Annotated in this window: 51 protein-coding genes, 2 tRNA genes and 1 riboswitch (1 of these 54 running past the window's edge); of the genes, 19 read left to right on the top strand and 34 right to left on the bottom strand. The window is 70.0% G+C overall.

Annotation, left to right across the window (positions count from 1 at the left end):
• Positions 1-64 precede the first annotated feature (64 nt).
• Complete coding sequence (locus tag ACIBH4_RS27385) at positions 65-814, top strand: dienelactone hydrolase family protein (RefSeq protein WP_362768186.1); 750 nt, start codon at positions 65-67, stop codon at positions 812-814.
• A gap of 96 nt (positions 815-910) precedes the next feature.
• On the opposite strand, the gene ACIBH4_RS27380 is transcribed toward ACIBH4_RS27385, so the two are convergent.
• A complete protein-coding gene (locus ACIBH4_RS27380; RefSeq protein ID WP_362768244.1) occupies positions 911-1,816 on the bottom strand; it encodes an NADP-dependent oxidoreductase in 906 nt (301 codons plus the stop codon).
• 100 nt (positions 1,817-1,916) lie between these two features.
• On the opposite strand from ACIBH4_RS27380, the gene ACIBH4_RS27375 reads away from it, so the two are divergent.
• The 4 genes from ACIBH4_RS27375 (at position 1,917) to ACIBH4_RS27360 (ending at position 5,384) form a co-directional block, all read left to right on the top strand.
• Positions 1,917-2,852 (top strand): AraC family transcriptional regulator, encoded by a 936-nt coding sequence (locus ACIBH4_RS27375; RefSeq protein WP_362501653.1) that lies wholly within the window; start codon positions 1,917-1,919, stop codon positions 2,850-2,852.
• A 9-nt stretch (positions 2,853-2,861) separates the two neighbouring features.
• Positions 2,862-3,149, top strand: coding sequence for a hypothetical protein (locus tag ACIBH4_RS27370; RefSeq protein ID WP_362501651.1), 288 nt, complete (start codon positions 2,862-2,864; stop codon positions 3,147-3,149).
• Between the two features lie 123 nt (positions 3,150-3,272).
• The gene (locus ACIBH4_RS27365) at positions 3,273-4,133 is read left to right on the top strand and encodes an alpha/beta hydrolase (RefSeq protein WP_362768188.1); all 861 of its coding nucleotides are present in this window, start codon (positions 3,273-3,275) and stop codon (positions 4,131-4,133) included.
• Positions 4,134-5,090: 957 nt separating this feature from the next.
• On the top strand, positions 5,091-5,384 hold the full coding sequence (locus ACIBH4_RS27360) for a MerR family transcriptional regulator (RefSeq protein WP_362502229.1): 294 nt from the start codon (positions 5,091-5,093) through the stop codon (positions 5,382-5,384).
• Between the two features lie 63 nt (positions 5,385-5,447).
• Here ACIBH4_RS27360 and ACIBH4_RS27355 read toward each other — a convergent pair whose 3' ends face one another.
• Positions 5,448-5,882: a GNAT family N-acetyltransferase gene (locus ACIBH4_RS27355; RefSeq protein ID WP_362501647.1), complete on the bottom strand. Its 435-nt coding sequence runs from the start codon at positions 5,880-5,882 to the stop codon at positions 5,448-5,450.
• Positions 5,883-6,238: 356 nt separating this feature from the next.
• On the opposite strand from ACIBH4_RS27355, the gene ACIBH4_RS27350 reads away from it, so the two are divergent.
• Both ACIBH4_RS27350 and ACIBH4_RS27345 read left to right on the top strand, forming a co-directional pair.
• Positions 6,239-7,066 (top strand): TetR/AcrR family transcriptional regulator, encoded by an 828-nt coding sequence (locus ACIBH4_RS27350; protein ID WP_399173066.1) that lies wholly within the window; start codon positions 6,239-6,241, stop codon positions 7,064-7,066.
• Positions 7,063-9,579: a PEP/pyruvate-binding domain-containing protein gene (locus ACIBH4_RS27345; protein ID WP_362768193.1), complete on the top strand. Its 2,517-nt coding sequence runs from the start codon at positions 7,063-7,065 to the stop codon at positions 9,577-9,579. The genes ACIBH4_RS27350 and ACIBH4_RS27345 overlap by 4 nt, the downstream gene beginning before the upstream one ends.
• Before the next feature lie 139 nt (positions 9,580-9,718).
• Here ACIBH4_RS27345 and ACIBH4_RS27340 read toward each other — a convergent pair whose 3' ends face one another.
• The 4 genes from ACIBH4_RS27340 to ACIBH4_RS27325 form a co-directional block, all read right to left on the bottom strand.
• Positions 9,719-10,789 carry a pyridoxal-phosphate dependent enzyme gene (locus ACIBH4_RS27340; RefSeq protein WP_362501641.1) on the bottom strand — a complete coding sequence of 357 codons (1,071 nt, stop codon included), beginning with the start codon at positions 10,787-10,789 and terminating at the stop codon, positions 9,719-9,721.
• A 63-nt stretch (positions 10,790-10,852) separates the two neighbouring features.
• Entirely contained in the window at positions 10,853-11,527 is a 675-nt protein-coding gene (locus ACIBH4_RS27335) for a restriction endonuclease (protein WP_362768196.1), read from the bottom strand.
• Positions 11,528-11,768: 241 nt separating this feature from the next.
• Positions 11,769-12,569 (bottom strand): alpha/beta fold hydrolase, encoded by an 801-nt coding sequence (locus ACIBH4_RS27330; protein WP_362501637.1) that lies wholly within the window; start codon positions 12,567-12,569, stop codon positions 11,769-11,771.
• Positions 12,570-12,997: 428 nt separating this feature from the next.
• A complete protein-coding gene (locus tag ACIBH4_RS27325; RefSeq protein WP_362501635.1) occupies positions 12,998-13,882 on the bottom strand; it encodes an NAD(P)-binding domain-containing protein in 885 nt (294 codons plus the stop codon).
• On the opposite strand from ACIBH4_RS27325, the gene ACIBH4_RS27320 reads away from it, so the two are divergent.
• Both ACIBH4_RS27320 and ACIBH4_RS27315 read left to right on the top strand, forming a co-directional pair.
• Complete coding sequence (locus tag ACIBH4_RS27320) at positions 13,881-14,132, top strand: hypothetical protein (protein ID WP_362768199.1); 252 nt, start codon at positions 13,881-13,883, stop codon at positions 14,130-14,132. The genes ACIBH4_RS27325 and ACIBH4_RS27320 overlap by 2 nt on opposite strands.
• Before the next feature lie 182 nt (positions 14,133-14,314).
• Positions 14,315-14,485 (top strand): hypothetical protein, encoded by a 171-nt coding sequence (locus tag ACIBH4_RS27315; RefSeq protein ID WP_362501633.1) that lies wholly within the window; start codon positions 14,315-14,317, stop codon positions 14,483-14,485.
• A 120-nt stretch (positions 14,486-14,605) separates the two neighbouring features.
• On the opposite strand, the gene ACIBH4_RS27310 is transcribed toward ACIBH4_RS27315, so the two are convergent.
• From ACIBH4_RS27310 to ACIBH4_RS27285, 6 genes are all read right to left on the bottom strand, one after another.
• Positions 14,606-15,478 carry a bile acid:sodium symporter gene (locus tag ACIBH4_RS27310; RefSeq protein ID WP_362501631.1) on the bottom strand — a complete coding sequence of 291 codons (873 nt, stop codon included), beginning with the start codon at positions 15,476-15,478 and terminating at the stop codon, positions 14,606-14,608.
• A 76-nt stretch (positions 15,479-15,554) separates the two neighbouring features.
• Positions 15,555-16,880 (bottom strand): Dyp-type peroxidase, encoded by a 1,326-nt coding sequence (locus ACIBH4_RS27305; RefSeq protein ID WP_362501629.1) that lies wholly within the window; start codon positions 16,878-16,880, stop codon positions 15,555-15,557.
• 24 nt (positions 16,881-16,904) lie between these two features.
• Positions 16,905-17,924, bottom strand: a complete 1,020-nt coding sequence (locus ACIBH4_RS27300) for a hypothetical protein (protein WP_362501627.1) — start codon at positions 17,922-17,924, stop codon at positions 16,905-16,907.
• A 55-nt stretch (positions 17,925-17,979) separates the two neighbouring features.
• Positions 17,980-18,513 (bottom strand): hypothetical protein, encoded by a 534-nt coding sequence (locus tag ACIBH4_RS27295; protein WP_362501625.1) that lies wholly within the window; start codon positions 18,511-18,513, stop codon positions 17,980-17,982.
• Between the two features lie 295 nt (positions 18,514-18,808).
• Positions 18,809-19,675, bottom strand: a complete 867-nt coding sequence (locus tag ACIBH4_RS27290; RefSeq protein WP_362768203.1) for a class II glutamine amidotransferase — start codon at positions 19,673-19,675, stop codon at positions 18,809-18,811.
• A 75-nt stretch (positions 19,676-19,750) separates the two neighbouring features.
• Positions 19,751-21,169: a glutamate decarboxylase gene (locus tag ACIBH4_RS27285; RefSeq protein ID WP_362501621.1), complete on the bottom strand. Its 1,419-nt coding sequence runs from the start codon at positions 21,167-21,169 to the stop codon at positions 19,751-19,753.
• Positions 21,170-21,478: 309 nt separating this feature from the next.
• Between ACIBH4_RS27285 and ACIBH4_RS27280 the strand changes: the two genes are divergently transcribed.
• The 4 genes from ACIBH4_RS27280 to ACIBH4_RS27265 all read left to right on the top strand — a co-directional run bounded on the left by ACIBH4_RS27280 (position 21,479) and on the right by ACIBH4_RS27265 (position 26,740).
• A complete protein-coding gene (locus ACIBH4_RS27280) occupies positions 21,479-22,072 on the top strand; it encodes an RNA polymerase sigma factor (protein WP_362501619.1) in 594 nt (197 codons plus the stop codon).
• Positions 22,065-23,108: a CU044_5270 family protein gene (locus ACIBH4_RS27275; RefSeq protein WP_362501617.1), complete on the top strand. Its 1,044-nt coding sequence runs from the start codon at positions 22,065-22,067 to the stop codon at positions 23,106-23,108. The genes ACIBH4_RS27280 and ACIBH4_RS27275 overlap by 8 nt, the downstream gene beginning before the upstream one ends.
• Positions 23,109-23,368: 260 nt before the next feature.
• Positions 23,369-24,997 carry a heparinase II/III family protein gene (locus tag ACIBH4_RS27270; RefSeq protein WP_362501615.1) on the top strand — a complete coding sequence of 543 codons (1,629 nt, stop codon included), beginning with the start codon at positions 23,369-23,371 and terminating at the stop codon, positions 24,995-24,997.
• Between the two features lie 771 nt (positions 24,998-25,768).
• The gene (locus tag ACIBH4_RS27265) at positions 25,769-26,740 is read left to right on the top strand and encodes an NADP-dependent oxidoreductase (RefSeq protein WP_362768206.1); all 972 of its coding nucleotides are present in this window, start codon (positions 25,769-25,771) and stop codon (positions 26,738-26,740) included.
• Between the two features lie 168 nt (positions 26,741-26,908).
• Here ACIBH4_RS27265 and ACIBH4_RS27260 read toward each other — a convergent pair whose 3' ends face one another.
• Complete coding sequence (locus ACIBH4_RS27260; RefSeq protein WP_350944404.1) at positions 26,909-28,276, bottom strand: ricin-type beta-trefoil lectin domain protein; 1,368 nt, start codon at positions 28,274-28,276, stop codon at positions 26,909-26,911.
• 539 nt (positions 28,277-28,815) lie between these two features.
• A tRNA-Ile gene (locus ACIBH4_RS27255) sits at positions 28,816-28,889 on the bottom strand.
• A gap of 161 nt (positions 28,890-29,050) precedes the next feature.
• Between ACIBH4_RS27255 and galK the strand changes: the two genes are divergently transcribed.
• Positions 29,051-30,193 (top strand): galactokinase, encoded by a 1,143-nt coding sequence (gene galK, locus ACIBH4_RS27250; protein WP_362501611.1) that lies wholly within the window; start codon positions 29,051-29,053, stop codon positions 30,191-30,193.
• Positions 30,194-30,328: 135 nt separating this feature from the next.
• On the opposite strand, the gene ACIBH4_RS27245 is transcribed toward galK, so the two are convergent.
• Positions 30,329-30,973: a MarR family winged helix-turn-helix transcriptional regulator gene (locus tag ACIBH4_RS27245; protein WP_362768209.1), complete on the bottom strand. Its 645-nt coding sequence runs from the start codon at positions 30,971-30,973 to the stop codon at positions 30,329-30,331.
• Positions 30,974-31,071: 98 nt separating this feature from the next.
• Between ACIBH4_RS27245 and ACIBH4_RS27240 the strand changes: the two genes are divergently transcribed.
• Positions 31,072-32,328 (top strand): MFS transporter, encoded by a 1,257-nt coding sequence (locus ACIBH4_RS27240; RefSeq protein WP_362501607.1) that lies wholly within the window; start codon positions 31,072-31,074, stop codon positions 32,326-32,328.
• Here the strand turns inward: ACIBH4_RS27240 and ACIBH4_RS27235 are convergent.
• The 6 genes from ACIBH4_RS27235 to ACIBH4_RS27210 all read right to left on the bottom strand — a co-directional run bounded on the left by ACIBH4_RS27235 (position 32,274) and on the right by ACIBH4_RS27210 (position 40,490).
• Positions 32,274-34,055 carry an ABC transporter ATP-binding protein gene (locus tag ACIBH4_RS27235; protein ID WP_362501605.1) on the bottom strand — a complete coding sequence of 594 codons (1,782 nt, stop codon included), beginning with the start codon at positions 34,053-34,055 and terminating at the stop codon, positions 32,274-32,276. The genes ACIBH4_RS27240 and ACIBH4_RS27235 overlap by 55 nt on opposite strands.
• Entirely contained in the window at positions 34,052-34,921 is an 870-nt protein-coding gene (locus tag ACIBH4_RS27230) for an ABC transporter permease (protein WP_362501603.1), read from the bottom strand. Before ACIBH4_RS27230 ends, ACIBH4_RS27235 begins: the two co-directional genes overlap by 4 nt.
• 115 nt (positions 34,922-35,036) lie before the next feature.
• Positions 35,037-36,008 (bottom strand): ABC transporter permease, encoded by a 972-nt coding sequence (locus ACIBH4_RS27225; RefSeq protein WP_362768212.1) that lies wholly within the window; start codon positions 36,006-36,008, stop codon positions 35,037-35,039.
• Positions 36,005-37,804 (bottom strand): ABC transporter substrate-binding protein, encoded by a 1,800-nt coding sequence (locus tag ACIBH4_RS27220; RefSeq protein WP_362768215.1) that lies wholly within the window; start codon positions 37,802-37,804, stop codon positions 36,005-36,007. Before ACIBH4_RS27220 ends, ACIBH4_RS27225 begins: the two co-directional genes overlap by 4 nt.
• On the bottom strand, positions 37,801-39,558 hold the full coding sequence (locus tag ACIBH4_RS27215) for an FAD/NAD(P)-binding protein (RefSeq protein ID WP_362768218.1): 1,758 nt from the start codon (positions 39,556-39,558) through the stop codon (positions 37,801-37,803). Before ACIBH4_RS27215 ends, ACIBH4_RS27220 begins: the two co-directional genes overlap by 4 nt.
• Positions 39,555-40,490, bottom strand: coding sequence for a glutathione S-transferase C-terminal domain-containing protein (locus ACIBH4_RS27210; protein WP_362501595.1), 936 nt, complete (start codon positions 40,488-40,490; stop codon positions 39,555-39,557). Before ACIBH4_RS27210 ends, ACIBH4_RS27215 begins: the two co-directional genes overlap by 4 nt.
• Positions 40,491-40,529: 39 nt before the next feature.
• Positions 40,530-40,642, bottom strand: a riboswitch (SAM riboswitch).
• Between the two features lie 52 nt (positions 40,643-40,694).
• Here ACIBH4_RS27210 and ACIBH4_RS27205 point away from each other — a divergent pair.
• Complete coding sequence (locus ACIBH4_RS27205) at positions 40,695-41,216, top strand: DUF402 domain-containing protein (RefSeq protein WP_362768221.1); 522 nt, start codon at positions 40,695-40,697, stop codon at positions 41,214-41,216.
• A 20-nt stretch (positions 41,217-41,236) separates the two neighbouring features.
• Here ACIBH4_RS27205 and ACIBH4_RS27200 read toward each other — a convergent pair whose 3' ends face one another.
• Together ACIBH4_RS27200 and ACIBH4_RS27195 are read right to left on the bottom strand one after the other, a co-directional pair.
• Complete coding sequence (locus ACIBH4_RS27200; RefSeq protein ID WP_350944442.1) at positions 41,237-41,989, bottom strand: ABC transporter permease; 753 nt, start codon at positions 41,987-41,989, stop codon at positions 41,237-41,239.
• 77 nt (positions 41,990-42,066) lie between these two features.
• On the bottom strand, positions 42,067-43,029 hold the full coding sequence (locus ACIBH4_RS27195; protein WP_362768224.1) for an ATP-binding cassette domain-containing protein: 963 nt from the start codon (positions 43,027-43,029) through the stop codon (positions 42,067-42,069).
• Between the two features lie 100 nt (positions 43,030-43,129).
• Between ACIBH4_RS27195 and ACIBH4_RS27190 the strand changes: the two genes are divergently transcribed.
• Entirely contained in the window at positions 43,130-43,867 is a 738-nt protein-coding gene (locus ACIBH4_RS27190; RefSeq protein WP_362501588.1) for a TetR/AcrR family transcriptional regulator, read from the top strand.
• 166 nt (positions 43,868-44,033) lie between these two features.
• On the opposite strand, the gene ACIBH4_RS27185 is transcribed toward ACIBH4_RS27190, so the two are convergent.
• The 6 genes from ACIBH4_RS27185 to ACIBH4_RS27160 all read right to left on the bottom strand — a co-directional run bounded on the left by ACIBH4_RS27185 (position 44,034) and on the right by ACIBH4_RS27160 (position 48,325).
• Positions 44,034-44,807: an enoyl-CoA hydratase-related protein gene (locus tag ACIBH4_RS27185; RefSeq protein WP_362768226.1), complete on the bottom strand. Its 774-nt coding sequence runs from the start codon at positions 44,805-44,807 to the stop codon at positions 44,034-44,036.
• Positions 44,808-44,866: 59 nt separating this feature from the next.
• Positions 44,867-45,082, bottom strand: a complete 216-nt coding sequence (locus tag ACIBH4_RS27180; RefSeq protein WP_362768229.1) for a hypothetical protein — start codon at positions 45,080-45,082, stop codon at positions 44,867-44,869.
• Positions 45,083-45,153: 71 nt separating this feature from the next.
• Positions 45,154-45,384, bottom strand: a complete 231-nt coding sequence (locus tag ACIBH4_RS27175; protein WP_362768232.1) for a transposase — start codon at positions 45,382-45,384, stop codon at positions 45,154-45,156.
• Positions 45,384-46,337, bottom strand: coding sequence for a transposase (locus ACIBH4_RS27170; protein WP_362768235.1), 954 nt, complete (start codon positions 46,335-46,337; stop codon positions 45,384-45,386). The genes ACIBH4_RS27175 and ACIBH4_RS27170 overlap by 1 nt, the downstream gene beginning before the upstream one ends.
• 395 nt (positions 46,338-46,732) lie before the next feature.
• Positions 46,733-47,905 (bottom strand): nitric oxide synthase oxygenase, encoded by a 1,173-nt coding sequence (locus ACIBH4_RS27165; RefSeq protein ID WP_362501582.1) that lies wholly within the window; start codon positions 47,903-47,905, stop codon positions 46,733-46,735.
• 344 nt (positions 47,906-48,249) lie between these two features.
• A tRNA-Asn gene (locus ACIBH4_RS27160) sits at positions 48,250-48,325 on the bottom strand.
• A gap of 170 nt (positions 48,326-48,495) precedes the next feature.
• Between ACIBH4_RS27160 and ACIBH4_RS27155 the strand changes: the two genes are divergently transcribed.
• Entirely contained in the window at positions 48,496-48,807 is a 312-nt protein-coding gene (locus ACIBH4_RS27155) for a YtxH domain-containing protein (protein WP_362501580.1), read from the top strand.
• A gap of 219 nt (positions 48,808-49,026) precedes the next feature.
• On the opposite strand, the gene ACIBH4_RS27150 is transcribed toward ACIBH4_RS27155, so the two are convergent.
• The 4 genes from ACIBH4_RS27150 to dnaG all read right to left on the bottom strand — a co-directional run bounded on the left by ACIBH4_RS27150 (position 49,027) and on the right by dnaG (position 54,324).
• Positions 49,027-49,488, bottom strand: coding sequence for a hypothetical protein (locus ACIBH4_RS27150; RefSeq protein WP_362501578.1), 462 nt, complete (start codon positions 49,486-49,488; stop codon positions 49,027-49,029).
• Entirely contained in the window at positions 49,485-50,786 is a 1,302-nt protein-coding gene (locus ACIBH4_RS27145; RefSeq protein ID WP_362501576.1) for an MGH1-like glycoside hydrolase domain-containing protein, read from the bottom strand. Before ACIBH4_RS27145 ends, ACIBH4_RS27150 begins: the two co-directional genes overlap by 4 nt.
• A 342-nt stretch (positions 50,787-51,128) precedes the next feature.
• Positions 51,129-52,265: an RNA polymerase sigma factor RpoD gene (rpoD, locus tag ACIBH4_RS27140; RefSeq protein WP_362502227.1), complete on the bottom strand. Its 1,137-nt coding sequence runs from the start codon at positions 52,263-52,265 to the stop codon at positions 51,129-51,131.
• Positions 52,266-52,473: 208 nt separating this feature from the next.
• Positions 52,474-54,324, bottom strand: a complete 1,851-nt coding sequence (dnaG, locus tag ACIBH4_RS27135; protein WP_362501574.1) for a DNA primase — start codon at positions 54,322-54,324, stop codon at positions 52,474-52,476.
• Between the two features lie 201 nt (positions 54,325-54,525).
• Between dnaG and ACIBH4_RS27130 the strand changes: the two genes are divergently transcribed.
• On the top strand, positions 54,526-55,410 hold the full coding sequence (locus ACIBH4_RS27130) for a peptidoglycan DD-metalloendopeptidase family protein (protein ID WP_362502225.1): 885 nt from the start codon (positions 54,526-54,528) through the stop codon (positions 55,408-55,410).
• A gap of 121 nt (positions 55,411-55,531) precedes the next feature.
• Here the strand turns inward: ACIBH4_RS27130 and ACIBH4_RS27125 are convergent, their stop codons facing one another.
• Positions 55,532-56,038, bottom strand: partial view of a deoxyguanosinetriphosphate triphosphohydrolase gene (locus ACIBH4_RS27125; RefSeq protein ID WP_362501572.1) — the 3' end only. The gene runs 726 nt beyond the window's last position; only the last 507 of its 1,233 coding nucleotides appear in the window; its start codon lies beyond the right edge, outside the window; it ends in the stop codon at positions 55,532-55,534.

The following is a 56,038-nucleotide window of genomic DNA, read 5'->3' as shown; positions in this document are numbered from 1 at the left end:
CACCTCCCGACAGACCTGACACCAGGTCGTGCACCGGCATCAGCCGAAGGAAGGAAGATCCGCCATGCCCACCAGGACACTGCAGATTCCCACCCCGGACGGCCACGCCGACGCCGTGGCGGCCTTCCCCGACGGCGGCGAACGGCATCCGGGCGTGCTGATGTACACGGACATCTTCGGTGTGCGGCCCGTGCTGAGAGAGATGGCCCGCGAACTGGCCGAGCACGGGTACTACGTGCTCGTCCCCAACCTCTACTACCGGCACGGGCCGGCACCGGTGGTCGAACTTCCGGAGCACATCACCAAGGAGGTCCGGCCCGCGCTCTTCGCCCAGCTGCTGCCCCTCGCCCAGGCGCACACCACCGAACGCGTCCTGGGCGACGCCGACGCCTACCTCGATTTCCTCACCACCCGGCCCGAGGTCGGCGCCGGGCCGGTCGCCGTGGTCGGCTACTGCATGGGCGCCGTCCTGGCGATGCGCACCGCGGCGGCCCACCCCGGCCAGGTGGCCGCCTTCGCCGGATTCCACCCCAGCCCGCTGGTCACCGATGCGCCCGACAGCCCGCACCTCCTCGTTCCCGAACTCACCGCCCAGGTCCACCTCGGCCTCGCGGAAACCGACATGTCGCCCGAGGCCATCGGCGAGCTCAACCAGGCCATGGATGCCGCGGGGCTCACCTACACCACCGAGGTCTACCCCGGTGCCGTCCACGGCTTCACCATGTCCGACACCGATGCCTTCGACCCCGCCGCACTGCGGCGCCACTGGGACCGCCTGCTCCCCCTCCTGGGCCGCACCCTGGCCGGCGGCTGAGAACTCCGGCTCGGAGACCACACCTGACGTACGCCCGGAGTCCATGGCCCGCACGCCGGCGGCCGGGACCCGGTGATCACGGTCATGAGGGTTTCCTCAGGGAACGAGGATGATCTTGCCGCGGGTACGGCCGGACTCGGCGTCGCGGTGTACCGCGGCCAGGTCGGCGAGCGGGCGGGACTCGGAGATGTCGAGACGGACGACGCCCGCGTCGACAAGCTTGACCAGGGCGGCGAGGTCGCTCGTGTCGTTGCGGGCCACGAAGTGCTTCGCGGTCACCGGGGAGTCCGCGGGGAGCCTGAGCGGAACGGTCATGGACACGACGAGGCCGCCTGGCCGGACCAGCGGCACCAGTGGCCTCGCGCCGACCGCGACGATGTGGAGGGCCACGTCCACCGGTTCGTCCAGCGCTTCGGCGACGGGCGTGGCCGTGTAGTCGACGATCTGGTCCGCGCCGAGGCGGCGGACCGCCTCGGCGCTGCGTGGACCGGCCGTGGCGATGACGTACGCCCCGGTGTGCTTGGCGAGCTGGACCGCGAACCCTCCGACGCCGCCGCCCGCGCCGTTGACGAGCACCCGCTGCCCGGACGTGATGTCCGCGTGCTCGAACACCGCCTGCCACGCGGTGAGCCCCGCGATGGGGAGGGCGGCGGCGTGCGCGAGAGGGACACCGGCCGGCGGCTTGACCAGGGTGTCCGCGGCGGCGGTGACGTACTCGGCCGCGGCGCCTCCGCCGTCGAGCCGGCCGACGACCAGGTCGCCGACGGCGAGGGTGCGCACGCCGTCACCGACCTCGACGACCGTACCGGCGACGTCCCCGCCGAGCGTGTACGGCAGGTCGAGCGAGAAGACCGAACGCAGGAGCCCTCGGCGCAGGCCGATGTCGGAGGGATTGAAGGAGGTCGCGGCGACGTCGATCAGCACCTCCCCCGGGCCGGGCACCGGCCTGGGGATGTCGTCGTGGCGGATGACGGAGGCGTCACCGTACTCGTGGATTCGCATGGCTTTCACGCGGTCGAAGCTACGGGCAGGCAGCGAGACGAACCATGCTTGTCGATCCCTTATTCATAATCGATCGTCTCCGCAGGGATATCCTCGCCGTATGGACGTGCTCAGCGACGTGATCGCGGTCATGCGGGCCGGACAGCCGCGCTCGGCGCGGGTGGCCTGGCACGCCCCGTGGGCGCAGCGGTTCGCCCCGATACCCGGGGCCATCGGTCTGCAGGTGATCCTTCAGGGACCGTGCTGGCTCATCGGGCCGGACGGCGACCCGGTGCAACTGGTCGCCGGGGATGTCGTGTTCCGGCCCCACGGGCGCGGGCACACGCTGGCCGACAGCCCGTCGACCTCGCCGGTCGCGCCCGACTGCGACCCGGGTGACCCCCGGTTCCTCCAGCGCTACGTCACCGACACCGTCGGCGCCCCCGAGGGCGCCGGCGCTCCGGCCGCCGTGACGCTCTGCGGCGGGTATCACCTCGACCCGGCCCGCACCCATCCGCTACTGAACGATCTTCCCGAACTCATCCACCTTCCCGCGCACCTCGGGCGACACCCCGAACTGCGCTCCACCGTCGACCTGCTCGCGCGCGAGGTGGAAGGCCCCCGCCTCGGTACGGACGCCATCGTGCCCGCGTTGCTCGACACGCTGCTGCTGCACATCCTGCGCGCCTGGCTCGACCGGCGGCCGGTCTCCGAGAGCACGGGCTGGGCTGCGGCGCTCAACGACCCGGCCACCACCGCCGCGCTGCAGGCCATGCACAGCGACCCTGCGCGACCGTGGACCGTCGCGACGCTCGCCGCCGAGGCGGGACTGTCCCGGGCGCCGTTCGCCCGCCGCTTCACCGCTTTGCTCGGCCGGCCGCCGCTGACCTACCTGACCTGGTGGCGGATGACCATCGCCGCCCGACTCCTGCGCGAATCCGACGCCCCGCTGCACTCCGTCGCGACCAGGGTCGGCTACACCTCGGAGTTCGCCTTCGCCAACGCGTTCAAACGCCGGTACGGCACCGCCCCCGGCAGATACCGCCGCAGTGGGTAGAACAACGTCATGGTGCCCCGAGACCACGAACTCCTGCAAGCCGCCCGACGCGTCGCCGTCGCGATGGGCTTCACCCCCGACGAGGTCATGCGACGCGTCGTTGAGCTGGGGCGCGGCGAGCGCCTCGGCTGTTCCAGCGGCGAACTCCTGCTGCTCGCCCTCGCCCAGCTCGCGCCCGAGCGGCCGATCTCTCAGAAAGCCGGGGGGCGCGCCTCGGCGGTCGAGACCGTCGAGGCACCACGCCTCGGCGTCGCCGCCGGCGGGTCCACCCCGACGTGGGAGGGAGACATCCGCTGATTTCCGCGCTCGGCCTCCCCGGAGGCCGACGGCGGCCCAGCGGAGATCATCCCTGAGCACGGGGCGCCCCCAGTCCGATCGCCTGAGACGGTTGCGATCGTCCCCCTCGGAAATACTGGAGCGATGTTCGAAGGCTTCGAGGAAAAATCGGTCCAGGTCGAGGAGGCGTCCATTCTCACCCGCTACGGCGGGGAGGGCCCGCCGGTGCTGTTGCTGCACGGTCACCCCCGGACCTCGGCGACCTGGCACCGCGTCGCGCCTCTACTCGTCGAGCGCGGTTTCACGGTCGTCTGTCCCGATCTGAGGGGATACGGTCGCTCGCGCGGTCCGGCCCCCACCCCCGACCACTCCGGGCACTCCAAGCGCGCCGTCGCGAACGACATGGTGGCGGTGATGCGTTCTCTGGGACACGACCGGTTCGCTCTCGCCGGACACGACCGAGGGGGTGCCGTCGCGTTCCGCCTCGCCCTGGATCACCAGGACGCGGTGTCCCGGGTGGCGCTCCTGGACTGCCTGCCCATCAGCGAGCACCTGTCCCGTATCACCGTGAAGTTCGCGACGCAGTGGTGGCACTGGTTCTTCTTCGCGCAGCCGGGCACTCCGGAACGCGTCATCAACGCCGACCCCGACAGCTGGTACCACGGCGATCCGGAGAGCATGGGCCGGGAGAACTACGACGAGTTCCGTGAGGCCACCCGGAATCCCGACGTGGTGCGGGCCATGCTGGAGGACTACCGGGCCGGTCTCACCGTCGACCTGCGCGACGAGGAGGCCGACCGGGCCGCCGGCGTGCGGCTGCGGTGTCCCGCCCTGGCCCTGTGGTCGCTGCGCGACGACCTCGAAGACCTGTACGGCGATCCGCTGGAAATCTGGCGGGACTGGGCCGGCGACGTACGCGGCCATGGGATCGACTCCGGCCACCACATGGCGGAAGAGGCCCCGGACGCTCTCGCCGCCGCCCTCGGCGACTTCTTCCACGGCTGACCTCGAGGGACCGGTTTCCTGCGTGACCGCCCGGTGCGGGGTCGAGGGGTCATCGCCGTCAGGGCCCGGAGGTTCGCCCTGCTCTCGACGCGCACGCTCGAATCCTCGCTTTGATGGAATCGAAAATCTGTAGTGACCGAGGTAGACATCCGCGTCGAGTGAGGATAGAGTTCCTGACATCGCAAGGAACGGTTCCACGAGGGCAGAGCAGGACGTAGGCATCACGACGAACTGCCCGGACGAGCGTGGACATCGCAGGACGACGAAGAAAGACGGGCAGAGAAGGTCGGACGTGCCAGGACCGAGCAGTTGAAAGGGTCCCGGCCGTGGACGCGCTGCCACCGCAGTGAAACGAGTACCAACGTCGGACGTGCCAGGACCGAGCAGTTGAAAGGGTCCCGGCCGTGGACGCGCAGCCGCCGCAGTGAAACGAGTACCAACGTCGGACGTGCTGGGACCGGCGGTAGATGAAGGGTTCCGGCCGTGGACGCGCAGCTGCGACAAGTGATGCATGAGCTCGAAGAGGACAGATAGCGAAAGGAGTGTTGAACGCCATCAGGATCGCCCGTTGCCGGTTGATGTTTGCCGCACGGGTACCGCAGTCCCACAGATTGGAAGGTGGTCTACGGTCACGCATACGCGATCCCCGCATCCCCGCCCCCTGCGGGCGGCCAATGCGGAAGAAACAGGTTGGCCCCAGGGCCGATAGATGGTGTTGAACCTCGTGGGTCCCGGCGCATCATGGCGCCGGGACCCCTGTTGGCGTTACAGGAAGGTTGTATGGATCAAACACCGATGGCGTCGGCCGTACGCGCGGAGCCCAGACTTCGCGACACCGCCGATAAGGCTGAAACGGCCGGTAAGGCCGACACCGCGGGCAGAGCCGACGAGCTCCCCGCCACACCGGGCGAGGTCTCCGCTCACCGGTTCGACGACGAGGACTACCCCGCCTACAGCATGGGCCGGGCCGCCGAGATGCTCGGCGTCACCCCGGCGTTCCTGCGCAGCCTGGGCACCGCCAGACTGATCGAGCCGCAGCGCTCCGAGGGCGGCCACCGCCGCTACTCCCGCTACCAGCTCCGCCTGGCCGGCCGCGCCCGCGAACTGGTCGACCAGGGCACCGCCCTGGAGGCCGCCTGCCGCATCATCATCCTGGAAGACCAACTCGCCGAGGCCCTGCGCATCAACACCGAACTCCGGCAGGCCCGTGACCGGCAACAGCCCGACAGCGCGGACCGCCGCTCGGCATAAGGCCGGCGATCCGCGGCACGGCAAGACGAGCCATGGGGCGACTCTCGGTCGCCCCGCCTCCGGCTAGAGGTCGATCTGGTAGAGGATGAAACCCCTGTTCACGGCGACCTTTTCGTAGAGCCGCCGGGCCTCGGTGTTGGTCTCCTTGGTCGACCAGTAGACCCGGCTGCAGTCGCGGGCGCTCGCCCACTCGGTCACCGCACCGATCAGCGCCCGCCCCGCCCCCTTGCCCCTGGCCTGCGGCGCGGTGAACAGGTCCTGGAGGTAGCACACGTCCAGCGCCGTGGTGCTCGAGTGGATGAGGAAGTGCGCGATGCCGACCAGCTCGTCGTCGAGCTTCGCGCCGAGGGCGTGCATACGAACGTCCTCCCGGAACTCGTCCCAGGCACGGTCGTACAGCTGGGGCGGGAGCGTGCGCTCGTAGAAGTCGTTGTAGCCACGGAAGAGGGTTTCCCAGCGGGGACGGTCAGCGGGGGTGAGCTTGCCGATCCTGAGCATGCGATGTCCTTCAGGCGAGGGTCGGGAGTTCAGACTCCGTATCCCCCGTGAGGACCGTCCCGAACGTTGACCGGCTGTCGCTTCCCGACAACCCGGGGAACCGTCCCGAACGTCGATCAGGTATACCTTCCCGACAGCACGGGGGAACCGTTCCGAACGTCGACCGGGTGTCGCTTCCCGACAACCGGCCACCGCTTCTCACTCCTCGCCCGACAACCTGCCACCGCGCTTTCCTCCCTACTCGGCCCCGTCCCCACCGAGATCCCACCGCACTTCCTCCCCCACCTGGCGGCGTGGTATCAATTAAATGACCATATACGGATATACGGTCAAACTTTCCCGAAATGACGGGGGCTATGAAACCGGAGACCAGAAGGGTGGGGCGACCTCCGCAGGACGCCTCCCAGCGGCTCGCGCGGGCGCACCGCATCCTGGACGCCACCGCCGACCTCGTCCTGCGCTGGGGGTACGACAAGACCACCGTCGAGGACATCGCCCGACGGGCCGCGGTCGCCAAGGGCACGATCTACCTGCACTGGAAGACGCGCGAGGAGTTGTTCGTCGCGCTGCTGCGCCGCGAGCGGGTCGAGATGATCACCGAGGTGCGACGGCGCGTCGGAGACGGCCCGGCCACCCTCCGCGACCTGCTCAGGCTGCTCGCCCTGGAACTCCTCGGCAGGCCCCTGATGCGCGCGAGCATCCTGGGCGACTCGGAGGTGCTGGGCAGGCTCACCCGCCAGAAGTGGGACGGCACAGCCGAGGCGGAACTGGGCGGCGGTTTTCAGACCTACCTCGGCACGCTGCTGAAACACGGCGCGCTGCGGAGCGACCTGTCGCCCGCCGAACACGTGACCACGTTCGTCTCCGTCCTGTACGGATTCCTGACCGTCTCGCCGATGATGCCCGCCGGGTACAGGCCGTCCGACGAGCGGCTGGCGGAGCTGGTCGCCGATGCCGGCGGCAACGCGATGGAGGCCACCGGCCCCGCCACCGTCTCCGCCACCGTCTCCGGCACCGGCACCGATCCCGCCTCCGCCGCCGTCACCCGAGCGGTGACACGGGCCACCCTGGAGTACGTCGACGCCGCCCTGGAGGCCGCGCAGCGGAAACTTCGCGTCTCCCTCGGCTTCGAGGAGACCGACCGGTTCGAGGAGCACGAGGAGAACAAGGAGAACGCGCGGTGAAGACCCTCCCCCTTGACGGCGAAGCGGCCGATCTCGCACTGGCGGGCGGCAAGGGAGCCTCGCTGGCCCGGATGGCCCGCGCGGGCCTCCCGGTCCCCGACGGCTTCCACGTCACCACGGACGCCTACCGCGACTTCGTCTCCCGCGGCGGACTGAACGACCAGATCATGGAGGCCGTCTCGGGCATGTCCGCCGAACAGGCGTCGCGGCGGATCGCGGCCTTGTTCTCCGAGCGGGAGATCCCGGCGGAGACCGCCGCCGAGATCCGCGCGGCCTACGCGAGGCTCGGCGAGGACGTGCCGGTCGCCGTACGCTCGTCGGCCACCGCTGAGGACCTGCCCGACATGTCGTTCGCCGGACAGCAGGACACCTACCTCAACATCCGGGGTGACGGCCTGCTGGACGCGGTCCGACGCTGCTGGGCCTCGCTGTGGACGGCGCGCGCCATCGCCTACCGGGCCTCGAACGGCGTACCCCAGGACGACGTGGCGCTGGCGGTGGTGGTCCAGGAACTGGTGGCCGCCGACGCGGCGGGCATCCTGTTCACCGCGAACCCGGTCACCGGCGCGCGGGACCAGGTCGTGATCAACGCCTCGTGGGGACTGGGCGAGGCCGTCGTCGGGGGGCAGGTGACACCCGACACCGTCGTCGTCTCCAAGGACGGCGGCGAGATCGTCGAAGAGCGCGTCGGCGACAAGACCGTGATGACGGTCCGCACCCCCGGCGGCACCCGTGAGGAGGCCGTACCCGAGAACCTGCGCCACCGGCCCGTGCTCACCCCCGCCGAGGTCACCCGGCTCGCGCGGCTCGCGACGCGGATCGAGGAGTTGTACGGGACGCCCATGGACGTGGAGTGGGTCAGGCGCGAGGGGGTGTTCCTCGTCGTGCAGGCCCGCCCGATCACCCGGCTCAGGCAGCCCGTCGAGGAGTGGAACGACAGCCTGACCGGCGACTACCTGTGGACCGGCGCCAACCTCGGCGAAGCCATCCCCGACGTGATGACGCCGTGCACCTGGTCACTCGTCCAGATCTTCATAGGGGAGGCGATGTCGACGTCGAAGGTGCCCGGCTTCGGCCTGGTCGGCAACATCGGCGGACGCTTCTACATGAACCTGAGCGTCGCGTTCTCGGTGGCGCAAGCCCTGGGCATGCGGAGAAGGCTCGGCGCGATCGAGCAGGTCTTCGGCAGGCTCCCGCGCGACCTGGACGTACCGTTGCTGCCCGCCTCGCGCCTGCGGATCATCAGAGGCGTGCTGCCGCTCGCCTTCACCCTGCGCAGGCGGGTCGCGGTCAACACCAGGAAGATGCCAGGTTTCCTCGCCACGGCGCGACAGCGCTGCGAGGCGCTGCGCGAGCGGATCGCCGCCACCGCGACAACCGGCGAGCTGGCCGGGCTGTGGGAGGGGGAACTGCTTCCGTACTTCGTCGAGGCCTGCCAGATCCTGGAGGCCTCCGGACGGCAGGGCGGCGCCGCCCTGGTCATGACCCGCGACAGGCTGCGCACGCTGGTGGGTGAGATCGACGCCGAGGCCATGCTCACCGGCGCCAACGCCGACGGGGAGCTCGCCAGCCTCGGGACGATCGTCGGCCTGGAGAGGCTGGCCGCGCGGGAGATCGACAGGGAGACCTTCGCCCGCCTCTACGGGCACCGTGGCGCGCACGAGTTCGAGGTCTCCATCCCCCGGCCCGGCGAGGATCCGCGATGGATCGACGCGCAGCTCGCGGCCATCTCCGAGAGCAACGGGCACGCCGGTACGCTGCTCGACCACCAGCGGGAGGCGCGTGAGGCGGCCTGGAGGCGCTTCGGGGAGCGCCACCCCCGCGAGGTCGCGAAAACGCGCCTGCGGGTGGCGCGGTGGAACGCGATCGTCCGTGACCGGGAATCGGCCCGCTCGGAGGTGATCCGCGCCTTCTGGGCGTTGCGTACCTTCGTCCTGCGGGCCGGTGAGCTCACCGGCCGCGGTGACGACCTGTTCTTCCTGTCGATCCAGGAGATCCTCGCCGTCCTGCGCGGCGACGACACTCCGACCGCGAAGGTGGCGGTCCGGCGGGCGACGTACGAACGGTACGCGGCCCTGCCCGCCTACCCCACGCTGATCATCGGCCGTTTCGATCCGGAACGCTGGGCCGCCGATCCCGACCGGCGCGGCGACATCTTCGACGCCAGGGGCGGCGGCGCCCCGGTGAGCGACACCGTGACCGGCTTTCCCGGGGCGCCGGGCGTCGTCGAGGGCGTGGCCCGCGTCATCGCCGGCCCCGAGGACGGTGACAGGCTCGCACCCGGCGAGATCCTCGTGACGACGCTGACCAACATCGGCTGGACCCCGATGTTCCCCCGCGCCGCCGCCGTGGTGACCGACATGGGCGCTCCGTTGTCACACGCCTCGATCGTCGCCCGTGAGCTCGGCATCCCGGCCGTGGTCGGCACCGGCAACGCGACCATGCGCCTGCGCGACGGCGACCGGATCAGGGTCGACGGCGAGCGCGGCACCGTCGAACTCCTGGAGCGGTGATCCCCCGGAAACCGAACCCCCCTGCCCCCTCAGCACCGCCCGGCTTGACCACTTCGGCGCCCCGGCCTGTCGACCTTAGCGCCGCCCGACTTGGCCTCTCAGCACCCCTGACTTGACCTCTCAGCACCGCCCGGCCTGATCACTTCGGGGCCGGCTCCGGCGCGGGATCCGGCCGCCAGGGGCCGCCGTGGTCGAGCAGGCGTTCCAGCCTCTCCGCGTACGGCCGCCAGTCCAGCCCTCTGCCCGCGGCCCAGGTGTCGTCGTGGCAGGTCCGCAGGTGGCGCGGATCGGCGTCGCCGAGCACGGTCACCACGTCACCTCCGACACCCTGGGCGCGCATACGCGTGACCATCTCCAGCGCGCCCCACAGGTTCGTTCCGGTGGCGGCACCGACCGGGGATCCGATGTCCCTGCGAACGCGGCGGGCCGCGGCCACACTCGCGGCGTCCGGTACGGGAATGACCAGGTCGACGAGGTCGGGGACGAACCCCGGCTCCAGGCGCGGCCGGCCGATCCCCTCGATCCGGGAGGGCATGCCCGTGCCGTAGTCGGCGGCGCCGCTCGCCCAGCCGGGGAAGTAGGCGGAGTTCTCGGGATCGACCACGGCCAGCCGTCCCGGCAGGTCATGGGTGCGCAGGTGGCGGCCGACGGCCGCGGACGTGGCGCCGGTGCCGGCGCCGACCACGACCCAGCGCGGGCACTCCTCCACCTGCCCGAACAGCTCTTCGGCCAGGCTCCCTCCGCGCCAGTCGACGTCCGCCGCCGAGGTGTAGTGGTCCAGGTAGTGGCCGTCCACCCGCTCGGCCAGCTTCGCGGCCTCCGCGTAGATCGCGAGGGGCGGATCGACGTGCAGGCATCTCCCGCCCAGCCGTTCGACCCCCTCCCCGGACGACCTCTTCGGCATGACGGCGACATACGGCAGGCCGAGCAGCCGGGCGAAGTACGCCTGCGCGACGGCCATCGCGCCCCCGGTGGCCTCCACCACGGTGGTGCCCTCCACGATCAGGCCCGCGGTGATCGCCCGCGCGAAGAGTGCCCGCGCCAGCCGGTGCTTGAGATTGCCCGTCGGCTGCGCGGACTCGTCCTTCAGCCACAACCGCACCTCCCATCCGGCGGGCAGCGGGAACCGGTGCAGCGGTGTGGGAGGGGTCCGCTCCCTCTCGCCGTCCAGCTTCGCGATCGCCTCCACCGCCCACGTACCACCACTCATGACGGCAATCTAGTGCGATTCACCCGTCTGACGGTGACCGAAGATCCGCGGGGATCGGCCGGGTCAGCGGCCGAATGCGCGGCGCTCCGGCGGGGCGAGGGTGAAGGACCCGGTGAACCAGGCGGCGAGCAGCGCGCGGTCGATCAGTGTCAGGTCGGTGCCCGCCGCGTACTCCCTGGCGGGAGCCGTGAACGTCGCGGAGGTGACGAGCACGCCGCGGTGACCGGGGTAGGCGTGGAGCGCGCCGAGGAGGTCGCGGATCTGGGGTGAGCCGACCGAGGTGCCCCAGCGCTTGCACTGGATGACGAAGCGGTCGCCGCCGGGCGCGGTCGCGACGACGTCGACGCCGCCGTCACCGCTGCCGCCGATCCTGCGCACCCCGCGAAAACCCTCTCGCCGCAACAGAGCCTCGACGAGGGCCTCGAACCGGTCGCCGGTCATGCGGTCGACGCTTTCGAGGCGCGCGTTGACCTCCAGCCATTCCCGCTCCCGGGCCTCGATCACCCGATGACGCAGCAGGAGTGCCCCGGCCAGAGCCGCGATCAGCGCGATCGTACCGCCGATCACCAGCGGCCAGTTGGCGATGACGACGTCGACGAGCCACATCCCGACCACGACGAGGGCGATGGCCGCGACCACCCACAGGAACGGGCCTCCGTCGTCCTTGCCTCGGCGCGATCTTCGCCCGCCGGGTGCCCGCCGTCGCACCGTCTTGGCGGGTGTCCGTCGCCGTGCCATCGCGCACCTCCGGGGGACGAGGTTGGAACGTTGCCGCTGACCCTGCCGACTCTGACAACGGGCACCGACATTTTTCAGGGTGACGTGCCTGAGGCGGCATGCCTCAGGGGGAACGTGCTTCGGGGTAGCCGGTGGGCGTGGAATCACGTCGGCCGTGCCGGATGCGCCCCACCCGTGGCGATGCCGCGTATCCCTCCCGTTCGGACTCGGGGTCTGGAAGGGCGTGAAGTGTCCGGGAACCTCACGGGTGCCGGGTAGGAGCGGGCGCGTCCTCGTGGAGTGTCCCGCTCACGCCCCCGACAGCGGCGAGGCGCTCCGCGATGTCGGTGACGAGTGCCGCCTCCTCGTCCCCCGGACGGAGGTGATCCCCTGGAAGGGTACGCAGCTCGAATCCGGACGCCGCGACGCGGCTCCAGGCGCGCATCTCCCCGTGGCTCACGCACGGGTCGCCCGTCCCCAGGTAGCCGGTGATCGGAACGGTGACCGGCGGGGTGGACGCGGGCCGGTAGGCGTGCAGGAGGTCGTGGTCGGCCCGCAGCGCGATCATCGCCAGGTCCATCAGCTCCGGAAAGCGCAGGAGCGTCGGGTCCGCGGCGGCGGCCCACTCGGTGAGCTGACGGTCACCCACGGGGATCCTTCGCGCGTCGTCCGCGCACAGGTGCGGCGCCGCGTGCGCCGACACCAGCAGCGCCACCGGGGAGATCCGGTACTGTCCGGCGAGCCTGACCGCGACCTCGTACGCGACCACGGCGCCCATACCGTGCCCGAACAGGGCGAGCGGCCGGTCCGAGAGAGGGAGCAGTGCCCGGCATACCTGGTCGGCGAGAGGTTCCATGTGGTCGATCGGCCGCTCGTTGGCGCGGTTCTGCCTGCCGGGGTAACACACGGCGGAGAGCTCGATGTCGGCGGGCAGCCGGTCCTGCCACCCCTGGTAGGAGGTCGGGGCACCTCCGGCGTGGGGAAAACAGACGAGGCGCAGGCGAGGCTCGGCGAGCGGGCACTGCCTGCGCAACCACAGGCGGGAGTCCACCGAGTGCGTCATTTCGGGAACTTCCCACTCAGGGGCGCCTAGTTCGGGGGCATCCGAACCAGGGACGTCGAGATCGGGGCCGGGGACATCGGATCTCGACGTCCCAGAACCAGGGACATCGAGATCGGGCCCGAGGGCAACGGAACCCGAGACTCCGGAACCTGGAATATCGAGATCAGGAGCGCTGGGATCGGGCACTCCCGGACCTGGGAGACCTGGCCTTCGAGGACCGGGATCCGGGCCCCCTGGACCGGGGCCGGGAAGTCCCGGGCCGGGACCGGGGATTCCGGGGCCGGGACCTCCAGGACCAGGACCTCCGGGACCGGGGATTCCAGGACCGGGGACGGCCGGGTCGGGAAGGCCGGGACCGGGAGTGCCCGGCCTCGGGAAACCGCGTCTCGCCCTGCCGTCAACCGGTTCGAACCCGTGCATGCTTCCCCTTAGCGGTTATGGACGGCCGCTCGGCGGCTGCGGAACTGTTCGGTCAGCACCGCCACGTGCTCGCGCCGGTAGCCCTGCTCCATCGCCCTCAGCACGCGCTCGCGCATCACGCCGAGGTAGGACCGGTCGATCCCCGCCCGTTCCGCGATGCCCGCCAGGTTGTTGAGGACGTCCAGGTGCGAGGTGAGCGGAGCCTGCTCGAAGGTGTAGTCGCGGCGCGCGATGAGGCCGAGTCCGACGCAGATCGTGTTCCGGAAGGCGGGGTCGTAGAGCGGCACGGACTCCGCGAATTCGTGGAGGGGGACGCCGATGCTCTCCGCGATGGCCGAGCATTCGAGGAAGCCGCTGACGAACGCGTAGTGGAAGGCGCTGGAGACGACGTGGTAGGCCTTGGCGTAGGCGGGGTCGGCGCCCAGGCGCACCTGCTTGCCGGACAGCGCCTCGGTCACCCCCGCCAGCTCCTTGAAGTCCTCGGCCGCCCCGCTGTAGACGGTGAAGCAGTCTTCGGTGCCGATGGCGTCCGGGTAGTTGAGGATCGCGGCCTCCAGATATCTGCCTCCGGCGGCCTCCACCCGCTCGCGCAGGGGGGCGACGTCGTCGGGGACGCCTGCGGCGCTCTGGACGACGAGCCTGCCGGAGAGGTCGGCCCCGGCATCGTCGAGGACCGCGTGGGTGATCTCGTAGTTGAGAAGGCACAGCAGCACGATCGGGGAGGTCTCGATCGCCTCGGCCGCCGTCGCGTGAAGATGGACGTCCCTTCCCGCGAGTCTCGCCGAGCGTTCCGGCGTGCGGTTCCAGACCGAGACCACCAGGCCGGAGTCGACGCAGGCCCGTACGATCGCGGAGCCGGTCACTCCGGTCCCGACGACCGTCACATCCGTCATGGCGCCACTCCATCCTGGTGAAGGTCATGCCGACCCCACCGACCTCGACGATGTCCGCCCACTCGGCGAAGGTGTCGAACCGCCGCGCGGTGCCGGACGTAAAGCGAATTACGCCATTAGTCGCAAATCACCGGTCACACAAATTCGTCGGCCGAGCGAAACATTAGCAGCGGACGCCGGAACAGTCGATGACCTCGAATATCTGGTTCCCACCATGCAAGGTCAACATTTCCACGGATATCAACCTTGACATCCCACCCTTTCACCATAAAACCATCCTCCAGCAAAGGACATCAAAAACCACCCCCTCTCGGCCCCCTATTTTCAGGGTCCACGGGCATTCTGGCCACGCAAATCATATGTTTCAAAACAGAGAATCAACAAATATCGACATTCCTCCCAGATGAGAATTTATGCTCATCTGGGAGGTCGGTGACCCATGACCGGCAGGTGTCATGCGCCCCGTCCGGCCAGATCACCCGGTCCCGCCGCCGCCTCGAACACGGTCGCCCCTTCGCGGCCGTCTGGCGCCTGCTCGACCTTCTCGCTTCCGGAGGCACCTCCTTCTCGCAGCCAGGCCCCTCCTCGTCCGCGGCCAAGTGACAAGTAACTTTCTGTAGTTGCTCTTTGGTCGACGCCCACCTGCGAATCTGACGTTCTGACCTGCGATAACCGCCGTTATCAGGAGCCAGAGTCTCGAATGGCCGACGCATGACGCAGGATTCACCCGCCGACGTCGCCGGCCCGGTGGCGGCCGAGTACCGCGGCGATCGGCAGGGAGACGGCCAGGCCACTGAGCAAAAACGCGGCCAGTGCCCCCAGCACGGCCGGTGAATCGTCGAAGGCGAGACCGACGGCGGCCAGGGCCGGACCGACGTTGCGTACCGCTGTGACGCCTCCCATGGTGCTGCGGCGCTGCGGCGTGCCGGTGGCCAGCAGCGCGCCCGTGGCGAAGGCCGTGACGGCCAGGACGAATCCCGCCAGCAGGGTGCGTGAACCGGTCAGCGCGGCGATGTCTCGCCAGTTGCCCAGCAGCATGCCCGCCAGCACGATCAGGAACGACACGTTCGACACCGCCACCGCGGCCGGATGCCACGAGCGCGCCATGGCCGGCGTGTAGTGGCGCGTGATCAGCCCGACAGCGAACGGGATGAGCTGCAGGACGGCCACGGTCCGCACCAGGGCGGCGACGTCCAGGGAGACGCCCCCGCCGACGTTCGCCGCAGTGAGGACGGCGTTGACCGTCGGACCGAAGGTGAGGCTGCCGACGGCGGCCAGCAGCACCTGCATCGCCGCGCCCGCGACCACGTCTCCCTTTTGAATCATGCCCAGCTTCGCCCCGAACGGCCCGCCCGGGGAGGAGGCGATCAGTACCGTCGCGACGAAAGCCGCCGTGGGCAGGCTGAACAGGGTGGCGACACCCCAGCCCAGCAACGGGACGGCGATCAGGTTGGCCGTCAGTGCGAGTACCAGCAGCAGCGGGGCGGTCAGGATCGCGCGTAGCGCCGGCAGAGTGGTTCCCAGGCCTGCGGCGAACATAGTGGCCGCGATGAAGATCACGGTGATCGCGGTGAGCAGCAGATGCAACGTGTCCATGATGCTCCCGCCTCGATGGCTTTTGCGGATGACCTGCCCGAAGCGGTGCCGTCCGTCTGTTCGGCTGGTTCTTTGATCAGTCTTCGAGGTCGCCGAGCCAGCGCAGGGCGCTCAGCGAGGGCAGAAAGCAGTACTCGCCGCCACGCGTGACGACGAACCGTGGCAGATCCTGCAAACGTCGCCGCAGCGGCTTGCGGGGGATGGTGAAGTCGCCGGAGCCGATGACGGGGTCACGTGCGTCGCCCGCGCCGAAGAAGACGCCGTCGTTCATCCATTCGGACTGGACGAACTCGAACTGCCGTCCCAGGTGCGCGCCGATGAAGGCGAACATCAGGCCGCGGTCGGTCCCGTCGTCCTCTAGGACGCCATCGGGCAGCGGCGGACCGTAGACGGTGCCGCGCCGGATCATCCGGTGCAGCCGCGGCACGCCCGCCACCACCGCGTCGCGAGGGTTGCCCCGGCGGATGTGACTGCCGCCGGGGGTGATAAAGCCCGCCGGGTCGTCCTGCCGATAGAGGAAACTGTTGCGGTAGGGGTCGGCGTCGAGGGTGGGATCGTCGCGCTCCGGGCTGAGCGCCAGGGGCGCTCCGCTGCGCCAGCGACCCATGATCTTCGCCGCCAGCAGTTCCTCGTCCGCCGGATCGGCGGCGTTGTCCCGCAGGTAGCGGCGGAAGACGCCGACGCGCTGGTGGAGTTTACGGAAGGCCGCGTAGCTGCCGTTGCGTCCCAGCACCTCGGGCCGGAGGGTCTGGACGCCGCCCAGCTCGTCGGGGTAGCCGAGTATGAACTCTCCCGCCTTGAGCGGGACCTCCAGCGTATTGGAGCCCGGAATGCCGCTGCCCTCGACGGCCGGGTGGCTGATGCCGTCGCGGTAGCCGAACGGTTCGGTCTCGGTGGGCAGCGCGTGGCAGTCCTGGCACCAGATCGCGGTGATGCCGGGCAGCGCGTGGTAGGCGGGGCGGGCCCGGTCGATCGCCTCCTGCAGGCGGGCGCTGTCGGGGGCGAGGGCCACCAGCACCACGTGGACGTCGGGCGTGCCCAGTGGCTTCTCCCAGTTCTCCGGAGCGCTGTCGCCGATGTCGCCCAGCGCTTCGGCGCGGGCGGCCATGCCCTGGCGGAACTCCCAGGCGAAGGTCTCCAGCGACTGCCGCGGCACGCCCAGTGCCGCCAGGCCGTGATAGGTGAGCGCGACGCTGACCCAGGTCTCGCCCAGGGGGCTGACGGTGTCGGCGGCCGAGGTGACCACCGCGGCAAGGCGCCGTATCAGCTCCCGCCCGTGCGCGCGCTCGTCGATGCGGAACAGGACGTAGGTCGCGGCGTACGGGCTCGGCCGGGGGCTGAGCACCCCACGTTGGATGTCGTGCAGGTCGAGTTCGGGTGCGATGTGGGTCTGTGCGGTCACGGCCGCCACCTGCCTTCCCGGGCGTTACCTCGCCGCGACGATGTTCTTCCAGAAGGTGCGCAGGCTCTCATCGCCGCCGAACAGCGAGCTGAAGATCGTGGAGTCGGCCAGCAGCACGTCGCCGGCCCGCTGTCCGTCGGGAGGCATCCACAGGAACATGTTGAACTCGGTGTTGCCGGCTTCGGTGAACGGGTGCGGCGGCCTGGAGAGGTCGATCGGCTGCCTGCCCAGCACGTGAACCACGTCCGGCGCATCGGTCGTCACGGCGTAGTGCGGCAGGTGCATGTGGAAGTTGAAGGTGCTCACCCCCTCCAGCCACCCCTTGGTGTCAAGGTCCCGGTTGATCGACAGCGGTGCGATCTTCTTGTTTTCCTGTACGGCGGGCCGCAGCCCGTAGCGGTTTTCCACCGGCACGCCCAATCCGGCCATCAGGCCGCGGACGTAGCAGGCGAAACGCTGCTGCCGGGGCACCAGCGCATCACCGTGATGGTGGTATTCGGCGTCGCGCACGGCCAGATCGTCGGAGGCTCCAACGTCGTGGTGCGGCCCCAGCACCAGGCAGGTTCCCTCCCGGGACAGGAACTCCCGCAGCGCCTCGACCTCCCCGGGCTCGGTGTCCTGCCCGGTGACCATGTGGTCCAGACCGAAGACGAACAAGGTGTCGGTGTCGGCCAGTACCCGCTCGTCCAGCACGGTACGGAAACCGGCCTGGTCGATGCGCTGGTACACCGGCACGGGGTGGCCGGTGCTCTCCTCAACGAACTGCTGGAAGGGGGCCCAACCCCAGAAGAACAGCTCCAGCGCTCCGGCGATGTCCTGCTGGAAACATCGCGGATCAGACCAGCGGGGGTCCTCATACGTCGGCCAGTTCACCCGCCGCACCTCGGTCATCGTGGAGAACCGGTTGTCGAGCTCGGCCGTGTTCCTGCCCGCCTCGGCCGGATAGCTCCACGACACGTAGATGCTCACCCGCTGCCCGCCGGGGGTGTAGGGGCGCGATGCGTGGTTCTGGTTGTAGACGCGGGCGGTTCTGGGCTGGCTCATCTGGCCTCCGATCGGCAGCGGGACACACCGGGCACCGGCCCGGCCTCCCCGGTTCTCACTGCATCTGGTCGAGCATCTCCGACAGGGCGCCCTTGATCCGCAATGCCTTCTTGATCTCGTCGGCGGTGACGTAGGGGTACTCCCCGTACTCGATGAAGCTGGGACAGTGGTGCTCGCGGACGAACCTGACGAACGCCTCCGGGTTGGTCTTCCAGTCCTCAGGGAAGCCCACGAGGTTCTCGAAGGTCGTGCTGACCCCCGACTGGCTGAACAGCGCGACGGCGTCCTCGGTGTACTTGTCGAAATCGGTGTCGAAGATCCCCTGATACATGAAGCGCCTGTCGTCGTCGAACAGCACCCAGCGCAGATAGTGCAGCTTCAGCGGTGCCAACAGATGCGGATCGGCCTCCAGCGCCTTGGCCAGCGTGTAACCGTGGTTCCTGATCGCCTCAGCCCGCCCCGGCTTGACGTCGGCGATGATCGTGAACCCGTAACACGCCGGGGTGCGTGGGAAGACGGGACCGTACTTGCCCTGTTCGAGGTGGTCGGTCTCCTTGGGGATGACCATCGCCTTGGGCGTGATGTCCATGCCTGCTCCTCCGTCACCAGCCAGGGGGAGCAGGCCGAAAGCCGCCTGACCTGCAGAATTATCTCATACCGTCGGGTCTTCGGCCCGGCAAGCGCGGCCGGATCGGCTCACAGCGGCCATCCGTTGCGGGCAGCAGGGGCTCGATCCGTTGCCAGGCCTTGTCGGTCAGCTCACCTCGTCGCACCACGAACGATCATCTAACCGCATCCACCGTGATCATTTATCAGACATCACCTAGGGGCCTCTCACGCGCCTGTGCTGGAAAACCCGGTCCCCGGCACAGGCCCTACGGAGATCAGACGGCCTGCGAGGTGGCGGCCTCGGGGCGCAGGTCGGCGAGGCTCAGCTGGTGCGCGGGCTCCTCCGGCAGGACGATCCGGCGGGTGGGGACGAGATCCGGTCCGACGTGGAGCAGTTCGCCGGGCTCCATCGGGCTCCATCCCGGATGGTCGTCCATGTGCTCGCTGGCGACCACGTAGGCGGGGGCGTTGACGAGGTCGCGGGAGCGGACGCGGATACGGCCGTCGGTGCCGCTCTGGTCGAGGTGCCGGCCACTGTGGCACCCGCCCGCGGCGCGCTGGAGCACATACAGCCGGTGGGTGTCGGGATAGCGCAGCGCCCACAGATCCCGCGGGGTGGTGAGCACCAGATTGAGGCCGTAGATGGGCAGGTGCTGGGCGACCCAGCGGGCCGCGGCCTCGATACCGGCGGCGACGTCGCCGCCGTGCACCCTGGTCTCACGGGTGATCAGCGCGAAGAAGCGCTCGGAGTCGGTCTCCCCCTTGACGAGCTTCCGATCCTCGCCCAGCTCCGCGTCGAGGTCGTCCAGGCCCTCGACCACCCCGTTGTGGGCGAAAAGCCGCCCGTCCTGCAGGAAGGGATGCGTGTTGCGTCTCTCCAGGCCGCCGGTGGAGGCGAAACGTACGTGGGCCACGAAGGTGGTGGACTCCACCTCCTTCGCCTCCTCGGCGAAACACCGGTCCCGATAGGCGGCGATGGGCGCCTTGTGCACCTCCGGGGTGCCGTCGGCGTCGAAGTACCCCAGCCCGGTCCCGTCGGGGTCGCGGTGGCTCTGCTCGCTGAGGCTGTCCGGCGCGTCCAGGAGCCAGAAGGTGGCATGCGTACGCCGAGGCGCGCTGCTCAGGCCGAACAAACGGCACATCTCAATGTCTCCTTCTCACTTGTCCTTCGCCCGCACCGGCCCTCCCCCGGCCGACGCGAGCGCCTGCGCACACCCTCAGCCGTGGTGTCGGTGTCTCTTCCCGGCACCGTGCGCGAAGCCTCCGGCGTCGTCGGCGGTGCGATGCCCGCCTTGCGCCTCCAGGCGGGGCAGGATCCTGCGCAGGTCCTCCATCAACAGATCGGCCAGGTCGTGGCTGAAGCCGTTGCGGACGACGATGCGCAGTACCGCCAGGTCCGTACGGTTCTCCGGAAAGGTGTAGGCGGGCACCAGCCAGCCGCGCTCGCGCAGCGCGGCGGAGACGTCGAAGACCGTGAAGCCGTCGACTCCCTCACGTACCCGAAAGGCGAACACCGGAGCCTCGCCACCGTCGGTGAGCAGCTCGAAGTGGTCCAGCCCGGCGATCTCCCCGGCCAGCCGGGTCGCCACGTCCCGGCAGGTCCGCTGCACCCGGCGGTAGCCGTCGAAGCCCAGCCGCAGGAAGTTGTAGTACTGCGCGACCACCTGGGCGCCCGGCCGGGAGAAGTTCAGCGCGAAGGTCGGCATGTCCCCGCCGAGGTAGTTGACGCGGAAGACCAGATCGTCGGGGAGCGCCTGGGAGTCGCGCCACAGCACCCAGCCCACCCCCGGCATCACCAGCCCGTACTTGTGTCCGGAGGTGTTGATCGACGCCACCCGTGGCACCCGGAAGTCCCAGTGCAGATCCGGATCGAGGAAGGGCGCGATCATCGCGCCGGAGGCGCCGTCCACGTGGATCGGCACGTCGAGTCCGGTGCGGGCCTGCAGGTCGTCCAGGGCCGCGGCGATGTCGGCGACGGGCTCGTAGCTGCCGTCGTAGGTCGAACCCAGGACGGCCACGACCCCGATGGTGTTCTCGTCGCACCGCTCGACGGCGGTCTGCGGGCTCAGGTGGTATCGATCGCCCTCCATCGGCACGTAGCGGGGTTCGATGTCGAAGTAGTCGGCGAACTTGTCCCAGCAGATCTGTACGTTGACGCCCATGACGAGATTGGGCCGGTCGTCTGGGCGGCCCTCCGCACGGCGCCGCTGCCGCCAGCGTCGTTTGAGCGCCAGGCCGCCCAGCATGGCCGCCTCGCTCGACCCGGTCGTCGAGCAGCCCGTCGCGCGGTGAGGGTTCTCGGCGTGCCAGAGCCTGGCGAGGATGTCCACGCACCGCGTCTCCAACTCCGCGGTCTGTGGATACTCGTCCTTGTCGATCATGTTCTTCTCGACGCACTCGGCCATCAGCCTCAGTGCCTGCGGCTCCGCCCAGGTGCTCACGAACGTCGCGAGGTTCAGCCGCGCGTTGCCGTCCAGCATCAGCTCGTCGTGAACCAGCTGGTAGGCCGTCTCCGGCTCCATCTCCCCTGCTGGCATGGCGTGGCGCGGGACCCGCAGGGGCTCCCGGCTGAAGATCGGATTGATCTCCAGATCCCGGCTTCCGCGCCCGGTGTGACCTGGCCGCCTCAGAGGCATCGTCCACGTCCTTCCCCAGCTGATCAAACTGCTGTGAGCTGGGGTTTTCCCCTTGAACGGGGTACCCAGGCCACCGCCGCGCGACACCCTCGCCGCAGTGGCCCCGCCGAGACCTCACCGCCTGACCGGGAAACCGTGACCGTTGACCGGGACCGTTGCCCGTGTCCGTGGGCCGGGACCATACGTCGGGACCGTGGGCCGAGAACGTGGGCCGAGAACGTGAAAGCAGATCGACGGATCGGGTGATGAGGGATGACCGCTGATCGCGTCCGAAGGGTTGCACATGACGGGAAGACCATCGTGACCACGATGTCCTGGACCGATCGTCCAGCGGACGACGCCGAGGTCCTCCGGCTCTCCCTCGTCGAGTCCGAGCGGTTCAGCGCGATCTTCGACCTCCACTTCCACGAGATCCACCGCTACGTCGCGCAGCGACTCGGCGCCGACAGCGCGGAGGACGTCGTGGCGGAGACGTTTCTCACCGCGTTCCGCAAGCGGGCGCTCTACGACCCGTCGCGCGCCGGCGTGCGGGCCTGGTTGTACGGGATCGCGACCAACCTCATCGGCAAACAACGTCGCGTCGAGGTGCGCACGCTACGCGCGCTCGGGCGCCACGGCCCGGACCCCGACTCTCCGGGACACGAGGAACAGGTCGCGGCGCGGGTCAGCGCGGAGAGCCTGCGTCCGAGCCTGGCGACGGCGCTGGCCGGGCTCCACCGGCGAGACCGCGACGTCCTCCTCCTGGTGGCCCTGGCCGGGCTCAGCCACGAGGAGATCTCCGGCGCCCTCGGCATCCCGTACGGGACCGTCGGGTCACGCCTGAACCGGGCGAGGAGAAAACTGCGCACCGCGCTGGGTGGCACCAACCCCATGCTCGAACCCGAGGAGACCGATCGTGGATGAGCTGGAGAAGGTTCGCGAACTGTACGGCGAGCCGCGGCCCGACCCGTTTCTCAAGGCCAGGGTGTTCGGGCGGTTGCAGGCCGAACCCCGGCGCCGCCGGTGGTTGCCGTGGACGGTCGCGCTGACCGGCCTCGCCACCGCCATGACCGTGGTCGTGATCGTGGCCGTGCTCGTTCCGACGACGACCGTGGACCGGGCCCCTGAGATCTCCGGGCGGTCGGTTCTTCTCGCGGCGGCGACCAGGGCGGAGGCGGACCCCGCGACGACGGGAGCGTACTGGCGCGTCAAAAAGTCGCACCGCAGGACACACCCGGAGCCGCTGGGAAAGGGGAAGAACCGCTACCGGGTGGTGGAGTCGTGGCTCACCGAGCAGTGGGCCGCCGAGGACGGCAGGATCTGGGCCGGTTCGCGGACGCTGGGGGCGCGTCCGGGAAGCGCGGCCGACAGCGAGGCGTGGCGCCGCGACGGGTCTCCCAGCGAGTGGGCGGGCGTGGCCCCGTCCTGGAGTCCTTCAGGAGGGGAAACCCTGTCCTCGTCGCCGGGTGAGGGCCTGCTCAAGCCCGTCACCGGCAGGACGGCTTTCAGCGTGGCCGGCCAGGACATGACCTTCGAGCAGATCCGGGAGCTTCCGGCCGACCCCGCCGTGCTGAAGGACCGGATCTCCTCGATGGTGCGAGGTGCGCCGCGCGGTTCGGACAGCGGCGTCCTGGCGGACGCGCTCAGCGGTCTGCTGTGGAGCAAGCCGTCGTCGCCCGAGGTGCGGGCGGCCGCCTATCGTGCCCTGGCGGAGCTGCCGAACGTCCGCTACCTGGGCACGGCGCGGGACGAGCGGGGCAGGAAGGGTGCCGCGTTCTCCTTCACCGTGCGGACCTCCCCGACCGCTCCCGCCCTCGTCCAGCGGACGCTGATCATCGATGTCGCCAGCTCCCGGGTGCTGTCCTCGACCGATGCGGGCGGGCCCGGAGAGGAGGAGGTCGAGGTGGTCCTGGAGGCGGGCTGGACGGACGACAAGCCCGCCCCTCCCTCACTCCCGTAACCCGCCCGACCACCGCCTCCACAGCCCACCGGACGCCCGCGGGGCGGTCACCGTCTCCACATCCCCATAACCAACCGGACGTCCCGGGCCTCGCCCGACCGATCACGTCTCCTTAACCCACCGGCCGTCTTCAGGCTGCGCCGGCCCTCCCACAGCTCACCGGCTCTCTTCGGGCTGCGCGGAAACGGCCCGGCCATCCCGGTGTACGACCGTTCGCGGGCTCGTGAGGACGTCCGCACCTCACCCTTTGGAGCGATCACGTGTTTCAGCGCGCCCGCAGGGCCCTCGGCCTGGTCACGAGGCGTCCCGCCCCGTCATCCCCCGTGCCGGAGGACGGCCCGGTCGTCTATCCTGCCGGGTGGTTCCCAGCGATCAAGGTTGACGAGGTCATGCGGGGCCGGGTCGCGTTCGTCGGCCTGCCCCCCGCCGACCTGGGCTCGGACATCGACTGGCGCGCCGACCCGTACGGCAACCGTTCCTGGGCGCTGAACCTCCACGCGCTGAGATGGATGGGCCGCCTGGTCGGGGAGTACGAGCGGTCGGGCAGGCAGGAGTATCTCACCCGCGCCACGAAGATCGCCGGCGACTGGGTAAGGAAGAACCCTCGCGGCGGGACCCGGGTCAGCCCCTGGGCCTGGGCCGAGCATCCGGTCGCACTGCGCGCACCGGCGCTGGTCTGTCTCAGCGCGTACGTACGCGCCACCTGGCTGTTCGACAGCCTGGCCGAGCACGGCGGGATCCTGTCCGACCCCGCCCTCTATCGTCAGGGCCACAACCACGGTCTGGACCAGGACATCGCGCTGCTCGCGGTCGGCTGCCGTCTCCGGCGGGAACGATGGAGGGACCTGGCCGTCCGGCGGATGACCGAGTCGGCGGAACTCTCCATCGACGCGCAGGGAGCGCTGCACGAGCAGGCCCCGAGATACGGCCTCTACGTTCACCGGCGGCTGGGGGCGGCCCTGGAGGCGATCGGGAGGAGCGGGGTCGCGGTCCCCGCGAGCCTCGCCGTGCGGCGGACGTCGCTGGAGGCGTACGTCAGCCACGCCACCCAGCCCGACGGCCGTCTGGTGCCGATCGGTGACAGCCCCGCCGACACGCGCCCGGAGGGTTTCCCGCACGAGAAGGACACGGTGAAGGTGTTCGACGGCGGCTACGTCTTCGGCAGGACGGCGTGGGGCGACCCGCGATCCGCCTACTACTCGATCAGGTTCGGCCCCGGACGCCGCCTGCACGGCCACGAGGACCATCTGGGCGTCACCTACCACGCCCACGGCCGGGACATCCTGGTGGAGGCGGGCTTCCACTCCTACGAGAGGACGGCCTACCGGGAGTGGACGACCTCCCCCGAGGCGCACAACGTTCCCGTCGTCGTGGGCGCCACCTTTCGCGAGGAGACGGTGACCCATCTCGTGAACTCGTTCGTGGAACGCACCCGCCAGTCCTACACGTTCGCCGACGACGCGTACGGCGTCCGGCGCACACGCTCGGTCCTGGTCTGTCACGGCACCGATCTGATGGCCGTACTGGACACGGTCCCCGCCGGGTCGGCGCTGCGCAACCTGTGGCACCTCGGTCCCTCGCTCAGGGTTGTCTCCAATCGCGACGGCAAGGTGGTGCTGGCCGACGGGAGCCGGCGCGTGACGCTGCTGCAACTCACGATGCCCTCCCTCCAGCCGATCGGCGGCCAGAAGGTGCGCCCCTGCGCGATCTCGACCGGCTATCTCAAAAAGGCCGACACGGTGACGGTGCTCTCTCCCCCCGCCGCCTCCCTGCTGACCTTGATCGTCCCCGGCGCCGAAGATCCGGAGATCAGCCTCTCCGAGGGAAAGGTGACCGTCCGCACCCCCGGCGGCCCCGTCTCCTTCACGCCCTCACTCGACCGTCCCTGACCGGTACCGCCCCCTGTCCGAGACCGACCTCTGGGGAAGTGATCATTATGGCGGCCGAGCCGAATCGCTCCCAACAGGTGCCGACCACACAAAAGATCGGCATACCAATGCCGGATACGCGATCCAGAAGGGCCCGCACACAGAAACGCCTGATGCGAGGCTCTTTTCCATGTAAATCTGATCGCGTGCATCCAATCACAACTCTCCCCGTCGCCATTCCGTCCGGCGAAGTAGCCTCCGAGCCGGCCGTACACCCCCTCATAATCCTCGCAGGCCTCCTGATCATCGGATATCTCATCTCCTGCGCATTTCATCCATACATGAGATGTAAAACCTGCAACAGGTCCAAAGAATCGCATTCCACAACCTTCAAGGGCGCATTTGGTAAATGCCGCGCCTGCGACGGTAAGGGGCATCACATACGGCGAGGCGCGCGATTCCTCGGGCGGAAGGAGTAACTGGATCGCCCGCGCCGTCCTGTCGGCTCATCTCCACGGGCGGGATCCGGCTCCGCCGTACTCCGCGAGCGAGAGGTGGACTCGTGCGCGGTCGGAGCACGCGGGGCCCCGCCGGCGCACGCCGGCCCCGAAGGGCTCCCGCACCGCACGCCGTACGGGTGCGCAGCCCTTCAGGCCGTCGCCGAGTTCGTCGTGGCGACGAGAGGGGTCGGCGGCGATCAACGCCATTTGCTTCGAATTCGAAGCAGCAGTAGCATGCTCCGCAGTTACTTCGAGTTCGAAGCAACTGATCCGGAGTGAAAGCGAGACCCCGATGAAGGCAGTGCGTTTCCACGAGTACGGCACCCCTGACGTCCTGCGCTACGAGGAGGTGGAGCAGCCCGTCCCCGGAGCCGGTGAGGTCCGGATCCGCGTCGCCGGGACGACCTTCAACCCGGTGGACGGCAACATCCGTGGCGGCTTCATGCGCGGCCCCATCCCGGTGGTGCTGCCCCACACTCCCGGCATCGACGTCGCCGGCACGGTCGACGCGGTCGGCGAGGGCACCTACAACACCGACAGCACCGGCGGGATCGGCGGCATCGAGGTCGGTTCCGACGTCGTCGGCTTCCTGCCGATGGACGGCAACGGAGCCTCCGCGGAATACGTCATCGCCCCGGCCGAGGTTCTGACACCGGCGCCCAAGAGCGTCCCGCTGTCCGACGCCGCCGCACTGCCATTGGTGGGCCTCACCGCGTACCAGGCCCTGTTCGACCACGGCAGGCTGCGGGCGGGGCAACGCGTGCTGATCAACGGCGCCGGCGGAGCGGTCGGCGGCTACGCCGTGCAGCTGGCCAAGCGGGCCGATGCCCACGTCATCGCCACAGCCGGCCCGCGCAGCACCGAGGCGGTCAAGTCCGCCGGCGCCGATGAGATCATCGACCACACCACCACCCGCGTGACCACGGCGGTGACCGAGCCGGTCGACATCGCGCTCAACCTCGCACCGGTCGACCCGGCAGAACTGGCCGCGCTGGTCACGCTGGTCCGCCCGGGTGGCGTCGTGGTCAACACGGCGGTGTGGATGCCCGCGCCCGCCGACGAAGCGCGTGGCGTACGCGGTATCGACCTCTTCGTCCGCAGCGACGCCGAACAGCTGGCGAAGCTGGTGGCGCTGATCGAGCGCGGCGAGCTGCACGTCGCCGTCGCCGAGCGGGTGCCTCTCGCCGAACTGCCGGCGCTGCACGCCCGCGCCGCCGAGGGCGCGGTGCACGGCAAGGTCGTCGTCGTCCCGTCCGCCGCCTGACGCCGGTCCTCCACCGAAAGGAGAGCCGGCGACGCTGCCCCCTGAGGCCGCCGAGGCCGTGGCGGCACATGATCAGAACAAGGTGTCCGTCCTGCCGGGAAAGCTGAAAGCGCGTCGGGTCCAGGCGAAGTCGCCTGGACCCGACGTCTGTCATCGGCTAGCGGGTGGTCATGCCCTGGTCCACCTCTGGGTGGCCTGGCCGTTGCACGTGGCGACGGTCACGGCGGAGGTGTTGCCGGTGCCGGTGACGTTGAGGCAGAGGTTGTTGGCGCCGCTGGTCACGGTGCCGTTGGAGTTGAAGGTCCACTGCTGGTTGCTGTTGGTGTGACAGTCCCACAGTTGCACGCGGGTGCCGGAGCCGGCGTTCGTGGGGGAGTCCAGGCATTTGCCGAGGGTCTGGAGTCTGCCGGAGTCGTGGCTGAAGAGCTGGTTGGGGTTGGTGTGGCAGTCGTAGATCTGCAACTGGGTGCCGTTGGCGCTGGCGCTGTTGGGCGAGTCGACACAGCGCCCGGCGCCCTCGTTGCGCAGGCGGAAGCTGGTCGTGGGGGTCGGGGTGGGAGTCGGGGTCACCGTCGGGGTGACGGTCGGGGTGGGCGTCGGGTTGGGCGTGGAGGTGCTCTGGAACTGGGAGACGAACTTCCACACCTCCCCCTTGGTCCAGGTCTGGGCGCCGTTCTCGGTGTAGGTCCCGTCCACCGGGGCGGGCGTGTGACCGTTGTCGTACGCGGCCCAGACGACGGGGTATCCGGCTCGGCACCCCGAGTAGGCGGTGACGACGTGCCCTCGGCTGCCCGAGCCCGGCTCAGGCGGGTTCTGGGCGGTACAGCCGTTGTTGCGGACGAACCTGTCCCGCAGCGCCCGCCCCTGCGAGATGTTGAGGACGCTGTCGGTGATGCCGTGCAGTCCCATGTACGCGATGGGCTGGGAGCCGTCGCTGCATCCGCTGAGCTGCGCGCCGGCGAACACCGCGACCGCGCGGAAGACATTCGCGCGGCTGCAGGCGAGGGAGAAGCTCATGCCGCCGCCGTAGCTGAACCCCATGGCGAAGCGCAACGAGGGGTCGACACAGAGATCCGCCTCCACCCGCCGCATGATGTCGTCGAAGAGGGTGACGTCCTCGCCGTTGGAGTTGGCCCAGCCGTTGTTGAGGCCCTGCGGCGCGATGAAGATCGCGGTGTTGTTCGACAGCTGCCGCTGCCCGTAGTAGGACCAGGAGGCCCCGCTGCTTCCACCGGAGTCGACGTCGTTCATGGTGCCGTTCAGCCAGTGGATGCCGAAGATCAGGCGATAGGGGTTGTTGTTGTTGTAGTTCGCGGGAATTCGCAGAATGAAGCTGCGATTCTTTCCGCTGGACTGGATGGTGTGCGTTCCGCTGCTCAGCGTCGGGTTCTTTCCACATCCCGCGGTTCCCGCGAATGCGGCGGCGGACGCGGAGCTCCCTGCGCTGCTGCCGCTGCTCATCGCCGCGTGCCCCGTCATCAGGACGACAGCCGCCGCGAGCGCCACGGCCCCGAGGATGGACCTATGCTTCAACATTTGCGCTTCCCTCTGGCTGTAGGGACCGGGCCGACGATAAAGACATGTTCTGTTCCTCTCCATCAGCGGCATCCAATTCCTGGAGTTGTGAAACCGGAATCGAATTGTGAGCGCTAACGTTCACCAGAACTTATCGGTATGCCGCTTGCACGCCGTAGGGGGTGTAGTGCAAGGGAGCAAATACGACCCGATTGCGGATGTCAAGTAACTTGCTTCGCAGCCCCGGACGCCCGGGCCCGTGGGGCGCGCTGGCCAGGGAAGGTTCGCGCCCGCTCCCGGCGCACAGCATGAAACTTTCGTAGTGAAGTAGGTCGATCGCGCGCCAGACGGAGGGCGATGGCCCCAACTATGATCATGGAATGCCACCGTCACACGCATTGCGACCCACCGGGAAGTTTCGGCAGAGTTCCGATAGTTTCGGCGCCCATTCGGCACGATCAACCACCGAAAGCCGACGACCGTTGACAGCCGGACGATCGAAGAGCGCCCGGGACCGCGTAAGAACAGGTCACGGGCGCTCTTGTCACGGCCATGAGGGGTAGGGCGGGCGGGACTCGAACCCGCGACCCAGGGATTATGAGTCCCCTGCTCTAACCGGCTGAGCTACCGCCCCTCGCGCACGCCGTACGCGGCATTCAACCAAACGTGGGGGCTGTTCGCACATCTGCCGGGCGGGACGGGTTCAAGATGTGACCTTCGGCGGGAACGAGCGCGGAACCTGGCTCCGGTGGAATCGATACCCTACGGGTGAGCCGTGTTGAGGAGTGTTGGATCATGCGCGTTGTTGGGGCTTTCAGGGACTCGTACGGCGTGGAGCCGGCCGGGGTGTGGCACGCTCCCGGTCGGGTCAACCTGATCGGGGAGCACACCGACTACAACGACGGGTTCGTCCTGCCGTTCGCGCTGCCGTGGGGGGTGACCGCCGCGATGTCGCCGCGCGAGGACGGGGTGATCAGGCTGCGGTCCCTGCAGGCGGGTGAGCCGGTGACGTTGGCGACGGCCGACGAGGCCGAGGGCTGGGCACGCTACGCGGCCGGGGTGTTCTGGGCGCTCGGCGCAGGGGAACGGGAGCAAAAGCGAGAGCAGGGGCGGCCGGTCGGTGGGGCGGATGTGGTGATCGACGGGGACGTCCCCCAGGGGGCGGGACTGTCGTCGAGCGCGGCGCTGGAAGTGGTGATCGGTACGGCGCTGAACGAGCTGTACGGGCTCGGCCTCACCAAGATGGAGATCGCCCTCGCCGCCCAGAAGGCCGAGAACGACTTCGTGGGCATGCCGTGCGGGATCATGGACCAGGCGGCCTCCGCCCTCGGCGAGGAGGGGAAGGCGCTGTTCCTGGACTGCCGGACCCTGGGGACCAGGAGCATCCCGTTCGACCTGGCGAGTCACGGCATGCAGCTGCTGATCATCAATACCGGGGTGCACCACGAGCTCGCCGACGGGCAGTACGCTCGCCGCCGCAAGGACTGTGAGGACGCCGCCAAGCATCTGGGGGTCGACGCGCTGCGCGATGTCACGGATCTGGCGGGTGCCCTCGCGAAGCTGAGCGGCGACGAGCGCAGGCGCACCCAGCACGTGGTGACCGAGAACCACCGGGTGGAGGCGGTGATCGGGCTGCTGCGCGCCGGGGCGGTACGGGAGATCGGGGCGCTGCTGAACGCCTCTCACCTGTCGCTGCGCGACCAGTTCGAGGTGTCCTGTGCCGAGTTGGACGTGGCCGTGGAGTCGGCGGTCAGGGGCGGGGCGCGAGGGGCTCGGATGACCGGGGGCGGGTTCGGCGGCTCGGCGATCGCGCTGGTCGCCGACGACCGGGTGGAGTCGGTACGGGAGTCGGTGACCGGGGCCTACGCCGAGCGCGGCTGGACCGCACCGGACATCTACCCGGCGACCCCGGCCCAGGGTGCCCGCCGGCTCCTCTGAGCGTTCCTCCTGCGCACGGGACGGCCTGGCGGCCGACTCGCTGTTGGGGCACCAAACCGACGGACCCGATTCCGAGGTCACCTGACCGACCGTCTCGCTCCCGAGGTCACCCGGTCGGCGGACCCGATCCCGGGCTCATCCGATCGACCTCTCAGATCCCGATCCTGTCGCCTTCCTGGAACCCGGCCCCGCCCCGGTGCCCGAAACCGCGCCCGAAGCCGTGCCCGAACCCGTGCCTGGATCCGCTCCCGGAGCCGACGGCCAGTCGGGCATCAGCGGCGGGCCGTCCCGCTCCACGGTCTGGACCATCCGGCGGAGGAGATCGTTGAGGACCTCGCGCTCCCCGGAGTCGAGCGGGCCGAGCAGTGAGCGCTCGAAGAGGTCGCCCTGGTCCATGCGCTCCTGCCAGACGGCGCGTCCGGCGGGGGTCAGCGCGACGAGCAGGCGGCGGCGGTCGCCGGGATCGTGCACGCGATCGACATATCCGGCTCGCTCCAGCCGGTCGAGCCGGCTGGTCAGCGTGGCCGGGTGGGTGTCGAGCCATCCGGCCAGTAGCGAAGGGGGCACCCGGTAGGGCGGCCCGGCCGCAACCAGGTGGTGGAGGACGTCGAACTCCCAGGACTTGAGCCCTCCCTCGGTCAGCCAGACGTCCTTGTTCCGTTTGAGCAGCCGCACGAGAGCCTGCATGCGCGTGACGATCCCCTCGATCTGCGGGTCGAGGTCGGACAGTTCCCGGGACCAGTGCGCGATGTGCCGGTCGACGGAGTCAGGCTCTGGCATGCCCACAGGGTAATGCCGCCTTCCGTCGAGCCGTCGTCGACGCTGGGCCATCATTAATATCGATGCGTAAATTATGATTTCGTACTACTTTTCAGTCCATGCCTTCTTCATCCGGTTCCTGGGCTCCCTTACGAGACCCCCGCTTCCGCCTGCTGTGGGCCGGCCAGACCCTCTCGCACATCGGCGACTCCATCACCGCCGTGGCCCTCGCGCTGGCGATCGTCACCGCGACGGGCTCTGCGACCGACCTCGGAGTGGTCCTGGCCGCCCAGTCGATCGCCATGGTGGCGCTGATGCTGCCCGGCGGCGTGTGGGCCGATCGGCTTCCGCGCCGTCGCGTGATGATGGGCGCGGACGTGGTGCGCGGGCTCGCCCACGCCGCCATGGGCGTCGAGTTGATCACCGGTACGGTCGACATCGTCCACCTGGCGGCGCTGGCCGCCGTCTCGGGAGCCGGTTCGGCGTTCTTCCTGCCCGCCACGACCGGTCTGGTGCCCGCCACCGTGGCGGCGGAGCACCTTCCCAGGGCCAACGCGCTCATAGCGCTCGCCCAGCGCGGGTCCGTGCTTCTCGGCCCGGGCATCGCCACCGCACTCGCCCTGACCGCCGGGCCCGGCTGGGCGCTGCTCCTGGACGCCGTGACGTTCGTGGTCAGCGCGGTGCTGCTGGGCCGACTCCGGCTCGCACCGATCCCGCCCGCGCCGCACGAGCGGTTCGTCAGGCAGCTGACCGAAGGATGGGCACAGCTGCGCCGCCACCGGTGGTACTGGACGAACCTCGTCGGCCACTCCCTGTGGAACCTCAGCCGTTGCGCCCTGATCACGATCGGGCCCGTGATCGCCGTCACGAGCCTCGGCGGCGAGCTCGCCTGGGGCACGATCGTGCAGGGCGGCACGGTCGGCGCCCTGTGCGGCGCGCTGCTGGCCCTGCGGGTGAGGCCGCGAAAGCCTCTCATCGTGGCCAACATCGCGCTCACCCTCGGCGCGCTGCCCCTGATCCTGCTCGCCGCCGAGGCGCCCGTGCTGATCGTCGCTGCGGCCTACGGGCTGATGACCGGCGGCCTGGCGTTCATGTCCCCCATGTGGGAGACCGCCGTGCAGGAGCACATTCCGGCAGAGGCGATCTCACGGGTGTCCGCGTACGACTGGCTGCTCTCCCTCGGGCTCACCCCTCTCGGCATGGCCCTCGCCGGGCCACTGGCCGAAGCGGTGGGCACGGCGCCCACCCTGTACGGGGCGGCGGCGCTGCTGGCGGTCTCCTGTCTGGGGGTGCTGATCCTGCCCGACGTCCGTGGCCTCCGTCAGGGCTCGGTCGACACCAGCTTGGGCACCGCGCCGAGCAGTTCGCGGGTGTAGTCGTGCCGGGGCAGGAAGAACACCTCATCCACGTGCCCCTCCTCCACGACCTGTCCGCCGCGCATGACCAGCACCCGGTCGGCGACGTGGTGGACCACCCCGAGGTCGTGGGAGATGAAGATGAGCGCGGTCCCGTCGGCGGCCTGGATCTCCGCGAGCAGGTCGAGCACCTGGGCCTGGATCGACACGTCCAGCGCGGAGACCGGCTCGTCGCAGACGAGCACGTCGGGGCGGGTGGCGAGGGCTCTCGCGATGGCCACCCGCTGGCGCTGGCCTCCGGACAGGCGCCGCGGGTGCCGGTCGGCGATGTCCGCCGGGAGGCCGACCCGGTTCAGCAGCTCGGTCACCCGGTCGAAGAGGACCTCTCGCGAGGAGCCGCGCCGGAAAGGAACGCCGCGCGGGGAGCCGTTCTCGGTCGGAACGCCGCGCGGGGAGCCGTTCCGGGAAGTGATACGGCGAGGGAAGCCGTCCCCGGAGGAGACACCGGGCGAGGAACCCCTCCCGGAGGGAGCAGCGCGTGAGGGGCCGCGTTCGAAGAAGGCGCCGCGGAGGGGTTCCGCGACCAGGCGGCCCACCGTGTAGCGGGGGTCGAAGGAGTCGAGCGGGTTCTGGGAGATCACCTGGATACGGGACCTGCGGGAACGCCTCCCGCGCTCGCGGATCCCCGACCAGGGCTCGCCGCCCAGCCGGACCTCCCCCGAGGCGGGTTCGAGCAGTCCGAGGACGAGCCGGGCGACCGTGGTCTTGCCCGACCCCGACTCCCCCACGACGCCGAGCGTCTCACCGGGGTAGACCTCGAAGGAGACGTCGTCGACCACCGTGCGCGAGCCGTACGCGGCCGAGAGCCCCGAAACCTCCAGGATCGGCGCGGCGTGGTCGACGGTCCGCTCCGGCAGCGGGGTGCGCAGCGCGATTCCCCCGGCGGCGATGGCCGACAGGCGGGTGCCGCGCGAGACCGCGGAGGGGACGGCGGCGAGCAGCAGCCTGGTGTAGTCGTGCCGGGGCTCGGACAGCACACGTCCCGTCGGCCCCTCCTCGACGACCACGCCGTCCTTCATCACCAGTACGCGGTCGGCGACGGCGGAGACCACGGCGAGGTCGTGGCTGATCATGAGCAGCGCGGTGCCCTCGGCCTTGCGGGCGGCGAGCAGCCGCAGGATCTGGGCCTGCACGGTGACGTCGAGCGCGGTCGTCGGCTCGTCGGCGATGATCAGTGGCGGGCTCGCGGCGATCGCGGAGGCGATCAGGGCGCGCTGGCGCAGCCCTCCGGACAGCTGGTGGGCGTACTGCCGGGCCCGAACCTCGGGTTCGGGGACCCCTGCCGCATCCAGCAGCTCGATCACCCTCTCCCTCCGGGCGGTGCGGGGGACGACGTCGTGGGTGGTGAGCACCTCGGCGATCTCGTCGCCGACGGTACGGAGCGGGTCGAGCGAGGTGAGCGCGTCCTGGAGCACGAGCCCCGCGAACCGGCCGCGCAGCCGTCGCCAGTCGCGGGCGCCGAAGCGGAGCGCGTCCCCGCCGTTCACGACGAACCGGGAGGCGTTGACCTCGGCGCCGGGTCCGGCCAGCCCGACCAGGGTCCTCGCCGTCACGCTCTTGCCCGAGCCGGACTCCCCGACGATCGCCACGCACTCGCCCGCCTCGATCGAGAGGCTCACCCCCCGTACGGCCTGTACTCCGGCCTTGGGAAAGCCGACCCGCAGGTCCTCGACGTCGATGAGGCTCATCGGTTTCTCCCCTCGAAACGGCGCTGCAGGCGGCGCCCGACGAGCGTCAGGCTGATGACGGTGAGGGTGACGGCGAGGCCGGGGAAGAGCACGCTCCACCAGGCGACGCGCAGGTAGTTGCGGGCCTCCGACAGCATCGAGCCCCATTCCGGGCTGGGCGGCTGCGGGCCCATGCCGAGGAAGCTGAGCCCTGAGGTGGCGATGATGGCGGTGCCCATACCGATCGTGGCGAGCACCGGCAGGGGGCCGAGCACGTTGGGCAGTACGTGGCGGGCGACCAGTATCGGCCTGGCCAGGCCGAAGGTGACCGCCTGCTCGACGTAGCCGGAGCGGCGCACCACGAACGTCTGGGCGCGGATCACGCGGGCGTAGTTGGGGATCTGCGCGATGCCGATCGCGAGGATCACGTTGCCGGTGCCGGGGCCGGTGATCGCGATGACCAGCAGGGCGAGCAGCAGTTCAGGGAAGGTCGCCACGACGTCGAACAGGCGGCTGAGCAGCTCGTCGACGTAGCGGGGGGACAGTCCTGCCAGGACGCCCAGCAGGGTTCCGGCCCCCGCGGCGAGCAGTACGGCGGCTGCGCCGATGCTCAGCGAGTGTCCCGCGCCGTGGACGACGCGCGACAGCACGTCGCGGCCGAGGTGGTCGGTGCCGAACCAGTGTTCGGCGCTCGGCCCGGCGAGCGCGTGCAGTGGGTCGGCGGCGAGCGGGTCGACGCCGGTGAGCAGGCTCGGCGCCACGGCGGCGACGGCGGCGACCGCCAGGAACAGCAGCGGCGCGACCAGCTGCGCGCTGAAGCCGTATCCGCGTCCGGCCGGGGCGGGGGCGGCGGTCGCGACAGCGGGGACCTCCGTGACCGTCGTCATCGGCTCCTCCTCTGCCGGTACGGCGAGGGCGCCTCCTGCGGCGAGACCACCGCCGGCTCCTGCCTCGGCGGAACCATCAGTGGAACCGTCACCGGCTCTTCGCACGGCGGGATCGTCATCGGCTCCTCCTCAGGCGGGGGTCGATCGCGAGGTAGGCGAGGTCGACGATCGTGCTGACCGTCACGTAGGCGAGGGCGGATATCAACACGACCGCCATCACCAGCGGCATGTCCTTGCCGTTCACCGCGCCGACGGTGACCTGGCCGAGCCCGGGGCGGCCGAACACCGCCTCCACGATGATCGCTCCGCCGAGCAGGAAGCCGACGAACCAGCCGGTGAGGGTGACGGCGGGGAGCAGCGCGTGGCGCAGGGCGTGCCGGGCGACGAGCCGCCACTCGGTGATGCCGCGCGAGCGGGCGGTCACCGCGAACGGCTCCTCAAGCGCCCGTTCCAGCCCTTCGCGGAGCACCTGGCCGAGCACCCCCGCGATCGGCAGCCCGAGCGCGAGTCCGGGCAGCACCAGAGAGGCGAGTCCCCTGTCCCCGGAGACGGGGAACCAGCCGAGGGTGAAGGAGAAGACGGCGAGCAGCAGGATGCCGATGAGGAACGGCGGGACCGAGACGGTGACCAGCTCCGACAGCCCGACCAGGCCGCCGAGCCAGGGGCGGCGGCCCGCAGTGGTCAGGGCGAGCAGCAGGGCGAGGACGACCCCGAGGAGCGCGGCGGTGAGCGCGAGCTGGATCGTCGGCCGGACCTGGGAGGCGAGGATGTCGCCGACGCCGCGCTGCAGGATGTAGGAGCGGCCCAGGTCTCCCTGGAGCAGGCGGAGCAGATAGTCGCCGTACTGCTGGAGCGGGGAGCGGTCCAGCCCCCACTCGGCGATGATCTCCGCCCGCCGTTCGGGGGTGTCGAGGCCGTCGCCGACGAGCACGTCGACCGTGTCACCCGGGGTGAGCATCAGGGCGAGGTAGGCCGCGGTGGCGGCGGCCCAGAGCACGGCGACGCCCGCTCCGAGCCGCCGGGCCACCGGGCCGAGCCACCCGGCGGCGGCCAGCCCCCGCCGCCGGGTGAGTGAAAGGGTGCTCACGTCCCTGTCCGGATGTCGTAAGCACTGTTGGGGGTGCCGGAGACCGGCTCGAAGGTGACCCCGGTGACCGAGGCGCCGTAGGCGATCTGGTCGGCGGGAACGTAGAGCGGGAGCAGGAGCGCCTCGTCGGTGATCACGGTCTTCTGCGCCTTCGCGTAGAGCTCCTTGCGCTTGGCGAGGTCGGAGGCGGCCGACGCGTCGGCGAGCAGCTTGTCCAGCTCGGCGCTCCCGAACTTCGTGCGGTTGATCGCGGCGTCCTTCGCCAGGATCAGGTTGAGCGCCGCCCCGGCGTCGGTGTCGCCGCGCGAGTTCTCGAAGATCTCGTACTCGTTGTCCTCGACGGCCTTCTGCGCGGTGCCCTGGTCAACGATCTTGACCTGGAAGTCGATCCCGGCGCTCTGCTTGACGGCCGCCTGGACGGCCTGGGCGAGGACGTCGCGGCGGTCGCGGACGAACGGCGCGGCGTTGACGGTGCGCACGGTGAGCCGCTTGCCGTCCTTGACCCGGAAGCCCTCGGCGTCGCGTTCCTTCCAGCCCGCCTCGTCGAGCAGCCGGTTGGCCCGTTCGGGGTTGTTGCCGAAGGTCTTCTCCAGGGAGGGGTCGTAGAACTGCGGGCTGCCCTGGCCGATGACGCTCCAGGCTCGCTTGGCGGTGCCCTGGTAGACGGAGTTGAGCACGGCGTCCACGTCGACGGCGTCGCGGAAGGCCTCGCGGACCCGCTTGTCGTCGAACGGGGGGCGGGAGACGTTGAAGTAGTAGGAGAACGCGCTTCCCGAGTTGAGGCTGGTCTCCAGCTTCAGCTCGGGGTCGCTCTTGATGAGGCCGATCTCGGTGGCGGGTACGCCCTCGATCACCTGTACCTGCCCGGAGGTGAGCGCGCCGACCCGTACCGCCGCCTCGGGCAGGAAGCGGTAGGTGATCTCGGCCAGGTGCGCCGGCCCCTGGTGGGCGGCGCCGGTGGGCGGCCACCTGTAGTCGGGGTTGCGCTTGTAGTGGACCTCCTGGCCGGGGGTGAACCGGTCGAGGATGAACGGCCCGGTGCCGACCACGTCGACGCCGCCCGCCTTGAGGTCCTTCGCGCTCTTCAACGACTTCGGGGAGACCTGGCCCGCGTACGGGGAGGAGAGGAAGTCGAGGAACAGTCCGTCGGGGGCCTTGAGCGTGACCTTCAGGGTGTGGGGCGCGGTCGCCTCGGCCTTCTCGAAGTTGCGCAGCTGGATGGCGCCGAGCGCGGCGTTGTAGCCGGGCGAGACGAGCTGGTCGAGGTTCGCCTTCACCGAGGCGGCGTCGAACTTCTCACCGTCGTGGAAGGTGACGTCGTCGCGGAGTTCGAAGGTGTAGGTCAGGCCGTCCGGTGAGACCTTCCAGGACGTGGCCAGCCACGGCAGGAACTCGCCGTTCCCGCCCCGGGCGATCAGTGCGTCGAACTGGTTGTGGACCAGGAGGCGGGCCTTGTTCTGGCCCCACTGGTGCGGGTTGAAGGTGATCGGCTGTGTCTCCACCGCCCACACGAGCGACCCTCCGTCGCCACCGCCGTCCGCACCGGCCTTCGCGCTCGGGGCCCCGCTCTCGGCTCCGCACGCCGCGAGCGCCAGCACTCCGGCGAGCGTCAGGGCGCCCCATCGCAACTTCACGTTCTTCTCCTTGCGCTTCTGTACGACGTGCTTCTCTGCGACGTGCTTCCGCACGGCGTTCCGTACGGCGTTGTTCTGTACGGCGTTGTTCTGTACGGCGTGTCGTGCGGCGCGTCCGGCCGGCTCGACGACACGCCGGGTACGGCGATCGGGGTGGTTCACGCGACGTGCCGTCTTATCCGGGTTCCGGCGGCCTCGGAGAGCACGATCCGGGCGAGGGCGTCGGCGTGGCGGAAGAGCGGGGCGTTGAGGCGGGGCCTGGCGAAGCCGGCGGTGGCCCTGCCTCCCACGACCCAGGGGCCGAGGGCGAACCTGCGGGGGTGCGGGGTGCCCGACCTGTCGAGCAGGCGTCGGTCGGCGGTCCTCACGTTCACCAGACCCGACTCCTCGTCGAGTTCGCCGCGGTCGCGAAGGGCGCTGATGAGCGGGTCGACGGCCCGGCTCACGCTGGGCGCGGGCAGCCGGGCCTCGACGAGTGTGGTGGCCGCGACGCCACCGGGCACGGTGGGGCTCTGTGCCCGCCAGCGCCCTTCGTGGTGGTCGACCTTGAGGTTCGCGCCGAGGAAGGTGACCGTCCCGGCCCTGGCGAGGGCGCGCATCTCCTCCAGCCGGGGTCCTGGCGGGCCGCTCGCGACGTAGCTGAAGAACCCGCCGAACCACGGATCGGAGACGCCCAGCTCGGCGAGGACGCCGTAGACGGAGAGCAGTCCGAGGATCATGGCGTGGTCGGCACTGTGCGCGGGGTCGGAGCGCCGCTCCAGGTCGACGGCGAGATAGCCGTGCATCCACCTCTGCAGGCCGGCCTGGTCACCGAACCGGATGCCGTCCAGCGGCCGGTCGAGCCGGTCGAAGTCGAGCCGGTCCGGATGCCGGGGCACGGCCTGGCGGATCAGCTTGCGCATCCCGAGGCTGCGCCACTCCTCGGCCGCGAAACCCTCCTCGAACTCCTCCCAGCCCAGCTTGACGCGCTTGGGGTGGGCGGTGATGAGCTCGTGGTAGTACGCGAAGGCCAGCTCCTTGGCGACGAGCGGCCACACGTCCCTCCGGAAGTCCCACGGCCCCTCGCCCAGCGCCTCGCGGGTGAGGAAGCGCGGCACCGGCGGGCGGGCGCCCCTGAAGAGGTAACCGGTCTTGGAGTGGTACGGCACCCCGCGCCGCGACCCCACGTGCAGGAAGGGCTCTCGCCCGCTGGGCAGGTAGACGAGCTCCCCGTCGTACTCGCGGACGAACCGGCCGCCCCGGCCCGAGGTGAGCAGCACCATCAGGTCGACGAAGGCGAGCCCCATCCCCCGTACGATCACCGGCTCCCTCGCGGGGATGTTGTCGAGGTCGAGGTCCGCCGCGTAGCCGGTGGGCAGGTAGCGCAGCCCCGCGCGCGTGGCGAGGCGGGCCAGGGTGCCCTCCTCGCTCGTCGGGGTCACGTCGCCGTGTCCCTGGGCGAGGATCACCGCGTCGACCTCGATCGTCCTGCCGTCCGCCAGCCTCACCGCCTGGCCGCCGGGGATGTCGGCGAGGTCGACGGCGCGGGTGGCGTGCACGTGCACCCGAACACCGCGCGGCGCGGTCGCCACCGCGTGGCGGAAGACGTGGGAGAGGTAGCCGCTCTGCGCGGGGCGGGTGGCGAACCCGCCGGGGTCTCCGCCGAGCCATTCGGCCAGCGTGGGTCCCGGGCGGATCGGTCCCTCGCACCGTACCGACTCGTCGGTGAAGAGCGTCACGTCGGCCGCGGTGGAGTTCATCCAGAGCAGGTCCGGCTGGTCGCGCCGCCAGACGCGCCCGCCGCCCGGCGGGTGGGGGTCGATCACGTGGACGTCCAGCGACGGCCAGCCGAGCAGGTCGGCGGCGTTGGCGCAGATCCGCTCCACCAGGCAGGTGCCCGTCGGTCCCGCGCCGACGACGGCGATCGAGGCGCTCATACGGCGGCTCTGCGGTGCGGCTCGTCCCAGTCGGCGTACAGCGGCTCGACCGGGACACGCCAGGTGTCGGTCTCGCCGCGGAAGGGGGAGATGACGGTGAAGTCGGTGTTCTCGCGGAAGGCGGGGTGGGCGTAGAGGTCCCTGGCGTAGGCCCACAGGTTGGTGAAGGAGGTCAGCGGGCGCTCGCTGATCCTGGCCGCCGGGTTGTCGCTCAGGTCGAAGCGGAGCAGGGTCGGCCAGAGCCGCACGTCCGCCTCGGTGATTCCCGAGCCGAACAGGTACCTGCGGTCGGCCAGCCGGTCGTCCAGCTCGGCCAGGAAGGCGATCACTCCTGCGCGCGCCTCGGTGTACGCGGTCTCGGTGGTGGCCGACGCCACGCGGCCCGCCGCCGTGTTGACGATCTCGTAGATCCTCGTGTTGAGCTCGTCGATCTCCGGCCTGAGCTCCTCGGGGTAGAGGTCGGCCTCGGGGTCGCCGCCGAACCGGGTGGCGAGGTCGATCGTGATGTCGGGGAAGTTGTTGCTGACGACGCGGCCGCTCGTCCTGTCCCACAGGACCGGCACGGAGACGTGCCCGTCGAAGCCGGGCTCGGTCGCCTCGTACGCCTGCCGCAGGGTGGTGAAGCCGTTGACCGGGTCGGCCCCGCGCCGCTCGCGGAACGCCCACCCGCGCCCGTCGCGCTCGTCGTCGACGTAGGAGAGCGAGACCACGTCCTGGAGTCCCTTGAGGGAGCGCACGATGGCGGCGCGCTGTGCGTACGGACAGACGGCCGCGACGTAGAGGTGGTAGCGCCCCGGCTCGGCGGGGAAGGCGGTTGTGCCGATCCGCCCCTGGAAGGGGTAGCGCAGGCCGGGCCTGCCACCGGGCCGGTAGTGGCCGTGGGTGTCGAGGTCGACGGGGCTCGCGTGGTTCAGTGTGCTGCTCTTCGGCATCTGACGCTCCCGGACATGTCGTGGTGACCCCTGTGCAGGGGTCCGCGCTTGCGGCACGCCCACCGTGCCGCCTGGTCTCCCCCGGGGGCACCCCGCCGCGGTGCGAGGGTTGCCGGTCAGCCAGCCGGGGCTTCGCACTGACACTCTTAACCTATTTAGAAGGTAGGAAATACATAGATCTCTGTCAAGCCTTAATGTCGAGGAATGTCCTATGAGAGCGTGAACGTGGTCTACCGCAAGTACGACGGGTCACTGCACTGGCACCACCGCGGCCTGCTGCTCGGCGAGGACGAGTACGGGGTGTGGACGGGCTGCGTGGCCAACTCCAGCGGCCACAAGGGCGACGGGCCCGCGATCGCCTGGCCGCATCCGTTCGTGATGCTCTTCCCCCGCGACGCCTGGTGGACGGCCGCGTTCAACACGGCCCCGCACAAGCACGAGATCTACTGCGACATCTCCACGGTGCCCCGGTGGAGCGACGGCCAGGTCACCATGATCGACCTCGACCTCGACGTGATCAGGACCCGCGGGAACCTGCTGAAGGGCCGCCGGAGCCGGGTCTTCCTGGACGACGAGGACGAGTTCGAGGAGCACCGGGTCAGGTACGCCTACCCGCCCGACGTGGTCGAGAGCGCCCGCGCCTCGGCCGCCTGGCTGATGGAGGCGGTCACCACCCGCACCGCCCCCTTCGGGGACGCGCCGCACTGGCTCACCCTGGTCGGCTGAGCGCGTCCCCTCCGGCGACCTCAGCGGGCGCGGTCGCGGAACAACCTGCCGGACAGCAGGGCCGAGACCAGCAGGAAACCGCCGCACCAGGCCAGCGCCTTCCACGGGTCGCTCCCCACGGGCCTGTCGAGCAGCAGGCCGCGCACGGACTCGATGATCGGCGTGGCCGGCTGGTTCTCCGCGAACCCGTGCAGCCACGTGGGCATGGTGTGGACCGGGACGAAGGCGCTGCTCGGGTAGGGCAGGAACATCACCGCGAAGGTGAAGCCGCCCGCGGCCTCCGGCGTCCTGGCCAGCAGGCCGACCACGGCGGAGACCGCGGAGACGGCCAGGACGAACACCACCAGGATGCCCGCCGCCGCGGCCCAGCCCGCCAGGTCCGCGTCCGCCCGGAAGCCGAGCAGGAACGCGACGACGAACACGATGACGAGCGAGGTGAGGTTGCGCACGGTGCTGGCGGCCACGTGCCCGCCCAGGAACGCCCCTCCGCCGACGTCCATCGACCTGAACCTGTCGACGATCCCCCGGCTCATGTCCTGGCTGACGGCGACCGCGGTCAGGGAGGCGCCGTAGGAGGCGCACATGACGAGGACGCCGGGGACGGCGTAGGTGACGTAGTCGGTGCCGGTCTGGATCGCGCCGCCGAACAGGTAGACGAACATCAGCATGATCATGACGGGCAACAGGAACGAGGTGATCAGCGCGTCGAGGTTGCGCAGCGACAGGCGGACGGCGCGGCCGGTCATGACCGGCCAGGCGACGAGCTCAGACACCGGCCCGCCCTCCGCACTCGACCACGGGACCGGACACTCGCCGCTCCCCGTTCATCGAGACGTCCATCACGGTGAGGTCAGACACCGGCCCGCTCCTTGTCCGTCAGGTTGTCCGTCAGGTTGTCCGTCAGGGCGAGGAACGCGTCGTCGAGCGTGGCGCCTCGCACGGTGAACCTCTCGACCGCCGAACGCCCCGGATCCACCTCGTCCAGCAGGGCTCGGATCTCCGCGGCGCTCCCGTCGGTGGCCGCCTCGACAGTGAGCCTGGCGGGATCGGCGTGCACGGCACGCGCCCCGAGCAGGCGCGTCACCTCGGCGAACGAGCCGGCGTCGGCCAGCACGAGGTTCAGCCGCCAGGCGGCGACCCTCGCCTTGAGCTCGTCGGCGGTGCCCTCCGCCACCACCCGTCCGCCGTCGAGCAGCGCGATCCTGTCGGCGAGGCCGTCGGCCTCCTCCAGGTACTGGGTGGTGAGGAAGACCGTCGTCCCCGAGTCGGCGAGGCGGGTGATCACTTCCCACATCGCCTGCCTGCTCCGCACGTCGAGCCCGGTCGTCGGCTCGTCGAGAAAGATCACCGATGGTGCGCCGACGAGCCCGGCGGCCAGGTCCAGGCGTCGCCACATACCACCCGAATACGTGCCGACCCGCCGCTTTCCCGCCTCGACCAGGTCGAACCGCTCCAGGAGCTCGGCCGCCCTGCGGCGGGCCCCCGCGCGTGACAGGCCGGACAGGCGGCCCATCATCCGGAGGTTCTCCTCGCCGGTCAGCAACTCGTCGACCGCCGCGTGCTGGCCGGTCAGGCTGATGGCGCGGCGCACCCGGCGGCGGTCGCGGACGACGTCGAACCCGGCGACCGTGGCCCGTCCCCCGTCCGGCCCGACCAGCGTCGCCAGGGTGCGTACGGTCGTCGTCTTGCCCGCCCCGTTGGAACCGAGCAGGGCGTACACGCTCCCCCTGGCGACGCGCAGGTCGACACCCTTCAGGACGGCGACCCTGCCGTAGGACTTGGTGAGGCCGACCGCCTCTATCGCTGTATCCACTACCCCTCCTGTGTATGGCGTACGCTCTACTGTTTATGGCATACACGATATTGCGTAAGGTATACACTCGCAGAAAAGGACGGTCAAGCCCGGGAGCGCGATGGAAGTGCCGGAGAGCGTGGAGATCGCCTGGGGCCTGCGCGAGCGGCCCGGCAAAGGCCCCAAACGCACCCTGAGCCTGGAGCACATCGTGGAGGCCGCCCTGCGGGTGGGCTCCGCGGAAGGGCTCGCCGCGGTCTCGATGAGCAAGATCGGCGCCGAGCTCGACGTCTCCACGATGGCGCTCTACCGCTACGTCTCGTCCAAGGGCGACCTGCTCATGCTCATCACGGACGCGGTGCTCGGCCCGCCTCCCCCGCTCCCCGAGCCGGGCGACGACTGGCGCCAGGGCGTCCACCGGTGGGGCGCCGCCATGCGTGTCGCCCTGCAGCGACACCCCTGGTCGTTGCGCATCCCCATCACGGGGCCGGGGATCATGCCCAACCACGTCGCCTGGCTGGAGACCGGGCTGCGCTGCCTGCGCGGCACCGGACTGGAGCCGGACACGAAGCTCGCGGCGCTGCTGCTGGTCAACGGCTTCGTCAGGACCGAGGTGGCGCTCCTCGCCGACCTCCGGGACGCCCTCGACACCTCCCAGGTCACCGACGAGGAGGCGCTGTCCGGCTACGGCAGGTCACTCGCCAGGCTCACCGACGCCCGGCGCTTCCCCGAGATCCACGAGCTTCTCGAAGCCCGGGTCTTCGACAAGCCGGGCGGTGAGGACGACGAGTTCGCCTTCGGTATGGAACGCATCCTCGACGGCCTCGCGGTGCTCGTCACCGGAAAACCGTCCACCTGATCGTCGGCGACCTCACACCGCCCACGCCGTGACCCGCCACCCTGAGCCCGCCCATCCCCCGACCCCACCCACGCCACGACCCCGTGCGCACCGGAAACCGGTGACGTTCCGGCCCGGAGAACGGAATGCCACCGGACACGCCACCGGGGCCTACGAGGCCGCGGGACTACAGCGGCGGAAAGTCAGGAGCGCGACGCTCGACGAAGCTCGCGACGCCCTCGACGAAGTCCGGCCTGGCGAAGGACTCGGCCATCAGGCGCTTCGCGGCCGACTCCGATGCCTCCAGGCTCTGCTGCCAGTCGCCCCAGATCTGACGCTTGATCACCGCCATCGAGGCCGGGGAGCTGTGCGTCGCGAGCTCGCGAGCGTAGGCCAGCGTCTCCTCCATCAGCCTCTCCCCCGGCACCGACCGGCCGGCCAGGCCCAGCTCGCACGCCTCGGCACCGGTGAAGGTGCGGCCCGACAGCAGCAGGTCCATCGCCCTCGCCTGACCGATCAGGCGGGGCAGGATCCACGACATGCCGTACTCGGCGATCAGACCGCGCCGGGCGAAGGCGGTGGTCCACTTCGCCTCGGCGGCCGTGAAGACCAGGTCGCAGAGCAGGGCGTGGACCATGCCGAGCCCGGCGCAGGCGCCGTTCACGGCGGCGATCACCGGTTTGCGGATCGTGGTCGGGAAGGTGGTGGGACGCGGGTCGGGTTGCCCCGCGTAGGAACCGTCCTGGAGGGCGGTGAGCGTCTGGAAGTCCGCACCGGCGCAGAATCCCCGCCCCGCGCCGGTGACCACGATCACCCGGACCTCGGGGTTCTTCTCGGCCTCGGCCAGCTCGTCGAAGTAGCGGCGGCCCATCTCGTCGGTCCAGGCGTTGAGCCGGTCCGGGCGGTTGAACGTCAGCGTCAGCACGCCCCGCTCGATCGACGACAACACCGGATCGACCATTGCGCATCCCCTCGACAGCCCGCCGGGACTCTCCGCCCGGAGAGTCACAGAATATCGTTCTACACCTTCTCCCTCTCCGGCGTCAGCATGTGCGAGCGGACCAGATCCTCGACCGTCGCGCGCAGGCCGAGGAAGGAGGAGGTGCCCATCGCGACGCCCAGCGGCACCGAGATCAGTACCTCCAGCCCGAAACCGGTTCCGACTCTGCCGACGCTCAGGCGACCTCGCGTTCCCAGTTGGTGGTGGGCAGTTCCGCCTCGCGGCCGAAGGGCCATGGCGAACGGGGTCGGAAGCGGACGGGTGCCAGTGCGTGACTCCTCCGCTCCCTGAAGGGAGCGGCTTCTCGTTAAGCCGCTTGCGCGACGTCGCGAAGGGCAAGCCCTGCCCTGAGGATGTTGGTCGCCGCGTTCACGTCGGCGTGCGCGACGTGTGCGCACCGCCGGCAGTGAAACTCGGCTTGAGTGACGCGGTTCTCCTTCGCGCAGTGCCCGCATCGGGCACAGGTGCGGGAGGTGTTGGCGGGATTCACCGCGATCAGCTCTCGACCGGCGCTTTCAGCCTTGTGCGACAGGATCATCAGGAATACCCCCAGCCCGCGTCCAGGATGCTGCGATTGAGGCCGGACTTGGCCGCCACGTTGCTGCCCGGTGCTTCGAGCGTGCCAGAGGCCGAGCGGGTCAGGTTCGCGATCCGCAGGTCCTCGTGCACGATCACGTCGTAGTCGCGAACCAGCGCGAGGGCGGCCTTGTGCACGCCGTCCAGGCGTTGACGGCGGACCGTGGCATGCAGGGCGGCGACGCGGGCCACCGCCTTGCGGCGCCGCGTGGAGCCACGTTTTTTGCGGGCGAGGTCGCGCTGGGCGGTGGCGAGGCGGTCGGCGGAGGCGGCCAGGTGGCGCGGGTTGGCCAGGTGCTCACCCTCGCTGGTGGTGACCAGCGAGGAGACACCCAGGTCGACCCCGACGGAGGCGCCGGTGATAGGCAGCGCCTCGGCGGGCACGTCGTCACACGACAAGATCACATACCAGCGCATGCCTTCTCGCCTGACACTGATCGTCTTGACGGTGCCGCGCACCGGCCGGTGCCGGTGGACGCGGACGTGGCCGATGCCCTGGAGGCGGACGTAGGTGGCGGTGGGGTGTTCGGGCTGGGAGTCCCACCGGCAACCGTCGCCGTCTTTCGGCCATTCGACGGTGTCGAGGCGTCCGTTGCCCTTGAAGCGGGGAAAGCCCGGGGTGCGCCCGGCCTTGACGCGGGCGAAGAACGCCGCGAACGCCTTGTCCAGGCGACGCAGGGTGGCCTGCTGAGAGGAGAACGACCACCGGCCCTGACCACCGGTGTCGTCGGCACGGATGTGCTTCAACTCGGCGGACTGCTCACCGTAGCGGACGCTCACCTTCGCCTTGGCATAGGCGGTGCGGCGGTGCTCCAACGCGGCGTTGTACAGAGCGCGGTGATCATCCAGGCGCGCGGTCAACGCGACGGCCTGGCGGGCGGTGGGACGCAGCAGGAACTTCAACGACCTGCGCACCACACCCCCTCTCGCTCGAACCTTTGTTCCCACCGTATCGAACACCGGAAAGAGACGACGCGGAATGCGCGAACCCGTCAGGCCACTACACACTCGAGCCTGGGCGCCCCCCTCCCGATCCCTATCCTTAAAGACAACAGTCCCCCCGGGAGGCTCCGATGGAGCTCCGATCAGCTCGGAACCCGGCCGGAGGGCAGCCGAGATCGGCCGGCCTCCCGGGCTTTTGTCCCGCCGTGGAACGGCCACACGGCCGCCTGCACCTCTCGGACCAGTCCCGCGCCGACGCCGTACGGCCTCACGGTCGTGACGTCCGGCGTCGGCTGCGGCGGAACCCTAGGTGCGCCCCACCATGAGGTGGGTCACTGCAAGTGCATCGCCGGTACGTTTCCCCCGAATTAACCCTCCGTTGCAGTCCGGTGACCGAGTGCACGCTCCAGGGAGTCCGGATGGTGGACGAAGTTCGGTGACAGCAGCCGGTCCTCGTAGTAGCGGTGGAAGACGGGTGTGGCCGAGGCCGAGATGGGGGGCACGATCCAGGTCCAGTCGGCCGGGCAGACCCGCCCTTCCTTCTCCTCACGTTCTAGGTGCATCAGGAAATGTCTGGACTCGGTGTGATGGTCCGTCATCGTCACCCCCGCTCGCTCGAAGGAGTGCAGGACCGCCACGTTCAACTCCACCAGCGCGTAGTCCCGCCAGAGTGAGCGGTCGCTCTCGGTGTCCAGGCCCATGCGCCGGGCGATGACCGGCATCAGGTCGTAGCGGTCGGCGTCGGCCAGGTTGCGGGCGCCGATCTCGGTCCCCATGTACCAGCCGTTGAACGGGGCCGCCCGGTAACAGATCCCGCCGATCTCCAGGCACATGTTCGAGATGACCGGCACCGCGTGCCAGCGCAGGCCCAGCTGCTCGAACCACGGATGGACGGGGTGCGAGAGCGCGACCTCCAGCACGGCGTCGCCGGGGATCGTGGACAGCAGCGGAGGCCCGTCCCCCATCGAGATCGCCAGCGGGAGGACGTCGAAGGGACTTTTTGGGCCGCCGACCCAGCCCAGCTCGCGCAGCATCGCGGTGAAATCGGTGTAGCGGGGATCGCCGACGACCGAACCGTCCTTCATCGCGTATCCGGCGTAGCGGATGAGCTGCTCGTTCCAGATCCGCGGCCCTGGAGCCCCAGGCCGATCGGGAGGGAACACCGTGATCGTCGGACGGATCCTGCGGTTCGGCGCCGCGTCCCGCAGGTGGTTCACGCACTCGACGGCGACCCCCTCCGCCGTGGTGACGTGTCGCCGGTCGCGTACCCGCAGCGAGCGCCAGTACAGGCGCCCGATGCACCTGCCGCTGTTGCGCCAGGCCACCCTGGCGCCGAAGATCAGCTCGTCGGGAGTGTGCGTGTACGTTCCGGTCCTGGCGATCTCCTGCCGGACCTCACGCAGGCGTTCCCGCAGGGTTCCCGCCCCGGGGTTCTCGGCGTGGAAAAGCCTGAGGTAATCCTCGGCCGCCGCCACGTCGACCGGGGGCATCTCGGGAACACTCCCGGGAACACCGTCGGGAACACCGTCGGAAATGCCCACGGGTCCGAGTACACCGGGGACGTCGCGCATCAAATCCGGCGTACTCCGCCGGGACCTTCGCCAGGTCAGCACAGAAAAACCACCCATTGGGGCTCACGGGCACGGCGACCGTTCCGGGCGGCGCGGTGCCCTCGACGCGGCGGCCCTTCCCCGCTGCGATCGCTGTTGTCCGCGGCAGCCGCGCACCGGTCCGCCCGCCAAGATCATGGCGGCGCCGGGCGTGGCGTTCCCTATTTTCTGGGATTCACCGTGGTTTGTCCGGCGAACCGGAACGCGGGAGGTTGTCTGAATCAGGACAGAAGACGGCAAAGGCCCCGGAAGCTGGGCTTCCGGGGCCTTTCAACTGGCTCCCGCGATAGGACTCGAACCTATAACCTGCCGGTTAACAGCCGGCTGCTCTGCCGATTGAGCTACACGGGATTGCGCTTCGCGCTGGTCGGACCGGGTCTTCCCCGTTCCTCGCGGCGCAGGAATAGATTAGCGCACTCCGTGGGTGTGTGTCGCATCGATACTCCGGGGTAGGGGCGAGACGAGGCGATCCGCGAGTGATCACAGGACAGGGTCCGCGGAACATGTTTGTGGAGGTGGACATGCGTTATCGACTGATGCTCGGAGTGGGATTCGCGGTTGGCTACATCCTGGGGAGCCGTGCCGGCCGGGAACGTTACGAGCAGATCAAACGACTGGCCCAGCGCGTCTCCGACAACCCCACCGTGCAGGAGACGGCCGGCCTGATGGGCGCCAAGGTCTCCCAGGCGACGGATGTGGCGAGGACCAAGGTGAGCGACGTGGCCAAGAACCGGCTGCCGTTCCTGCGCTCGACCAACGGCTGGCACGGCGACCAGCACGACGACACGGGCACCGGCTGGCCGGAGAACCAGAAGACCAACGCACCCTACTGATCTTCCTGCCGCCGCTCCGTCGGCAGCCACGGGCCGAGCACGGCCCGCCGGTGCGAAGGGCCCCTACGGGGGCCTTTCGCGTGTCCGGGGACCGATCCCACGCGCTTTCCGGCTCGCGAGATTCGGGAAGGGACTGTTTCACCCGCGCGTCCCGACTCGTACGGGAGCCCGACGCGGCTGAGATCGAGCGGCCTCGCCGACGCGCCCGGTCCAGATATCTCAGACGCCGAAGCTTCGGCGTGTCTCCTCAAGCGCCTGCTCCGCGAGGGCGCGCAGGCCGGGATCGTCAGGGTCGAGGCCGGCGTCGAAGACGAACTCCCAGATCAGCCGGTCGGCGTCGGCCTTCCTCGCCACCAGTCGCACTCCTCCTCGCGCGTCCAGCGGGACGTAGTGGTTGACCACGATCGAGGCGATCACCCGCTCCCGCACGGCCTCGGGGATCCGGCCCGGCTCGGGCAGCAGCACCCGGTGCGAGCGCCCGTCGGTGGTGGTGACCGTCAGCCCCTCCTCGTCCCACACCCCGCGATCCACCTGGAACCAGGGCACGCGCTCGCCGCCCAGGTAGAGGGCCTTGTCCGCGGCGATCACGTAGCCGTCGGGGCCCTCGGCGTAGGCGAGCACCCGGTCGCCGGGGACGGCGGCCGCACGGACCTCGGGGGGCATGCGATTGAAGAGCTTCACCGTTCCACGGTATCCGCCAGCAGGTCGAGGGTGAGCGCCGCCGACCAGGAGAAGTCCCGGCTGCCCCGCCCGCTGCCGTCGAAGGGATCGAAGCACTCGCGAAAACCCGCCTGCCGTACGAGGCGCAGGGTGCCCGAGCCGAGCACCCGCACCAGCCCTTCCAGGCCGTGCACGGCCGCCGCCCGGCGCAGCAGCCAGTTGGTGTTCACCCAGGACGGCCCGCGCCAGTAGCAGGACCGGTCGAACTGCGGTGCGCGGATCTCACAGCTCGGCACCGGATATCCGGCGGCCCCCATGAAACGGGCCGACTCCAGCACACTCACCAGATCCGCGACCCGCTCGCCGGGCATCCCCTCGTCGAGCATCGGCCCGAAGCCGCCGACCGTGCACACGGGGCTGAGCCGTCCGCCGCGCAGGTCGCGGGCGCGGAAGACGCCGTCGTCCCAGAGGCGTTCCAGCAGCGCCGCGCGGATCCGCTCCGCCGCCTCCCTGTGCGGTCCCGCGTCCGCGCCCGCCACCGGGGCCAGCTCGGCGAGAGCCTGGCAGGAGGCGAGCCAGATCCCGTTGAACATCGGGTCCTCGACCGCGAACGGGTGCTCGTCCCGCAGATAGGCCGGGTCGTAGCCGGAGTCCCGGCAGCTCAGGGCGAGCGCCATGTAGCGGTCCTGACGGCTGCCGGTACGCCACTCGGAGGGCTCCTCGCGCCGCTGGTAGGCGGGACGGACCGGGGGCATGGCCTCCAGGGGCGCGTCCCAGGCGGGGCTGTCGTCCATCCCCGACTCCCACGGGTGCACGATCGCGGCGAGCCCTCCCCCGCCGAGGTCCCTGCGGGTGGCGAGGTAGTCGTGCTGGGCGACCAGCATCGGATAGAGCCGCCGCACCAGGGCCACGGCCGTGTCGCGGTCGGCCGCGTGCCGCCATATCCACCACAGGGCGAGCGCGTGCAGCGGCGGCTGCGTCAGCCCTGAGGTGCGCACGGCGCGGGGGGAGGCCGGGTGGTCCCGAGATCGCCAGACCGAGGGGCCCGGGAAGTATCCGTCCGCGTGGACGGGATGGAAGACGATGTGCGGCACCATTCCGGTCGCCCACTGCCCGGCCAGCAGGCTGATCAGCTCGGTCCCAGCCCTGCGGGTGTCCCAGCGGGCCAGGCCGATCGCGACGAAGGTGGAGTCCCAGTTCCACTGGTGGGGGTAGAGACCCGGCGCGGGGACGGTCGCGGACCCCGTCCAGTTCGCGTCGAGCACGGACCACGCCTCGCGCCCGAGCGCGGCGTCGTCGACCGCCGCTCGCGACTCCATCCGCCCAGTCTGCGCCTGTATCGCCCAGGAGAACAGCCCGGCCCCCCGAATGCGCCGAACGGGAACGCCGTACGCCCCGGAAAACCGGGGCTTTCGAAGTGATCACCACGACAGGACTCCCCGGTGATCGGCGCCGGACCGCCGCCCGCACGAACCGGGGACCCTCGGATGATCGACGCCGGACCGCCGCAAGGGTACTCGGCAGGGAAGCGAGGACTCCGGGTGATCGGCGAGAGTGACACGGGCCCGGAGAGGGGGATTCCCGGCGGCCGCAGCGGTGAGGGCGCCGAACGGCGCGGGCCCCGGGAACGGAGGTTCCCGGGGCCCGCGCCGTGTGGCTCCTCAGTCGAGGTAGTCGCGAAGCGTCTGCGCCCTCGTCGGGTGCCTGAGCTTGGCGAGGGTCTTCGACTCGATCTGCCGGATGCGCTCGCGCGTCACGCCGAACTCCCTGCCGACCTCCTCCAGGGTCCGGGGATGTCCGTCCGCGAGCCCGAAGCGCAGCTGGATGATGCGCTGCTCACGATCGGAGAGGGTCGCGAGGATGTCGTCGAGCTGGTCCTGCAGCATGATGAAGGCCGCGGCCTCCATCGGCACGACCGCGTCGGCGTCCTCGATGAAGTCTCCGAGGTCGGAGTCCTCCTCGCCGATCGGCGACTGGAGCGAGACCGGCTCCTGGGCGATCCGCTGGATCTCGATCACCCGGTCGATCGGCAGGTCCATCTCCAGGGCGATCTCCTCCGGCGCGGGCTCACGGCCGAGATCCTGGTGAAGCTGGCGCTGGACCCGCACCAGCTTGTTGATCGTCTCGACCATGTGCACCGGAATCCGAATGGTGCGCGCCTGGTCCGCGATGGCCCTGGTGATCGCCTGGCGAATCCACCAGGTGGCGTATGTGGAGAACTTGTAGCCCTTGGTGTAGTCGAATTTCTCGACCGCCCGGATGAGCCCGAGGTTGCCCTCCTGGATGAGATCCAGGAACAGCATCCCGCGTCCCACATATCTTTTGGCGATTGACACGACCAGCCGCAGATTGGCCTCGATCAGCCGCTGCTTGGCCCGCGTGCCCTGCCAGGCGAGCTCCTTGAACTCCGGGAAGACCATACGTGAGACGGCGCTGGTCAGTTTGTCCTCGGCGAACAGGCCCGCCTCGATGGACTTGGCGAGCTCCACCTCCTCCTCTGCCGTGAGCAGGGGGACGCGACCGATCTCCCGCAGGTATATACGGACAAGATCGCTGGTCGGGGCTCTTTTTCCGACATCCTCCTCATCGGCCCGGGCGGGTTCCTCATCGCCCTGGGGCTCAAGAACCTCCACTCCGTTCTCGGCGAGCATCCGGACGACGCGTTCGAGCGCGTCGGACGGCAACTCGGATTTGTCGAGAGCGGCGGCCACGTCATCGACCGTGACGCTTCCGCGCTCTCTTCCCTTCGTGACGAGGTCGGCCACCTGGTCTACCGATGGCGGCCCACTTGGCAGCACCGATGCACCCACGGGAGACAGTCTGCTGTATTGGGTCCCCTAAATGGCAGACCTATTTTTGTCACCGAAGGTAAGGCGGCGATCATTATCGGATCGAGACCTTATTCGGGTTTGGTGTAATCGGCGTGCGGATATTAATGCCATTTATGCCGTCAGCTCCCGGCCGTCAGCTCCCGGCCGTCAGCTCCCGGCCGTCAGCTCCCGGCCGTCAGCTCCCGGCCGCGCGCTCCCTGAGCACGCGCCGCTGGTGCTCCAGCGCGACCAGCTCTCCGAACAACCGGTTGTACTCCTGCTGCTCGTCGACCGGGTTCGTCCGCTCCATCCTCGACTTGAGCCGCTCGATGGCCCGCGTCACCGAGACGAGTTCCAGGGCCGCCAGCATCGCCGAGGCGTAGCGCTCCTCGCTCGCCAGGTCGGCCCGCAGCTCCTCGACGGCGAACCGGGTGACGACCCCGCGCAGGGAGTCTTCGGCCCCGCGCAGCAGCAGGTCGACCCACTCGCGTCCGCCCTGCCCCGCCACGGCGGTGCCGCCGGAGTCGACGATCAGCCGGTAGAGGGCCGTGTGCTCGGCGAGCGTGAACGCCTCCGCCCCCAGCGCCTCGAAGCCGGGGCCGAGCAGCGCGGGACGCTGCACGGCCAGCCGCAGCACCTCCGCCTCGGTCCTGACGCCGGGGTCGGTGAGGTCGGCGACCTTGCGGGGTCCCGCGGGGCGCTGGGCGCGCGGCTGGGCCGCCGCGGAGACCTCGGTGATCCGGTCGAGGACGAACTGTTCGTTGTTGAAGCCCAGCCACCGGTCGAGGTCGACGGCGTACAGCCGGCGCAGGGACCTGTCCTTGATGCCGGCCACGATCGGGGCGGCGGCGTCGAGGGCGGAGAGCCGCCCCTCGTTGGTGCTCCCGTCGTAGCGCGAGATCACGCTGCGGATGGCGAAGGCGAACAGCGGCTCGCGCCCGGCGATCAGGTCGCGCACGGCCGCGTCGCCCTGCCTGACTCGCAGGTCGCAGGGGTCGAGGCCGTCGGCCTGCACGGCGACGAAGGTCTGGGTGACGAACTTCTGCTCGTCGGCGAAGGCGCGCAGGGCCGCCTTCTGGCCGGCCGCGTCACCGTCGAAAGTGAAGATCACCTCACCGCGCGACCCCGACTGGTCGAGCAGCAGCCGCCGGAGCACCTTGATGTGCTCCTCGCCGAACGCGGTGCCGCAGGTGGCCACCGCCGTCGGCACGCCCGACAGGTGACAGGCCATCACGTCGGTGTAGCCCTCGACGATCACGGCCTGGGAGCGCTTGGAGATCTCGCGCTTGGCCAGGTCGACCCCGTAGAGGACCTCGCTTTTCTTGTAGAGCGGGCTTTCCGGGGTGTTCAGGTATTTCGGCCCGTCTTCGGCATCGTTCAGTTTCCGTGCGCCGAAACCGATGACGTCTCCGGTTATGTCGCGGATGGGCCAGACCAGCCGTCCCCTGAAGCGGTCGATCGGGCCGCGCCGCCCCTCCTTCGCCAGCCCGCCCTTGATCAGCTCCGCGGTGGTGAAGCCCTTCGCCATCAGGTGCCGTGAGAGGGCCTCCCATTCGGCGGGGGCGTATCCGACGCCGAAACGCTCGGCGTCGACTCGCTCGAACCCGCGCTCCGACAGGAACCTGCGCCCGATCGCGGCATCGGGGGCCGAGAGCTTCGAGACGTAGAACTCGGCCGCCGCCCGGTGCGCCTCGATCAGGCGGATGCGCTCCCCCTGCTCGCGTCCGGGGACGTAGCCGCCCTGCTCGTAGCGGAGCTGGACGCCCGCCCGGTTGGCAAGCCGCTCGACCGCCTCGCCGAACGACAGGTGCTCCAGGCGCCGGACGAAGGTGATGACGTCACCGCCCTCGGCGCAACCGAAGCAGTACCAGTAACCCCGGGTGGGGGTCACGTTGAAGGACGGGCTCTTCTCCTCGTGAAAGGGACAGAGCCCCTTCAGGTTGCCGCCGCCGGCGTTGCGGAGCTGGATGTGCTCACCCACGATGTCGGCGATCGGCGAGCGCTCCCGTACGAGTGCGATGTCCTCATCACTGATCCGGCTTGCCACGCCGCGAGTCTAGTCCGGCCTCCCGACAGATCGGGGCGAGGAGCCGGGCCCGCTCCCGCTCCGATCTTCCGGCAGGCCAGGGGTACCACCGAGACGGGAGGGACAGGAGGAACGATGACTTTCCCGAATTGGTCCTGACCAACCAGGACGTCGGTTACAAAGGTAAAGGCGGATTCTCGATAATGTACGCGGGTGGAGATCATGCGATCGGGGCATATAGCGCGATTGGCCGCCGTGACCGGCGCGGCGCTCGTCACCGCGGCCTGTGCGCCGCCAGGCGGGGTGGCAGGTATCGGTACGGCGGCCCCGACCCCCGGAGCGGAGTCCGCGGCCGGGGCGCCGGCCTCGTCGGTCACCGCGACCATGCCCCAGGCGACTCCCACCTCCGCTCCTCCTCCCACGGCCGTCGACCGCCCCAAGGCCGACTCCCCGGTGCAGGTCCCGCCGCCGAAGGTTTCCGACCACACCTACGTCTTCCCGGTGAAGGGCTGCTCGGTCACCTACGAGAGCAGGCTGCTGGTTCTGCCCAAGACCACGATCTGGGCGGGCAAGGGCTGCTCGTTCGTCTCCCCGGTGAACGGCGTGGTCGACGAGGTCAACACCAAGAACCGGTGGAAACCCTCCACCGATCGCGGCGCCGACCGTGAGGGCCGGTTCGTCACGGTGATCGGCGACGACGGCGTCCGCTACCTCGGCGGCCACCTGGACAAGATCGCCCAGGAGGTGAGGCCGGGACTGCGCGTCAGAGCCGGTCAGGTCCTGGGCCAGGTCGGCAACTCGGGCAACGCCCGCTCGACCGCGAGCAACCTCTACTTCGCGATCTCCTGGAAGACCTCGTCCTCGATGTGGTGGGTACGCCGGGGCATGGTCAAGCCCTGGGACTACCTGGACGCCTGGCTGAAGGGCAATCCCACGCTCTCCCCCAGGGAGGAGATGCTCGCCGTGATGAACCAGACCGGGGCGGCTCCCCGCTGCTTCACCCTGTGCGCGTCGAAACCGCGGCCCACGCCGACGAAGAAGCCCGCCAAGAAGAGGTCGGAGCCGTCGCAGGAGCCGGTGCAGATCCCGTTGAACGGCGGCACCTGACGCCGGGAACGCGACAAGGCGGGCTCGCCCACCCACCGCGGCCGGCACCTGACCCGGCACCTGACAAAGGGCCGTCGTCCCCGTCGCCGGAAGGTGCGCGCCGGGAACGTCCAGGGCCCGGTCAGCGGCCGGCGAGGGCGCGGTGCCAGGCGACCGCGGAGGTGTCGGTGAGCGAGGCGATCTGGTCGACGACCACGCGAAGCCGTCCGGCGTCACCGGTGGCCCTGGTGAAGGCGGGCCTGAAGGCGGGCTCCAGGGTCCCCGGGGCGCCCAGCATGATGTGGTGGGCCAGGTCGTGGATCAGCTCGCGCTGCCTGACCTGGTTGGCGCTGTGCGCGTCGCTGCTCATCACGTAGTGGGCGGTGACCCCTTTGAGCAGCGCGCACTCCAGACGGGTGGCCCTGGGCACGATCAGGTCGGCGCTGTAGCGTCCGGCCGCCGGTCCGTACGCCTCGCGGGTGGCGACCTCGGCGGACCTGCAGAAGCGGCCGATGAGCGAGCTGGTGAGCCCCTTGATCGCGGCGAGGTCGGCGAACGAGCTGTCGAAGTGACGGGGCCAGAGCGGCTGGGTGATGAGACGGTGGAAGAGGTCCTCCAGCTCGCCTGGCTCGGCGTCGGGGGCGTACCA

Source organism: Streptosporangium sp. NPDC050284, assembly GCF_044459525.1.
Classification (GTDB): domain Bacteria; phylum Actinomycetota; class Actinomycetes; order Streptosporangiales; family Streptosporangiaceae; genus Streptosporangium.
Note: the sequence above shows the minus strand (reverse complement) of the source record. Positions and strands in the feature narration are given on the sequence as shown.

What these genes read in the sequence shown, in the direction of transcription:
- ACIBH4_RS27385 (WP_362768186.1), top strand. Translation starts at nt 65, where the DNA reads ATGCCCACCAGGACACTGCAGATTCCCACCCCGGACGGCCACGCCGAC.
- ACIBH4_RS27380 (WP_362768244.1), bottom strand. Translation starts at nt 1,816, where the DNA reads ATGCGAATCCACGAGTACGGTGACGCCTCCGTCATCCGCCACGACGAC.
- ACIBH4_RS27375 (WP_362501653.1), top strand. Translation starts at nt 1,917, where the DNA reads ATGGACGTGCTCAGCGACGTGATCGCGGTCATGCGGGCCGGACAGCCG.
- ACIBH4_RS27370 (WP_362501651.1), top strand. Translation starts at nt 2,862, where the DNA reads ATGGTGCCCCGAGACCACGAACTCCTGCAAGCCGCCCGACGCGTCGCC.
- ACIBH4_RS27365 (WP_362768188.1), top strand. Translation starts at nt 3,273, where the DNA reads ATGTTCGAAGGCTTCGAGGAAAAATCGGTCCAGGTCGAGGAGGCGTCC.
- ACIBH4_RS27360 (WP_362502229.1), top strand. Translation starts at nt 5,091, where the DNA reads ATGGGCCGGGCCGCCGAGATGCTCGGCGTCACCCCGGCGTTCCTGCGC.
- ACIBH4_RS27355 (WP_362501647.1), bottom strand. Translation starts at nt 5,882, where the DNA reads ATGCTCAGGATCGGCAAGCTCACCCCCGCTGACCGTCCCCGCTGGGAA.
- ACIBH4_RS27350 (WP_399173066.1), top strand. Translation starts at nt 6,239, where the DNA reads ATGAAACCGGAGACCAGAAGGGTGGGGCGACCTCCGCAGGACGCCTCC.
- ACIBH4_RS27340 (WP_362501641.1), bottom strand. Translation starts at nt 10,789, where the DNA reads ATGAGTGGTGGTACGTGGGCGGTGGAGGCGATCGCGAAGCTGGACGGC.
- ACIBH4_RS27335 (WP_362768196.1), bottom strand. Translation starts at nt 11,527, where the DNA reads ATGGCACGGCGACGGACACCCGCCAAGACGGTGCGACGGCGGGCACCC.
- ACIBH4_RS27330 (WP_362501637.1), bottom strand. Translation starts at nt 12,569, where the DNA reads ATGACGCACTCGGTGGACTCCCGCCTGTGGTTGCGCAGGCAGTGCCCG.
- ACIBH4_RS27320 (WP_362768199.1), top strand. Translation starts at nt 13,881, where the DNA reads ATGGCGCCACTCCATCCTGGTGAAGGTCATGCCGACCCCACCGACCTC.
- ACIBH4_RS27325 (WP_362501635.1), bottom strand. Translation starts at nt 13,882, where the DNA reads ATGACGGATGTGACGGTCGTCGGGACCGGAGTGACCGGCTCCGCGATC.
- ACIBH4_RS27310 (WP_362501631.1), bottom strand. Translation starts at nt 15,478, where the DNA reads ATGGACACGTTGCATCTGCTGCTCACCGCGATCACCGTGATCTTCATC.
- ACIBH4_RS27300 (WP_362501627.1), bottom strand. Translation starts at nt 17,924, where the DNA reads ATGAGCCAGCCCAGAACCGCCCGCGTCTACAACCAGAACCACGCATCG.
- ACIBH4_RS27295 (WP_362501625.1), bottom strand. Translation starts at nt 18,513, where the DNA reads ATGGACATCACGCCCAAGGCGATGGTCATCCCCAAGGAGACCGACCAC.
- ACIBH4_RS27290 (WP_362768203.1), bottom strand. Translation starts at nt 19,675, where the DNA reads ATGTGCCGTTTGTTCGGCCTGAGCAGCGCGCCTCGGCGTACGCATGCC.
- ACIBH4_RS27285 (WP_362501621.1), bottom strand. Translation starts at nt 21,169, where the DNA reads ATGCCTCTGAGGCGGCCAGGTCACACCGGGCGCGGAAGCCGGGATCTG.
- ACIBH4_RS27280 (WP_362501619.1), top strand. Translation starts at nt 21,479, where the DNA reads ATGTCCTGGACCGATCGTCCAGCGGACGACGCCGAGGTCCTCCGGCTC.
- ACIBH4_RS27265 (WP_362768206.1), top strand. Translation starts at nt 25,769, where the DNA reads ATGAAGGCAGTGCGTTTCCACGAGTACGGCACCCCTGACGTCCTGCGC.
- ACIBH4_RS27260 (WP_350944404.1), bottom strand. Translation starts at nt 28,276, where the DNA reads ATGTTGAAGCATAGGTCCATCCTCGGGGCCGTGGCGCTCGCGGCGGCT.
- galK (WP_362501611.1), top strand. Translation starts at nt 29,051, where the DNA reads ATGCGCGTTGTTGGGGCTTTCAGGGACTCGTACGGCGTGGAGCCGGCC.
- ACIBH4_RS27245 (WP_362768209.1), bottom strand. Translation starts at nt 30,973, where the DNA reads ATGCCAGAGCCTGACTCCGTCGACCGGCACATCGCGCACTGGTCCCGG.
- ACIBH4_RS27240 (WP_362501607.1), top strand. Translation starts at nt 31,072, where the DNA reads ATGCCTTCTTCATCCGGTTCCTGGGCTCCCTTACGAGACCCCCGCTTC.
- ACIBH4_RS27235 (WP_362501605.1), bottom strand. Translation starts at nt 34,055, where the DNA reads ATGAGCCTCATCGACGTCGAGGACCTGCGGGTCGGCTTTCCCAAGGCC.
- ACIBH4_RS27230 (WP_362501603.1), bottom strand. Translation starts at nt 34,921, where the DNA reads ATGACGACGGTCACGGAGGTCCCCGCTGTCGCGACCGCCGCCCCCGCC.
- ACIBH4_RS27215 (WP_362768218.1), bottom strand. Translation starts at nt 39,558, where the DNA reads ATGAGCGCCTCGATCGCCGTCGTCGGCGCGGGACCGACGGGCACCTGC.
- ACIBH4_RS27210 (WP_362501595.1), bottom strand. Translation starts at nt 40,490, where the DNA reads ATGCCGAAGAGCAGCACACTGAACCACGCGAGCCCCGTCGACCTCGAC.
- ACIBH4_RS27205 (WP_362768221.1), top strand. Translation starts at nt 40,695, where the DNA reads ATGTCCTATGAGAGCGTGAACGTGGTCTACCGCAAGTACGACGGGTCA.
- ACIBH4_RS27190 (WP_362501588.1), top strand. Translation starts at nt 43,130, where the DNA reads ATGGAAGTGCCGGAGAGCGTGGAGATCGCCTGGGGCCTGCGCGAGCGG.
- ACIBH4_RS27185 (WP_362768226.1), bottom strand. Translation starts at nt 44,807, where the DNA reads ATGGTCGATCCGGTGTTGTCGTCGATCGAGCGGGGCGTGCTGACGCTG.
- ACIBH4_RS27180 (WP_362768229.1), bottom strand. Translation starts at nt 45,082, where the DNA reads ATGGCCCTTCGGCCGCGAGGCGGAACTGCCCACCACCAACTGGGAACG.
- ACIBH4_RS27175 (WP_362768232.1), bottom strand. Translation starts at nt 45,384, where the DNA reads ATGATCCTGTCGCACAAGGCTGAAAGCGCCGGTCGAGAGCTGATCGCG.
- ACIBH4_RS27155 (WP_362501580.1), top strand. Translation starts at nt 48,496, where the DNA reads ATGCGTTATCGACTGATGCTCGGAGTGGGATTCGCGGTTGGCTACATC.
- ACIBH4_RS27145 (WP_362501576.1), bottom strand. Translation starts at nt 50,786, where the DNA reads ATGGAGTCGCGAGCGGCGGTCGACGACGCCGCGCTCGGGCGCGAGGCG.
- ACIBH4_RS27130 (WP_362502225.1), top strand. Translation starts at nt 54,526, where the DNA reads ATGCGATCGGGGCATATAGCGCGATTGGCCGCCGTGACCGGCGCGGCG.